The sequence below is a fragment of the Pseudomonas sp. SMSB3 genome (assembly GCF_052041965.1).
GTDB lineage: Bacteria > Pseudomonadota > Gammaproteobacteria > Pseudomonadales > Pseudomonadaceae > Aquipseudomonas.
Window position 1 is genome coordinate 57,235 of record NZ_JBKGGV010000010.1, and the last position, 55,778, is coordinate 113,012.

52 protein-coding genes, 2 tRNA genes and 1 pseudogene (2 of these 55 only partly in view) are annotated in these 55,778 nt (G+C 62.3%); 34 read left to right on the forward strand and 21 right to left on the reverse strand.

The genetic code is table 11. The annotated features are described in order from the left end of the window. The 13 genes and pseudogenes from miaA to ACLEJW_RS17005 all read left to right on the forward strand — a co-directional run. On the forward strand, positions 1-873 hold the 3' portion of the coding sequence (miaA, locus tag ACLEJW_RS16945; protein ID WP_145189969.1) for a tRNA (adenosine(37)-N6)-dimethylallyltransferase MiaA. The gene continues 99 nt to the left of window position 1, outside the view; only the last 873 of its 972 coding nucleotides appear in the window; its start codon lies beyond the left edge, outside the window; its stop codon occupies positions 871-873. 90 nt (positions 874-963) lie between these two features. Beyond that, positions 964-1,224 carry an RNA chaperone Hfq gene (gene hfq, locus ACLEJW_RS16950; protein ID WP_027920748.1) on the forward strand — a complete coding sequence of 87 codons (261 nt, stop codon included), beginning with the start codon at positions 964-966 and terminating at the stop codon, positions 1,222-1,224. Between the two features lie 12 nt (positions 1,225-1,236). Continuing rightward, positions 1,237-2,538 (forward strand): ribosome rescue GTPase HflX, encoded by a 1,302-nt coding sequence (gene hflX, locus ACLEJW_RS16955; RefSeq protein WP_145189972.1) that lies wholly within the window; start codon positions 1,237-1,239, stop codon positions 2,536-2,538. 96 nt (positions 2,539-2,634) lie between these two features. After that, positions 2,635-3,813, forward strand: coding sequence for an FtsH protease activity modulator HflK (gene hflK / locus ACLEJW_RS16960; RefSeq protein ID WP_145189975.1), 1,179 nt, complete (start codon positions 2,635-2,637; stop codon positions 3,811-3,813). Next, positions 3,813-4,682: a protease modulator HflC gene (gene hflC / locus ACLEJW_RS16965; RefSeq protein WP_145189978.1), complete on the forward strand. Its 870-nt coding sequence runs from the start codon at positions 3,813-3,815 to the stop codon at positions 4,680-4,682. The genes hflK and hflC overlap by 1 nt, the downstream gene beginning before the upstream one ends. Positions 4,683-4,983: 301 nt before the next feature. Next, positions 4,984-6,171 carry an ATP phosphoribosyltransferase regulatory subunit gene (locus ACLEJW_RS16970; protein ID WP_145189981.1) on the forward strand — a complete coding sequence of 396 codons (1,188 nt, stop codon included), beginning with the start codon at positions 4,984-4,986 and terminating at the stop codon, positions 6,169-6,171. Between the two features lie 57 nt (positions 6,172-6,228). Next, positions 6,229-7,521 (forward strand): adenylosuccinate synthase, encoded by a 1,293-nt coding sequence (locus ACLEJW_RS16975; RefSeq protein ID WP_145189984.1) that lies wholly within the window; start codon positions 6,229-6,231, stop codon positions 7,519-7,521. A gap of 1,092 nt (positions 7,522-8,613) precedes the next feature. After that, positions 8,614-8,751: pseudogene (locus ACLEJW_RS16980) on the forward strand (hypothetical protein); the annotation flags it as partial. A 201-nt stretch (positions 8,752-8,952) separates the two neighbouring features. Continuing rightward, positions 8,953-9,657, forward strand: a complete 705-nt coding sequence (locus tag ACLEJW_RS16985; protein WP_371921281.1) for a methyl-accepting chemotaxis protein — start codon at positions 8,953-8,955, stop codon at positions 9,655-9,657. 115 nt (positions 9,658-9,772) lie between these two features. Beyond that, positions 9,773-10,225, forward strand: coding sequence for a DUF2867 domain-containing protein (locus ACLEJW_RS16990; protein ID WP_145189990.1), 453 nt, complete (start codon positions 9,773-9,775; stop codon positions 10,223-10,225). Positions 10,226-10,475: 250 nt separating this feature from the next. After that, positions 10,476-10,964 carry an Hcp family type VI secretion system effector gene (locus ACLEJW_RS16995; protein ID WP_145189992.1) on the forward strand — a complete coding sequence of 163 codons (489 nt, stop codon included), beginning with the start codon at positions 10,476-10,478 and terminating at the stop codon, positions 10,962-10,964. Between the two features lie 9 nt (positions 10,965-10,973). Next, on the forward strand, positions 10,974-11,948 hold the full coding sequence (locus ACLEJW_RS17000; RefSeq protein WP_145189995.1) for a hypothetical protein: 975 nt from the start codon (positions 10,974-10,976) through the stop codon (positions 11,946-11,948). Beyond that, positions 11,945-12,319 (forward strand): hypothetical protein, encoded by a 375-nt coding sequence (locus ACLEJW_RS17005; RefSeq protein ID WP_145189998.1) that lies wholly within the window; start codon positions 11,945-11,947, stop codon positions 12,317-12,319. Before ACLEJW_RS17000 ends, ACLEJW_RS17005 begins: the two co-directional genes overlap by 4 nt. Positions 12,320-12,384: 65 nt before the next feature. Here the strand turns inward: ACLEJW_RS17005 and ACLEJW_RS17010 are convergent, their stop codons facing one another. The 4 genes from ACLEJW_RS17010 to ACLEJW_RS17025 form a co-directional block, all read right to left on the reverse strand. Further along, positions 12,385-13,950: an ABC transporter permease gene (locus ACLEJW_RS17010; RefSeq protein WP_440777933.1), complete on the reverse strand. Its 1,566-nt coding sequence runs from the start codon at positions 13,948-13,950 to the stop codon at positions 12,385-12,387. Beyond that, positions 13,950-14,963, reverse strand: a complete 1,014-nt coding sequence (locus ACLEJW_RS17015; protein WP_145190004.1) for an extracellular solute-binding protein — start codon at positions 14,961-14,963, stop codon at positions 13,950-13,952. The genes ACLEJW_RS17010 and ACLEJW_RS17015 overlap by 1 nt, the downstream gene beginning before the upstream one ends. Before the next feature lie 189 nt (positions 14,964-15,152). Next, positions 15,153-15,239, reverse strand: a tRNA-Leu gene (locus ACLEJW_RS17020). Positions 15,240-15,326: 87 nt separating this feature from the next. Continuing rightward, a tRNA-Leu gene (locus ACLEJW_RS17025) sits at positions 15,327-15,413 on the reverse strand. A 271-nt stretch (positions 15,414-15,684) separates the two neighbouring features. On the opposite strand from ACLEJW_RS17025, the gene rnr reads away from it, so the two are divergent. The 9 genes from rnr (at position 15,685) to azu (ending at position 26,088) form a co-directional block, all read left to right on the forward strand. Further along, a complete protein-coding gene (gene rnr, locus ACLEJW_RS17030) occupies positions 15,685-18,261 on the forward strand; it encodes a ribonuclease R (RefSeq protein WP_145190007.1) in 2,577 nt (858 codons plus the stop codon). After that, on the forward strand, positions 18,258-19,004 hold the full coding sequence (gene rlmB, locus ACLEJW_RS17035; RefSeq protein WP_145190010.1) for a 23S rRNA (guanosine(2251)-2'-O)-methyltransferase RlmB: 747 nt from the start codon (positions 18,258-18,260) through the stop codon (positions 19,002-19,004). The genes rnr and rlmB overlap by 4 nt, the downstream gene beginning before the upstream one ends. A 249-nt stretch (positions 19,005-19,253) precedes the next feature. Beyond that, positions 19,254-19,679 carry a 30S ribosomal protein S6 gene (gene rpsF, locus ACLEJW_RS17040; protein WP_013974420.1) on the forward strand — a complete coding sequence of 142 codons (426 nt, stop codon included), beginning with the start codon at positions 19,254-19,256 and terminating at the stop codon, positions 19,677-19,679. A gap of 28 nt (positions 19,680-19,707) precedes the next feature. Continuing rightward, the gene (gene rpsR, locus ACLEJW_RS17045; RefSeq protein ID WP_003249563.1) at positions 19,708-19,938 is read left to right on the forward strand and encodes a 30S ribosomal protein S18; all 231 of its coding nucleotides are present in this window, start codon (positions 19,708-19,710) and stop codon (positions 19,936-19,938) included. 33 nt (positions 19,939-19,971) lie between these two features. Beyond that, on the forward strand, positions 19,972-20,835 hold the full coding sequence (locus ACLEJW_RS17050; RefSeq protein WP_440777934.1) for a hypothetical protein: 864 nt from the start codon (positions 19,972-19,974) through the stop codon (positions 20,833-20,835). Positions 20,836-20,855: 20 nt separating this feature from the next. Next, the gene (rplI, locus tag ACLEJW_RS17055) at positions 20,856-21,302 is read left to right on the forward strand and encodes a 50S ribosomal protein L9 (RefSeq protein ID WP_012316464.1); all 447 of its coding nucleotides are present in this window, start codon (positions 20,856-20,858) and stop codon (positions 21,300-21,302) included. 111 nt (positions 21,303-21,413) lie between these two features. Next, entirely contained in the window at positions 21,414-22,811 is a 1,398-nt protein-coding gene (dnaB, locus tag ACLEJW_RS17060; RefSeq protein ID WP_145190016.1) for a replicative DNA helicase, read from the forward strand. Positions 22,812-22,923: 112 nt separating this feature from the next. Next, positions 22,924-25,227: a YgiQ family radical SAM protein gene (locus ACLEJW_RS17065; RefSeq protein WP_145190019.1), complete on the forward strand. Its 2,304-nt coding sequence runs from the start codon at positions 22,924-22,926 to the stop codon at positions 25,225-25,227. Between the two features lie 411 nt (positions 25,228-25,638). After that, a complete protein-coding gene (gene azu, locus ACLEJW_RS17070; RefSeq protein ID WP_145190022.1) occupies positions 25,639-26,088 on the forward strand; it encodes an azurin in 450 nt (149 codons plus the stop codon). Between the two features lie 69 nt (positions 26,089-26,157). On the opposite strand, the gene nadE is transcribed toward azu, so the two are convergent. Continuing rightward, the gene (gene nadE, locus ACLEJW_RS17075; protein WP_313295754.1) at positions 26,158-26,985 is read right to left on the reverse strand and encodes an ammonia-dependent NAD(+) synthetase; all 828 of its coding nucleotides are present in this window, start codon (positions 26,983-26,985) and stop codon (positions 26,158-26,160) included. Between the two features lie 3 nt (positions 26,986-26,988). Further along, a complete protein-coding gene (gene pncB, locus ACLEJW_RS17080; protein WP_440777935.1) occupies positions 26,989-28,194 on the reverse strand; it encodes a nicotinate phosphoribosyltransferase in 1,206 nt (401 codons plus the stop codon). Between the two features lie 467 nt (positions 28,195-28,661). On the opposite strand from pncB, the gene ACLEJW_RS17085 reads away from it, so the two are divergent. The 6 genes from ACLEJW_RS17085 (at position 28,662) to ACLEJW_RS17110 (ending at position 35,117) form a co-directional block, all read left to right on the forward strand. After that, complete coding sequence (locus ACLEJW_RS17085; protein WP_313295757.1) at positions 28,662-29,798, forward strand: branched-chain amino acid ABC transporter substrate-binding protein; 1,137 nt, start codon at positions 28,662-28,664, stop codon at positions 29,796-29,798. A gap of 154 nt (positions 29,799-29,952) precedes the next feature. Next, positions 29,953-30,867, forward strand: coding sequence for an ABC transporter permease subunit (locus ACLEJW_RS17090; RefSeq protein WP_145190034.1), 915 nt, complete (start codon positions 29,953-29,955; stop codon positions 30,865-30,867). 2 nt (positions 30,868-30,869) lie between these two features. After that, the gene (livM, locus tag ACLEJW_RS17095) at positions 30,870-32,171 is read left to right on the forward strand and encodes a high-affinity branched-chain amino acid ABC transporter permease LivM (RefSeq protein ID WP_145190037.1); all 1,302 of its coding nucleotides are present in this window, start codon (positions 30,870-30,872) and stop codon (positions 32,169-32,171) included. Then, positions 32,168-33,043: an ABC transporter ATP-binding protein gene (locus ACLEJW_RS17100; RefSeq protein WP_145190040.1), complete on the forward strand. Its 876-nt coding sequence runs from the start codon at positions 32,168-32,170 to the stop codon at positions 33,041-33,043. The genes livM and ACLEJW_RS17100 overlap by 4 nt, the downstream gene beginning before the upstream one ends. Continuing rightward, the gene (locus tag ACLEJW_RS17105; RefSeq protein WP_313295761.1) at positions 33,040-33,756 is read left to right on the forward strand and encodes an ABC transporter ATP-binding protein; all 717 of its coding nucleotides are present in this window, start codon (positions 33,040-33,042) and stop codon (positions 33,754-33,756) included. The genes ACLEJW_RS17100 and ACLEJW_RS17105 overlap by 4 nt, the downstream gene beginning before the upstream one ends. A 593-nt stretch (positions 33,757-34,349) precedes the next feature. Next, the gene (locus ACLEJW_RS17110) at positions 34,350-35,117 is read left to right on the forward strand and encodes an SDR family oxidoreductase (protein WP_145190046.1); all 768 of its coding nucleotides are present in this window, start codon (positions 34,350-34,352) and stop codon (positions 35,115-35,117) included. A 7-nt stretch (positions 35,118-35,124) separates the two neighbouring features. Here ACLEJW_RS17110 and ACLEJW_RS17115 read toward each other — a convergent pair whose 3' ends face one another. The 3 genes from ACLEJW_RS17115 to ACLEJW_RS17125 form a co-directional block, all read right to left on the reverse strand. Next, positions 35,125-36,222: an AGE family epimerase/isomerase gene (locus ACLEJW_RS17115; protein ID WP_313295765.1), complete on the reverse strand. Its 1,098-nt coding sequence runs from the start codon at positions 36,220-36,222 to the stop codon at positions 35,125-35,127. Between the two features lie 43 nt (positions 36,223-36,265). Further along, positions 36,266-36,901 (reverse strand): TetR family transcriptional regulator, encoded by a 636-nt coding sequence (locus tag ACLEJW_RS17120; RefSeq protein ID WP_313295767.1) that lies wholly within the window; start codon positions 36,899-36,901, stop codon positions 36,266-36,268. A gap of 123 nt (positions 36,902-37,024) precedes the next feature. Continuing rightward, on the reverse strand, positions 37,025-37,477 hold the full coding sequence (locus tag ACLEJW_RS17125) for a phage infection protein (protein ID WP_440777936.1): 453 nt from the start codon (positions 37,475-37,477) through the stop codon (positions 37,025-37,027). Positions 37,478-37,818: 341 nt separating this feature from the next. Here ACLEJW_RS17125 and ACLEJW_RS17130 point away from each other — a divergent pair, with 341 nt between their 5' ends. Then, positions 37,819-39,885 carry an AsmA family protein gene (locus tag ACLEJW_RS17130; RefSeq protein ID WP_440777937.1) on the forward strand — a complete coding sequence of 689 codons (2,067 nt, stop codon included), beginning with the start codon at positions 37,819-37,821 and terminating at the stop codon, positions 39,883-39,885. 98 nt (positions 39,886-39,983) lie between these two features. Here the strand turns inward: ACLEJW_RS17130 and ACLEJW_RS17135 are convergent, their stop codons facing one another. Together ACLEJW_RS17135 and osmE are read right to left on the reverse strand one after the other, a co-directional pair. Further along, entirely contained in the window at positions 39,984-40,514 is a 531-nt protein-coding gene (locus ACLEJW_RS17135) for a ferritin-like domain-containing protein (protein WP_145190061.1), read from the reverse strand. Positions 40,515-40,562: 48 nt separating this feature from the next. Further along, on the reverse strand, positions 40,563-40,904 hold the full coding sequence (gene osmE, locus ACLEJW_RS17140; protein WP_145190064.1) for an osmotically-inducible lipoprotein OsmE: 342 nt from the start codon (positions 40,902-40,904) through the stop codon (positions 40,563-40,565). A gap of 124 nt (positions 40,905-41,028) precedes the next feature. Between osmE and ACLEJW_RS17145 the strand changes: the two genes are divergently transcribed. Beyond that, positions 41,029-41,916 (forward strand): esterase/lipase family protein, encoded by an 888-nt coding sequence (locus ACLEJW_RS17145; RefSeq protein WP_145190067.1) that lies wholly within the window; start codon positions 41,029-41,031, stop codon positions 41,914-41,916. Here ACLEJW_RS17145 and ACLEJW_RS17150 read toward each other — a convergent pair. Next, on the reverse strand, positions 41,913-42,785 hold the full coding sequence (locus ACLEJW_RS17150) for a DMT family transporter (protein WP_440777938.1): 873 nt from the start codon (positions 42,783-42,785) through the stop codon (positions 41,913-41,915). The two genes, ACLEJW_RS17145 and ACLEJW_RS17150, sit on opposite strands and share 4 nt — an antisense overlap. A gap of 141 nt (positions 42,786-42,926) precedes the next feature. On the opposite strand from ACLEJW_RS17150, the gene ACLEJW_RS17155 reads away from it, so the two are divergent. Both ACLEJW_RS17155 and ACLEJW_RS17160 read left to right on the forward strand, forming a co-directional pair. Then, positions 42,927-43,214 carry a PsiF family protein gene (locus tag ACLEJW_RS17155; RefSeq protein ID WP_440777939.1) on the forward strand — a complete coding sequence of 96 codons (288 nt, stop codon included), beginning with the start codon at positions 42,927-42,929 and terminating at the stop codon, positions 43,212-43,214. Between the two features lie 70 nt (positions 43,215-43,284). Further along, positions 43,285-44,292, forward strand: a complete 1,008-nt coding sequence (locus tag ACLEJW_RS17160) for an AI-2E family transporter (RefSeq protein ID WP_145190076.1) — start codon at positions 43,285-43,287, stop codon at positions 44,290-44,292. A gap of 44 nt (positions 44,293-44,336) precedes the next feature. Here the strand turns inward: ACLEJW_RS17160 and ACLEJW_RS17165 are convergent, their stop codons facing one another. Next, positions 44,337-45,608, reverse strand: a complete 1,272-nt coding sequence (locus ACLEJW_RS17165) for an Hsp70 family protein (protein WP_313458577.1) — start codon at positions 45,606-45,608, stop codon at positions 44,337-44,339. Positions 45,609-45,771: 163 nt separating this feature from the next. Between ACLEJW_RS17165 and cbpA the strand changes: the two genes are divergently transcribed. Both cbpA and ACLEJW_RS17175 read left to right on the forward strand, forming a co-directional pair. Beyond that, the gene (gene cbpA, locus ACLEJW_RS17170) at positions 45,772-46,731 is read left to right on the forward strand and encodes a curved DNA-binding protein (RefSeq protein ID WP_145190082.1); all 960 of its coding nucleotides are present in this window, start codon (positions 45,772-45,774) and stop codon (positions 46,729-46,731) included. Positions 46,732-46,733: 2 nt separating this feature from the next. After that, positions 46,734-47,039 (forward strand): chaperone modulator CbpM, encoded by a 306-nt coding sequence (locus tag ACLEJW_RS17175; RefSeq protein ID WP_145190084.1) that lies wholly within the window; start codon positions 46,734-46,736, stop codon positions 47,037-47,039. A 220-nt stretch (positions 47,040-47,259) separates the two neighbouring features. Here ACLEJW_RS17175 and ACLEJW_RS17180 read toward each other — a convergent pair whose 3' ends face one another. From ACLEJW_RS17180 to ACLEJW_RS17215, 8 genes are all read right to left on the reverse strand, one after another. Beyond that, positions 47,260-47,775 (reverse strand): GNAT family N-acetyltransferase, encoded by a 516-nt coding sequence (locus ACLEJW_RS17180; RefSeq protein WP_145190087.1) that lies wholly within the window; start codon positions 47,773-47,775, stop codon positions 47,260-47,262. A gap of 31 nt (positions 47,776-47,806) precedes the next feature. Next, positions 47,807-48,505, reverse strand: coding sequence for an urea ABC transporter ATP-binding subunit UrtE (urtE, locus tag ACLEJW_RS17185; protein ID WP_313295784.1), 699 nt, complete (start codon positions 48,503-48,505; stop codon positions 47,807-47,809). A 34-nt stretch (positions 48,506-48,539) separates the two neighbouring features. Further along, the gene (urtD, locus tag ACLEJW_RS17190) at positions 48,540-49,397 is read right to left on the reverse strand and encodes an urea ABC transporter ATP-binding protein UrtD (RefSeq protein ID WP_313458570.1); all 858 of its coding nucleotides are present in this window, start codon (positions 49,395-49,397) and stop codon (positions 48,540-48,542) included. Beyond that, entirely contained in the window at positions 49,394-50,473 is a 1,080-nt protein-coding gene (urtC, locus tag ACLEJW_RS17195) for an urea ABC transporter permease subunit UrtC (protein ID WP_313295788.1), read from the reverse strand. The genes urtD and urtC overlap by 4 nt, the downstream gene beginning before the upstream one ends. Continuing rightward, positions 50,473-51,960: an urea ABC transporter permease subunit UrtB gene (gene urtB, locus ACLEJW_RS17200; protein ID WP_145190099.1), complete on the reverse strand. Its 1,488-nt coding sequence runs from the start codon at positions 51,958-51,960 to the stop codon at positions 50,473-50,475. Before urtB ends, urtC begins: the two co-directional genes overlap by 1 nt. A gap of 83 nt (positions 51,961-52,043) precedes the next feature. Then, positions 52,044-53,309 carry an urea ABC transporter substrate-binding protein gene (gene urtA, locus ACLEJW_RS17205; protein ID WP_313295791.1) on the reverse strand — a complete coding sequence of 422 codons (1,266 nt, stop codon included), beginning with the start codon at positions 53,307-53,309 and terminating at the stop codon, positions 52,044-52,046. Positions 53,310-53,495: 186 nt separating this feature from the next. Beyond that, positions 53,496-54,902, reverse strand: a complete 1,407-nt coding sequence (cycA, locus tag ACLEJW_RS17210; RefSeq protein WP_145190107.1) for a D-serine/D-alanine/glycine transporter — start codon at positions 54,900-54,902, stop codon at positions 53,496-53,498. A 171-nt stretch (positions 54,903-55,073) separates the two neighbouring features. After that, positions 55,074-55,778, reverse strand: partial view of a PepSY-associated TM helix domain-containing protein gene (locus ACLEJW_RS17215; protein ID WP_313295793.1) — the 3' portion only. The gene runs 663 nt beyond the window's last position; 705 of the gene's 1,368 nt are visible here — the last part of the coding sequence; the start codon falls outside the window, past its right edge; it ends in the stop codon at positions 55,074-55,076.

Below are 55,778 nucleotides of genomic sequence, written 5' to 3' on the forward strand. Positions count from 1 at the left end.
ATCAGCGTCGATTCGGCGCTGGTGTATCGCGGCCTGGACATCGGTTCGGCAAAGCCGTCCAAGGCCACCCTGGCAGCCTACCCACACCGGCTCATCGACATCCGCGACCCTGCCGAAAGTTATTCGGCAGCGCAGTTTCGTGCCGATGCCCTGGAGGCGATGGCCGACATCAGCGCGCGCGGCAAGATTCCGCTGCTGGTCGGCGGCACCATGCTTTATTACAAGGCATTGATCGACGGCCTGGCGGACATGCCGGCAGCCGACAGTGCGGTGCGCGCCGTCCTCGAAGCCGAGGCCGAGGCGCTGGGGCTGAGCGAGTTGCATCGCCAGCTGGCCGCGATCGACCCGGAATCGGCGGCGCGCATCCACCCCAACGATCCGCAGCGGCTGATCCGGGCGCTGGAGGTCTATCGGGTCAGTGGGCAGAGCATGACCGCCCATCGTCAGCGCCAAGCAGCGCAAAGTGCCGACGCAGACACAGGCGCGGGCGGGCATTTGCCCTATACTGTCGCCAGTTTGGCCATCGCACCTGCCGATCGTCACATTCTGCATCAGCGAATTGCGTTACGATTTTCACAAATGTTGGAACAGGGCTTCGTCGAGGAGGTCCGATCGCTGCGAGCCAGAAGTGACTTGCACGCCGGGCTGCCGTCTATACGGGCAGTGGGGTATCGGCAAGTCTGGGACTACCTCGATGGCAAGCTGACTGAGAATGAGATGCGCGAACGCGGTATCATCGCCACTCGGCAGCTGGCCAAGCGGCAGTTCACCTGGTTGCGCGGCTGGCCAGACGTACACTGGCTAGACAGCCTGGCCTGCGACAATCTGTCCCGCACCTTGAAATACCTGGGGTCCGTCTCCATATTGAGCTGAGTCCCTGCTGATTGCCGTCTATTCTTGCGATGGGGCGGCCTAACTTATCGATTTTTCTGATTTTCTATTTTCCTTACAGGAGTGCGGCATATGTCAAAAGGGCATTCGCTACAAGACCCTTACTTGAACCAACTGAGAAAAGAAAAGGTCCCGGTGTCGATCTATCTGGTCAACGGGATCAAGCTGCAGGGTTCGATCGAATCTTTCGACCAGTTCGTGGTGCTGCTGAAGAACACCGTCAGCCAGATGGTATACAAGCACGCTATCTCGACCGTCGTCCCTGCCCGCCCGGTTCGCCTGCCAAGCCCGTCCGATTCCGAACACGGCGACAGCGAGCCAGGCAACGCCTGATAGGAGCCTGCATTGTTCTTTGAGCGCCACGGTGGTGGTGAACGGGCGTTGCTCGTTCACTTGGAAGGTCAGAACCCTGAGGCGCGCGAAGACCCGCAGGAGTTTCAGGAACTGGCACTGTCGGCCGGAGCCGACATCGTTTCGTTGGCCACGGTCGCCAGGCATCAGCCTACGGCCAAGTACCTGATTGGCAGCGGCAAGGTCGAGGAACTGCGCGATCGGGTCAAAGCCGAACAGGTCGACCTGGTGATTTTCAATCACACCCTCACGCCCAGTCAGGAGCGCAACCTCGAACGTGTGTTCGAGTGTCGTGTGCTTGACCGTACCGGGCTGATTCTCGACATCTTCGCCCAGCGGGCGCGTACCCATGAAGGCAAGCTGCAGGTCGAATTGGCCCAGCTCGACCACATGAGCACGCGGCTGGTGCGCGGCTGGACCCACCTCGAGCGGCAGAAAGGCGGTATTGGCCTGCGCGGCCCGGGTGAAACCCAGCTTGAAACCGACCGCCGTCTGCTGCGGGTGCGTATCCGCCAGATCAAAGGGCGCCTGGAGAAGGTGCGCAGCCAGCGCGAGCAGGCTCGCCGCGGGCGCAAGCGCGCCGACATCCCTTCCGTGTCGCTGGTCGGCTATACCAACGCCGGCAAGTCGACCCTGTTCAACGCCCTCACCGAATCCGAGGTCTACGCGGCTGACCAACTGTTCGCCACCCTCGACCCGACCCTGCGCCGGCTCGAACTGGCTGACCTGGGGCCGATCGTGTTGGCCGATACGGTGGGCTTCATTCGTCACCTGCCGCACAAGCTGGTCGAGGCATTTAGGGCTACGCTCGAAGAGTCGAGCAATTCCGACCTGCTCCTGCATGTGATCGACGCCCATGAGCCCGAGCGCATGGAGCAGATCGAGCAGGTGCTCGCGGTATTGGGCGAGATCGGTGCCGAAGGCTTGCCGATCCTCGAGGTCTATAACAAACTCGACCTGCTTGAAGATGTCGAGCCGCAGATCCAGCGCGATGCCGATGGCAAGCCGCAACGGGTCTGGGTATCGGCTCGCGATGGACGTGGTCTGGAGTTGGTTGGCCAGGCGATTGCCGAGTTGCTGGGGGATGATCTGTTTGTCGGCACCCTTTGTCTGGATCAGCGTTTTGCTCGCTTGCGCGCGCAATTCTTCGACCTGGGTGCCGTGCAAAGTGAAGCGCATGACGAAGAAGGGCGCAGCTTGCTGAGTGTTCGGTTGCCCAGGGTCGAGTTGAATCGCCTGGTCAGCCGTGAAGGCATGGAGCCGCAAGTGTTTGTCGAGCAACACACTTTGCAATAAATGCCCGGTGAGGTCGCCGGGCGTCAGTGGCAGGCATTCTGTAGCATTGGACGGCGCGCCGTGGGCGCGTCTTTGCTTTATCAGATGGAGAGCGCTATGGCTTGGAACGAGCCGGGTGGCAACTCGAACAATCAGGATCCCTGGGGCGGCCGTCGCGGTGGCGGCGGTGGTGGCGACAAGAAGGGTCCGCCAGATCTGGACGAGGCCTTCCGCAAACTGCAGGACAGCCTGAACGGCATGTTCGGCGGTGGCAAAAAACGTGGCGGCGGTGACCGCAAGGTCGGCAAGGGTGGTGGCTTCGGACTGCTGGGCATCGGCCTGGCGGTGCTTGCTGCCATCTGGCTGTACAGCGCCGTGTACGTGGTCGACGAGCAGGAGCAGGCAGTCGTGCTGCGCTTCGGCAAGTACCATGAGACGGTCGGTCCCGGCCTGAACATCTACTTCCCGCCCATCGATCGCAAGTACATGGAAAACGTCACGCGCGAGCGTGCCTACACCAAGCAGGGGCAGATGCTCACCGAAGACGAGAACATCGTCGAAGTGCCGCTGACCGTCCAGTACAAGATCAGCAACCTGCAGGACTTCGTGCTCAACGTCGACCAGCCGGAGGTCAGCCTGCAACATGCGACCGACAGCGCCCTGCGCCACGTGGTGGGTTCCACCTCGATGGATCAGGTGTTGACCGAAGGCCGTGAGCAGATGGCCGTGGATATCCGCGAGCGCCTGCAGCGCTTCCTCGACAACTACCGTACCGGTATCACCGTGACCCAGGTCAACGTACAGAGCGCGGCAGCCCCGCGTGAAGTGCAGGAAGCCTTCGACGACGTGATCCGCGCACGCGAAGACGAGCAACGTGCCCGCAACCAGGCCGAGTCCTACGCCAATGGCGTGGTGCCAGAGGCCCGTGGTCAGGCCCAGCGCATCATCGAGGACGCCAACGGTTATCGCGACGAGGTCATCGCCCGTGCCAAGGGTGAGGCCGATCGCTTCGTCAAGCTGGTCGGTGAATACCGCAAGGCGCCTGACGTCACCCGTCAACGTCTGTACCTGGAAACCATGCAAGAGGTGTACAGCAACTCGAGCAAGGTCCTGGTCACGGCCAAGGATGGGCAGAACAACCTGCTCTACCTGCCGCTCGACAAGATGGTTCAAGGCAGCCGCAATGACTCGGCCCCCGGCACCAGCGTCAGCCCGTCGGTCAACGACGCGGCCGCGCGTACGGCGCAGGACCAGCAACAGCAACAGCAGCCGCTGCGCACTAGGGAGAGCCGCTGATGAGCAACCGATCGCTGATCGCCCTGATCGCCGCCGTGGTGCTGGCCATCGTGGCCTGGAACAGCTTCTACATCGTGTCCCAGACCGAGCGTGCGGTACTGCTGCGCTTCGGTAAGGTGGTTCAGGCCGACGTCCAGCCTGGCCTGCACGTGAAGATTCCCTACGTGAACCAGGTTCGCAAGTTCGACGCACGCCTGATGACCCTCGACGCACCGACCCAGCGGTTTCTGACCCTGGAGAAGAAAGCGGTGATGGTCGACGCCTACGCCAAGTGGCGGGTCAAGGATGCCGAGCGCTTCTACACGGCCACCTCCGGCATGAAGCAGATCGCTGACGAGCGCCTCTCGCGACGTCTTGAAAGCGGCCTGCGCGACCAATTCGGCAAGCGCACCCTGCATGAGGTGGTTTCCGGTGAACGCGACGCGCTGATGGCTGACATCACCGCTTCGCTGAACCGCATGGCCAACAAGGAGCTGGGTATCGAGGTCATCGACGTTCGCGTCAAGGCCATCGACCTGCCGAAGGAAGTCAATCGCAGCGTGTTCGATCGCATGAGCACCGAGCGTGAGCGTGAAGCGCGCGAGCACCGCGCCAAGGGTAACGAATTGGCCGAAGGTATTCGTGCCGACGCCGACCGCCAGCGCCGCGTACTGCTCGCCGAAGCCTACCGCGAAGCGGAAGAAACCCGCGGTGACGGTGACGCCCAGGCAGCTGCCATCTACGCCAAGGCCTATACCCAGGACGCGGATTTCTACGCGTTCTACCGTAGTCTGCAGGCGTACCGCGAAAGCTTCTCGAACAAAAGCGACGTGCTGGTCCTGGATGCGAAGAACGAGTTCTTCCGCTACTTGGACAAGAGCAAGCCGTAACGCTCAGGCCCTGATTTTCAGGCAGTGGCGCCCCGCCCGGCGGCTAAAACACCAGGCGGGGTGCATCCTGAATGAAAAGGGGTGTATGATGAGTCAGCCGGGAAATTTCCCGGCTTTTTTGCGTCTGCAAGGTTGATTGGCGAATCGCCAATTGGCGGTTTGCTCAGCGCGCAAGGCAATTAGAGGGTATCGAGTACGGTGGCTGCGCTGGGATCAGTGCTGCCCGCTGCTGTGCGCGATACCGGCTTTACTGACGGCTCGCCTGCAGGCAAGCCGCCCGGACCAGAGGGGAATTGGCGTAATGGCAACGGTAGACCGCTGGCTGCTGCCAGATGGCATCGAGGAAGTACTGCCACCTGAGGCTGCGCGTATCGAGATCGCGCGTCGCCAGGTGTTGGACCTGTTCCAGAGTTGGGGCTACGAACTGGTCGTCACCCCACATATCGAGTACCTGGAGTCGCTGCTGACCGGCGCCGGCCAGGACCTGGACCAGCGTACCTTCAAGGTGGTCGACCCGCAGTCGGGCCGCCTGATGGGTTTCCGTGCCGACTTCACCCCGCAAGTGGCGCGCATCGATGCCCACACCTTGCGTCGTGAAGGCCCGAGCCGTCTGTGCTACGCCGGCAGCGTGCTGCATGCCCAGCCGCGTGCGCTTTCCACTTCGCGCAGTCCGATCCAGCTGGGTGCCGAGCTGTATGGCGACGCCAGCCCGACCAGCGATGTCGAAGTCATCAGCCTGATGCTCGCCACCCTGCAGCTGACCGATGTTGCCGATGTGCACATGGACCTTGGCCACGTCGGTATCTATCGCGGCCTGGCCCGCGCCGCCGGCCTCTCGGGCGCGGTCGAACAACAGCTGTTCGATGCCCTGCAGCGCAAATCGGTCGATGAAGTGCAGGCACTGACGGCCGATCTGCCCAAGGACCTGGGCAACATGCTGCGCGCCCTGGTCGAACTGTGCGGCGGCCGTGAAGTGCTGGCCGAAGCCCGCGTGCGCCTGGGCCGTGCCCCGGCCAGTGTGCTGGCAGCGCTCGATGACCTGCTGGCGATCGCCGATCGCCTGGCGTCGCGCTACCCGCAACTGCCGCTGTACTTCGACCTCGGCGAACTGCGCGGCTACAACTACCACACCGGCGTGGTATTCGCCGTGTTCGTACCTGGCGAAGGTCAGTCGATCGCCCAGGGTGGGCGTTATGACGATATCGGCGCGGATTTCGGTCGGGCCCGCCCGGCCACCGGTTTCTCCACGGATTTGAAGACCCTGGTCACACTGGGGCGAGCGGAGGTCGTATTGCCCACGGGCGGCATCTGGATGCCGGACAGTGGCGACGCGACCCTTTGGCAGCAGGTCTGCCAGTTGCGCAGCGAGGGCCAGCGTGTGGTCCAGGCCTTGCCTGGCCAGCCGTTGAGTGCTGCTCTCGAGGCGGATTGTGATCGGCAATTGATTCAGCAAGACGGGCGCTGGCAGGTTCTGCCGCTGGCCCAGTGAGTTTCTGCGTCGGCACCTAGGCCGGCAACCAAGTTTGCGTGAATGAGGACCAATGTAATGGGTAAGAATGTCGTCGTCCTGGGCACCCAGTGGGGTGATGAGGGCAAAGGCAAGATCGTCGATCTGCTGACCGAACATGCTGCCGCCGTAGTGCGCTACCAAGGTGGCCACAATGCGGGCCACACCCTGGTGATCAACGGTGAGAAAACCGTTCTGCACCTGATTCCGTCGGGCATCCTGCGTGAAGGCGTGCAGTGCCTGATCGGCAACGGCGTGGTCGTTGCCCCTGACGCACTGATGCGCGAAATCACCAAGCTGGAAGAAAAGGGCGTACCGGTGCGCGAGCGCCTGCGCATCTCGCCAGCTGCGCCGCTGATCCTGTCGTATCACGTAGCCCTCGACCAGGCTCGTGAAAAAGCCCGTGGCGAAGCCAAGATCGGCACCACCGGCCGCGGTATCGGCCCAGCCTACGAAGACAAAGTCGCCCGCCGTGGCCTGCGCGTGGGTGATCTGTTCCACCGTGAACGCTTCGCCGCCAAGCTCGGTGAACTGCTGGACTACCATAACTTCCAGCTGGTGAACTACTACAAAGAGCCGGCCATCGACTTCCAGCAGACCCTGGACGAGTGCATGGCCTATGCCGAGCAGCTGCAGCCGATGATGCTCGACGTCACCGCCGAGCTGCACAACCTGCGTCGCGCTGGCAAGGACATCATGTTCGAAGGTGCCCAGGGCTCGCTGCTGGACATCGACCACGGTACCTACCCGTATGTCACCAGTTCCAACACCACCGCTGGCGGTATCTCCACCGGCTCCGGCGTTGGCCCGATGTACCTGGACTACATCCTCGGTATCACCAAGGCCTACACCACCCGCGTAGGTTCCGGTCCGTTCCCGACCGAACTGTTCGACGAAACCGGCGCGACCCTGGCCAAGCGTGGTCATGAGTTCGGTTCGACCACCGGCCGTGCCCGCCGTTGCGGCTGGTTCGATGCGGTGATTCTGCGTCGTGCCATCGACGTCAACAGCATCTCGGGCATCTGCCTGACCAAGCTGGACGTGCTCGACGGCTTGGAAACCATCAACATCTGCGTTGGCTACAAGAACGAGAACGGTGCAGTCATCGATGCCCCCTCCGACGCCGACAGCTACATTGGCCTGGAGCCGGTGTACGAAGAGATGCCAGGCTGGAGCGAGTCGACCGTCGGGGTGAAAGCCCTGGACGAGCTGCCACAAGCTGCGCGTAACTACATCAAGCGCATCGAAGAGCTGGTGGGCGCGCCGATCGATATCATTTCGACCGGTCCGGATCGCAACGAAACCATCGTGTTGCGTCATCCGTTTGCCTAAGTAGCGGCCCCAGGCGCTACCAACGCCGCGATCCTGCATGGGGTCGCGGCGTTTTCGTTTGTGCAGTGCCTTGCGTACTGTTGGTTGCCAGCTTGCTCAAGCTTGGCGCTTTTCCCTGCTGCCCTCGGCATAACCCTTGCTGTAAGAAGTTTCTGTAGATGCCATCAAAATAGTGGCGCCAGAAAACACGAGGGTTACACCGTGTCTGCCATCCTCTCTTTGTTACGAAGCCGCCTGTTGCGGCCTGTGTTTGTTGCGCTGGGTATCGCCCTTTTGGTGCAGGTGGTGGTTGCCGTTGCGCTGACGCGAAGCACGGTTACGGCCCTGGAAGCCGACCTGGCTGAGCGTTTGGGAACTGATGGTCGTCAGCTTGCCGGTGAACTGGAGCAAGCCGGGCGTGATGTGCGATCAGGCCTGGACGGCTTGTCCAGCAGTACCCGTCAGCGCTTGAGTGCCGGGCTATCCACGCGGCTGCAGGATGAACAGCAGCAGATACGCATTACCCTGGAAAAAAACCTCAAGGATTCGGCCAACGACATGGCCGAGCTTCTCGCTTCGGTCGCGCCGCGGGCGATCTGGGACAACGATGTGCCGGTCCTGTCGGATTTCGCCCGTCGTGCGCAGCGTAATCCGAACGTGCTGTTTGTGGTCTACGACGATGCCCAGGGCCAGCACCTGACGCGCTACCTGAATCGACAGAACCCCATCAACCAGGCGCTGATGGACAAAGGCCAGGGCGAGCGTGCGCTGGACAAGGTGATCGACGCCGCGCGACATGACCCGGCCGTGTACGTTGTCGAGGCCTCGATCAACCCTAATGGCGCGGAAATCGGCAAAGTATTGATGGGCGTTTCCACCGCGGGTGTCGATCAAGCGCTGGCAGCGCTCGATCAGCGCTTTTCCGCCTTGATCGCCAGCGGCGAGCAACTGGTCGGTGACAGCCTCGGCGCCGCAGCCGCCGACAGTGGCAAGGCCCTGCGCCAGCGCCTGGAGACCGCCCAGGCCAGCGCCGCAGCGATGCAGAGCAATACGGCGCAAACGGTCCGCGAGGCTGCCGGCGAACTGCGTTGGCGCATTGGCTTGGCGCTGGTCATGGTTGGGCTGGGCGTGCTGCTGGTGGTGGCGCTGGTGCTGGGGCGTCGCGTGCTGAATCGGCTGCGCCTGCTGATCACTGCGCTCGATGACCTGGCCGCCGGGGAGGGCGACCTGACCAAGCGGGTCAACCTGAGCAGCCGTGACGAGATCGGTGACATGGCCTCGGCAGTCAACCGCTTCGTCGACAAGCTGCAGCCGATCGTCCGCGAGGCAGGTGATGTGGCCCAGCGTACTGGGGTGGAAATCGGCGCGATGGCCCAGCGCAACGCTGGTGCCGATGCCGCTGCAGCGTTGCAGCGTGACGAGGTCGCTGCCAGCCTGCGCGATCTGTCGAGCATGGCCGACGAGGCGCAGGCCGAAAGCCATGCCATGCAAGCAGCCTTGCAGCAGGTGGTGGATATTCGCCAGGCCACCGATGAAAACAGTCGCGCCTCCACGCAGTTGGCGAGCCTGATCGAGAACCTTGCCGGGCAGGTCGAGACGGGGTCGCAGGTCATCGAGCGCCTGGCCAAGCAGAGCGAGCAGATCGAAGTGGTGCTGACCGTCATCCACGGCATCGCCGAACAAACCAATCTGCTGGCCCTTAACGCTGCAATCGAAGCTGCACGTGCTGGCGAGACGGGTCGCGGGTTTGCTGTAGTGGCCGATGAAGTGCGGGCCCTGGCGAGCAAGACCCAGAGCTCTACCGGCGACATTCAGGCGCACATCACCGCCCTGCAGAAGGGTGCCAAGGAAGCGGTTGCGACCATTAGCCAGGCCGGCCTCAAGGCCAGTGAAGGGTTATTGGTACTGCGTGACAACGAGCGTCGCCAGCAATCGGTTCAGTCGGCAGTGCAGCAGGTGCATGCGGCCATCGGTCTGGCGACCCGTGCTGCCGAGCAACAGGCGCATGGCGCGCAGGCCGTGCGCGGGCGGGTGGAGAACATCCATGCCCAGGCCGAGCGTTCGGCTGAGGTGGTGATGCAGACCACGGCCAGCAGCAAGGTGCTGGATGACCTCGCAGCCCAATTGCGCGCCAGTCTCGGTCAGTTCCGGGCTTGAAGCTTGCGCGATCTGCTGTATGGGCGGCCTTGCCGGTCCGGTGTCTCGGCAAACCCGCTCATACTGCGAGCCATGTTGCCATGCTGTCGGCGACACATGACCAATGGAGTTGCTCATGTCCGCCCAACTGGTCGCCGCACAGGCTGACCTGGATTTCCTGTACAGTGACAGCGTACTGCTCACTGCCCCGATGACTGCCCTGCAAGCCTACTGCGCCATGACCTCGGACGTGCCCGGCTGGCTAGCCAAGGCCTTCCGCATTCGCAACACCATCTCACGTCGGTTGAATGTCGCCAACATCCACGGCTTCACTCGCCGCGATCCAGCGCATGTGCCAGCCGTCGGCGAGCACCTGGACTTCTTCACCGTCGAGGCCATCAGCGACCAGCAACTGGTGCTGACTTCGCGCGATACGCACTTGGCGGTGATGGTCTGTATGGATGTGTGCGGGCACAGCTTGAGCGTGACCACGTCGGTGTTGTGCTTCAACATTTTTGGCCGGTTGTACATGCTGCCGGTCGGCATGGTGCATGGCCTGATCATAAAGAACATGCTGGCGAAGCTTTAAGCCGCATTGAGCCTGATCAGGAAACATTCTTTTACTGATCAAGTGGTCATCATCGTCGAAGCTGTAGGAGATTTCTCAAATATTCCCTGATAAGGCGTTTGCTGTTGCAGGGGCTGACACAGGGGGCTAGTGTCGTATTGGACCTGAAAGCGGTCGGTACCAGCCGCCGGTTTACTTCGGGAACAAGCTCAGGATGACGAAGCCGGAGCATCGTCGTTATCAGTCCTATCTTTACCAAGGAGAGGTAAGCATGGCTTTCGATGCTTATGTTCAAATCGCGGAAATCTCTGGCGAAGCACTAGATGAGCAGTACGCCAACTGGATCGAAATCATCGGCTACAAGTTCGGTGCCAATCAGAACACCTCTGCCACCGCCAGCTCTGCGGGCGGCGCATCATCAGGCCGCACCACCCTTACCAACTTCACTTTCACCAAGTACCTGGACAGTGCCAGCTGCAAGCTGCTGGAGGCGAGCTGTGCCGGGCAGCACTTGAAGGAAGTGAAGCTGGTGCTGCGTCGTGCTGGTGGTGACAAGCTCAAGTACTACGAAGTCATCCTGGAAGAAGTGATCATTGCCGACTACGCCCAGAGCGCTAGCGCTGGAGTGCCAGTGGAGGTGGTACAACTGAACTACGGGCGCATCAAGACTACCTACACCCGGCAGAAACGCCTCGATGGCAGCGCCGGCGGCAACGTGACAGGTGGTTGGGATCGTATCAACAACAAGAAGTATGCGTGAGGTGCGACTATGTCCGAGGCGCGCAGCTTCATCAATCCACAAGCGCAGTCGTATGAGTCGCTGAAGGCCGACACCCCGATGTCGGCCAATCAGCGGGCCAAGTTTGATGTTTTGAATGCGCATATCGCCAATGGTGTGGTTGTTGGTGGTGAGTTGGTGATTGTTGGAGATTCCAGTACGCCATCTTGTACGAGTCACGAAGCTTTTTTGATGGCCAAGGCTTTTGAGGTTCACCATCAGCTAGAGGTTAGCGGAGCTGGGGTGGATGACTTCTTTCTTGATAATTATGAAATGTTGCAGACATTGGTTGGGCATGTTTCTACTGGGGTGGGAGTTGCTACTGATGGGTGGAGCAAGCATCTGGAATCCATTAAGAAGACACTGGTGGAGATTGACGAACTGCATAGAGCTTACTTGGGGGATAGCTCGCTCAGGGCGCGTGACGAGTTCTACGCGAAACGGGCGGCCTTGTTCCATGCGCTGGAGGGAAAACTCGACAAAATGGCCGCGTTCGGATCAGGCCTGCGTAACACGGGATCGATCAAGAGGATGTTGGAAATATCCACCAAAAGCTTTTTGCATACAGGAGAAATTGCCAAGTATGCAGATAAAGTGACCGGTGTTTCCAGTGCGGCGAACTTGATAAAAAAGGGAACTTATCTTGGCACGGCATTGGAAGTAGCTTCTACAGGCCTTGCCATCCACAAGGCTTGCACTTTGGGTCGAGAGGAAGATTGCAGAAAAGCCAGATATGTTGAGACCAGCGCCTTGGCAGGTAGGATTTCTGGTAGTGCCGGTGGTGGGGTCGTGGGAGGTGCGTTGCTAAGCTCCCTGTGTGTGGCGGTTGGAATCCCCTCAGCAGGTTTTGGAGGGGTCACATGTGTCGTAATTGGTGCGGCGGTGGGAGGGAAGTATGGAGGGGACTACGGTGGGGAGTGGATGGGTAGTCTCGGGGAGTTGATTTATGAGAGTGTGCGAGAATGAGTGTCGAAGTATTGACAGTGATCGCGTCTGTTCTGCTTGCTTGCATGGCGATCAGTGTGAGTGTGATGATCTATTTGGCTTATCGGTATACAGACGATATTGAAACGGCCTTGCCGAGATGCAGGTATATTCAGAGTAATAAGGAGAATTTTTCAGCAGCCGGCCTTGTTGGAAAAATAATGCGCACCTGCCTGGCAGCAAATATGCTCATGATTCCGAAGTTATTCGTTCGAAAAGGTGTGGCAGATGCTTCGGATGTCGAAAGTTTTCCAGGGCCTATGAAAAGAGTTCTGTTACCGTCTTGGGTGGGGCTTGTGTTATCAACGTCCTTGTTCTTTGCTTTCAACTGGCTAATAGGGATTTTAAAGTGAGCCAATGATGTAGCCTCAGGTGCTCAGGCTTGTGGCCAGGCGGCATTGGCAGCCTGGGCAAACATTCAAGCCTTATTCAAATACATCCGCGTCGTCAGCAGATACACCGGCAACCCCGAAACCACAATCAGCAACGCCGCATAAGGCGCCGCCGCCGCAAACTCGACGTTGGCCGTATGCGCCCAGACTTCGGTGGCCAGGGTGGTCATGCCAGTCGGGCTGAGCAGCAGGGTGGCGGTCAGTTCCTTCATGGCATCAAGGAACACCAGCGCAAACGCCGCTGCCAGCGCCGGGAAGATGATCGGCAAGGTCACCCGGCAGAATGCCGCGAAGCTGCTGGCGCCCAAGGTGCGGGCTGCTTCTTCGAGGGTCGGTGAGGCCTTGTTCAGCGCGGTGCGCACCGGCGCCTGGGCCAGTGGCAGGAACAGCAACGCATAGGCCAGCAGCAACAGCGCAGTGGTCTGGTACAGCGCCGGCACATAGTGCAGCGCAAACACCACCAGGGTCAGGGCGATCACCAGGCCCGGCAGCGCGTGCAGCAAATAGGGCAGGCGTTCGGCCCAAATTGCCAGGCGCCCCTTGTAGCGCACCACCAGGAAGCTGACCGGCAGCGCCAGGACCACGCAGAACCCTGCGCCACCCAGCGATACCGACAGCGAAGTCAACAGCGCTTGGCCGATCGCTGCCACCGGGAACGCCGCCGACGAGCCAACGCTCAGCCAGTAACCAAGCATTGCCAGCGGAATTCCGCTGCCGAGAATCGCCAGGCCCAGGCAGAACAGTTGCGCCAACGGCATCCAGCGGCGCAGCCGTACCGGTTGGCCACGGCGGGCGACGCCCTGGCCAATGCGCACATGCCGAGCCTTGCCGCGTACCCGCAGCTCCAGCCACAGCATCAGCAGGCACAGCGCCAACAGCACGGCCGAGAGCATCGCGGCATTGGCATTGCTGAACTCCAGCTCGAACTGCTGATAGATTGCCGTGGTGAAGGTCTGCAGGCCGAGAATCGACAGTGCGCCGAATTCCACCAGCATGTGCAAGGCGATCAATAGCGCGCCACCGAGCATCGACGGCCATAGCAGTGGCAAGGTGATCTTGTGGAACACACCCCAGCGGCTGTAGCCCAGGGTGCGCGCCGACTCCTCGAGCGAGGTATCGAGGTTGCGCAGGGTCGCCGCCACAGGCAGGAACACCAGCGGGTATTTCGACAGCGCCATGACCAGGATCGCTCCGCCCAGGCCTTCGAAATCCGAGCTCAACGACACCCAGGTAAAGCTGCTGACGAACGAGGGGACGGCGAACGGCAGGCACAGCACCACGCCCCACAGGCGCCTACCTGGCAAGTCGCTGCGCTCGAGCAACCAGGCCAGGGCCATGCCCACCACCATGCACACCAAGGTCACGCCACCCATGAGCAGCAGGGTGTTGCGCAGCAGGCCCCAGACGAACGGGCGCCACAGCAGATGCAATGCCTCGCGCCAGCCGGCCTCCCACGCCTTCATGGCGACGTAGAGCAACGGCAGTACACTCATCGCTACCAGAAATAGCACAGGCAGCAGCACCCAGATCGAGGGGCGCTTGCGGCGCGGTACGAAGCGTACCGGCACCGGCTCGGACAGGGCGGCGGTCATCAGAGCAAGCCGACCTCGCGTTCAAGCTCCAAGGCTTCCTCGGCGTTGCCAAGGTCGGCAGGGGAAATCTGCGGCGGACGCAACTCTTCGAACGGCTTGAGGCCGCGGTCGGAGACCATGCCTTTATGCAGCGGGTATTCGGCGGTGGTCTGGGTGATCACGCGCTGGCCCTCTTCGCTGGCCATCCAGTTGAGCAGGGCCTGGGCTTCTTTGGGATGTTTACTGGCTTTTACTGCGCCTGCACCGGAAATGGTCACCAGGTTGCCGGCATCGCCGTCGGCCAGGTAGTAGAGCTTCGAGTCGAGCTTGCCGCGCTCGCGCTCAAGGGCGTACCAGTAATAGTTGTTGACCAGCACGGCGGCCACTTCGCCTTTCTCCACGGCCTTGAGGGCGACCATATTGTTGGTGTAGGTCTTGCCGAAGGCCTTGAGACCGGTCAGCCATTCTTCGGTGGCTTCACGGCCGTGCATCTTCAAGATGGCCACGGCCTGCTCCTGGAAGGCGCCGCTGGTAGGCACGAAGCCGACGCGACCGTCCCACTGCGGGTCGGCGAAATCCATCACCGTGGTGGGCAGGTCTTTCTCGTCGATCTTCTTCGGGTTGTACACCACCACGCGGGTACGCGCGGTCACGCCCATCCAGGTACCATTGGCGGCAACGTACTGCTTGGGCAGCATGTTCAAGGTGGCGTCGTCGATCTTCGCCAGCAGGCCCAGTTCGCCCAGGTTGTTCAGCGGCGGCGATTCTTCGGTGTAGATGATGTCGGCCGGCGAACGGTCGCCTTCCTCGATGATCTGGCTGGCCAGCTGGTTGCTGCTGCCCTTGCGGATATTGATGTGGATACCGGTCTTGGCCTCGTAGGCCTTGGCGATGGCCTCGCCGATTTCCTTGTGCTGGCCGTTGTACATGGTCAGCGTGACCGGTTCGTCTGCCAGGGCGGCCGGAGCGCCGATCACCAGGCTCAGAACTGCGGCGGCCAGGGTGCGCATCAGCGGTTGCGGGCGGATCGTCATGCGGGTACTTCCTCGCTTACGGCTACATATTCGGAAACAATGGTAAACGAAATCGTTTCTCAAGTGGCCGGGTGACGAGAAATTCATCGGGCAGACCCTGGCTGTACCGCTGCGTTGCCGTCAGGGGAGGGTGGAAAACCCAAATCGCAGGCAAGAAAAAACCCACTAGCAAGCTAGTGGGTTTTTGTATGGTGCCCAGGAGAAGACTCGAACTTCCACGACCGTTAAGTCACTGATACCTGAAACCAGCGCGTCTACCAATTCCGCCACCTGGGCAAAGCTTTGCATCCTCTGTGGAAGGCGACTATCGTTCGCTTCACACAGTAGTAACAGATCCTTGGTCATCTGTTACTTGAAAATTTTTGGTGCCCAGGAGAAGACTCGAACTTCCACGACCGTTAAGTCACTGATACCTGAAACCAGCGCGTCTACCAATTCCGCCACCTGGGCACACATTCGAGATTAAAAGATGCTTTACAGCGCCGTTCATCTCTACTACAACTTCGGGGTTGCCCGTCGTTGTGGTGCGCACTATACGGGCGCCTCAGGGGGCTGTAAAGCCCTCGATCAAAAAAAATTTCAAAAAATTCAACTTGTTGATTCCGCAGGCCTATTCAGGCTCCCCGGAGGTACCGGTGGGGCTGTCCAAGGCTGACGTTTCCGGTTTCAATACGCACATGGCAGAATTTCTATCTATATACCCCAAGGTGAACCCCTTCTGATGGCCGATTGGCAATCCCTCGATCCCGAGGCCGCTCGCGAAGCGGAAAAATACGACAACCCTATCCCCAGCCGTGAGCTGATCCTGCAGCGCCTCGCCGACCGTGGCGAACCGGCCGCGCGCGAGGAGCTGGCGGCAGAATTCGGTCTCTACGAAGAAGACCAGATCGAAGCCCTGCGCCGTCGCCTGCGGGCCATGGAGCGTGACGGCCAGCTTATCTATACCCGGCGCGGCACTTATGCCCCGGTAGACAAGCTGGACCTTATCTGTGGTCGCGTCTCCGGCCACCGCGACGGCTTCGGTTTCCTGATTCCCGATGACGGCAGCGAAGACCTGTTCCTCAGCCCCTCGCAGATGCGCCTGGTCTTCGACGGCGACCGCGCCCTGGCCCGTGTTTCCGGCGTCGATCGTCGCGGCCGGCGTGAAGGTGCGCTGGTCGAAGTGGTATCGCGCGCCCACGAAAGCGTGGTTGGGCGCTACTTCGAAGAGGGCGGCATTGGCTACGTGACCCCGGACAACCCGAAAATCCAGCAGGAAGTGCTGGTGACCGCCGGGCGCAATGGCGGGGCCAAGATCGGCCAGTTCGTCGAGATCAAGATCACCCACTGGCCCACGCCGCGCTTCCAGCCGCAAGGTGATGTGGTCGAGGTGATCGGCAACTACATGGCCCCGGGCATGGAAATCGACGTCGCCCTGCGCAGCTACGACATCCCGCACGTCTGGCCCAAGGACGTGATCAAGGAAGCGCGCAAGTTCCGCTCCGAAGTCGAAGAGAAGGACAAGGAAAAGCGCATCGACCTGCGCCACCTGCCGTTCGTCACCATCGACGGCGAAGATGCCCGCGACTTCGACGACGCCGTGTATTGCGAACCCCTGGGCAAACTGCGCATGTTCTCCGGCGGCTGGCGCCTGTATGTGGCGATCGCCGACGTGTCCAGCTACGTGCGCCTGGGTTCGGCCCTGGATGTCGAGGCCCAGCAACGTGGCAACTCGGTGTATTTCCCCGAGCGCGTCGTACCGATGTTGCCCGAAGAGCTGTCCAACGGCCTGTGCTCGTTGAACCCGCACGTCGATCGCCTGGCGATGGTCTGCGAGATGACCATGAACAAGGCCGGCCAGATGGTCGACTATCAGTTCTACGAAGGGGTCATCCACTCCCATGCGCGCCTGACCTACAACAAGGTCAGCAGCATGCTCGAACATGCCCGCACCCGTGAGGGCAAGGCGCTACGCGAGGAGTACAAGGAAGTCCTGCCGGATCTCAAGCACCTCTACAACCTGTACAAGGTGCTGGTCGAGGCGCGCCATGCCCGTGGCGCGATCGACTTCGAGACCCAGGAAACCCGCATCATCTTCGGTGAAGAACGCAAGATCGCGGAAATCCGCCCGACTGTGCGCAACGATGCGCACAAGCTGATCGAAGAATGCATGCTGGCGGCCAACGTGGCCACTGCCGAGTTCCTCCACAAGCACGGTGTGCCTGCGCTGTACCGCGTGCACGATGGCCCGCCGCCGGAGCGCTTGGAAAAACTGCGCGCCTTCCTTGGTGAACTGGGCCTGACCCTGCACAAGGGCAAGGACCCATCGCCGAAGGATTACCAGGCCCTGCTGGCAAGCATTTCCGGGCGTCCGGATTTCCACCTGATCCAGACCGTGATGCTGCGCTCGCTGAGCCAAGCGGTGTACAGCACCGACAACAACGGCCACTTCGGCTTGAATTACGAGGCGTACACCCACTTCACCTCGCCGATCCGTCGCTACCCGGACTTGCTGGTGCACCGCGCCATCCGCAGCGTCATCCGCTCCAAGGTCGACACCCCGCACGTCAAGCGCGCCGGTGCCATGAGCATTCCCAAGGCGCGGATCTACCCCTACGACGTCAACACCCTCGACCAATTGGGCGAGCAGTGCTCGATGACCGAGCGCCGCGCCGACGAGGCTACGCGTGATGTGGTCAACTGGCTCAAGTGCGAGTTCATGAAAGACCGCGTCGGCGAGACCTTCCCCGGCGTGATCACCGCCGTGACCGGCTTCGGCCTGTTCGTCGAGCTGACCGACATCTACGTCGAAGGCTTGGTGCACGTCAGCGCGCTGCCGGGCGATTACTACCACTTCGACCCGGTTCATCACCGCCTGTCCGGTGAGCGCACCGGGCGCAGCTTCCGCCTGGGCGACACCATCGAGGTCAAGGTCATGCGCGTCGATCTCGACGAGCGCAAGATCGATTTCGAAGTCTCGCAACAGCAGCTCGAAGCGCCAATCGGTCGCAAAGGGCGTAGCGCCGCGGCGCCTGCCAGCGAACCTGCCGAGCCGCAGGCCGTGGCCAAGGCCACGCCCAAGCCGCGCAGCCGCAAGAGTGAAACTGCCGAAGCGTATTTCCCCAAGGACGCCGTGCAGCGCAACGCCGAGGTGCGCAAGAGCCGCGAAATGAAAAAAGCGCTGATGACCGAGGCGCGTAGCGGCAGCCCAGCCAGCAGCAAGTCGGAAAAGGGCGGCAAGTCGTCCGGCAAGCCGACCAAGCACCGTAAAGGCCCGTCGAAGTCCGGCGCGCCACGCAAGAGCAAGAATAAGTCATGAGTCAGCTGGAAAAAATCTACGGCGTCCACGCCGTACAGGCCTTGCTGCAGCACCATCCGAAGCGGGTCAAGCAGATCTGGCTGTCGGAAGGTCGCAGCGAGCCGCGGATTCAGGCGCTGCTGGCGCTGGCTGCGGAAAACCGCGTCGCGGTCGGTCAGGCCGAGCGTCGCGAGTTGGACGCCTGGGTCGAAGGCGTGCACCAAGGTGTGGTAGCCGAAGTCAGTCCGAGCCAGGTGTGGGGCGAGCTGATGCTCGAGGAAATGCTCGAGCGCAGCGAAACCCCGCCGCTGATCCTGGTCCTGGACGGCGTGACCGACCCGCACAACCTCGGCGCTTGCCTGCGCACCGCCGATGCGGCCGGCGCCACGGCGGTGATTGTGCCCAAGGACAAATCCGCCACCCTGACCCCGGTCGTGCGCAAGGTGGCCTGCGGCGCAGCCGAGGTGATCCCGCTGGTGGCCGTCACCAACCTGGCACGCACGCTGGAGAAGTTGCAGCAGCGTGGCCTGTGGGTAGTCGGCACTGCCGGTGAGGCGGAGCAGGAAATCTACCAGCAGGACCTGACCGGCCCGTTGGTGATGATCATGGGCGCCGAGGGCAAGGGCATGCGCCGGCTGACCCGCGAGCACTGCGATTTCCTGGTGAAGTTGCCGATGAGCGGCAGCGTGAGCAGCCTGAACGTGTCGGTCGCGACGGGCGTTTGCCTGTTCGAGGCCGTGCGTCAGCGTCAGGCCAAGCGCTGAGCCTCAGCGTGCACCGACCGTCTGGCGATCCGGCTGCGCCGGCGCAGCGGTCGGTATCGCGATAAAGTGTTTCCGGCTGTTCAAATAATCGCCAATCGCCTTGCTTGTGGGCAGCGCCTTCTCTACAATTGCGCCCCTTGCCGAGCTGGCAGGCGCGCATGTGCCTCTCCATCGTGCAAGACATACAGTGTCATTCACTCCTTGTCTGACCAGATTCGCTGGCAGACTACTAACCCGTAAGGAGCATTCATGCGTCATTACGAAATCATCTTCCTGGTTCACCCGGACCAGAGCGAGCAAGTCGGCGGCATGGTTGAGCGTTACACCAAGCTGATCGAAGAAGACGGTGGCAAAATCCACCGCCTGGAAGACTGGGGCCGTCGTCAACTGGCCTACGCAATCAACAATGTTCACAAGGCTCACTACGTGATGCTGAACGTTGAGTGCACCGGCAAGGCCCTGGCCGAGCTGGAAGACAACTTCCGCTACAACGATGCCGTTATCCGTAACCTGGTCATCCGTCGCGACGAAGCCGTTACCGGTCAGTCCGAGATGCTGAAGGCTGAAGAAAACCGCAGCGAGCGCCGTGAGCGTCGTGAGCGTCCTGAGCATGCTGAATCCGCCGACGGCGACGACAGCAATGACAGCGACTCCAGCGATAACGCTGACGAGTAATCCACGGACCTTTAGAGGAGCCTATTAAATGGCACGTTTCTTCCGTCGTCGTAAATTCTGCCGCTTCACTGCTGAAGACGTGAAAGAGATCGACTTCAAAGATCTCAACACCCTGAAAGCTTACGTATCCGAAACCGGCAAGATCGTTCCAAGCCGTATCACCGGTACCAAAGCTCGTTATCAGCGTCAGCTGGCTACCGCTATCAAGCGCGCCCGCTTCCTGGCCCTGCTGCCCTACACCGACAGCCACGGCCGCTGAGACCGGGTCGTCGACAAGCAGTAAGGGATTAGCATGCGAGCGTTAGCAAGCTTCATCATGCGCGGTCGTGTGCAGGCCACCCTCGTGGTGGTCATCAGCGCGGTACTGCCGCTGCTGTTCTGGTTGAGTGCCGCTGCCGGCAGCCTTGTGCTGCTGCGGCGTGGCTTCAAGGATGCTTCAACGGTCATCGCCGGCGGCCTGCTGGCCGGGCTGGCCGTGTGGTTCATGGGCGACCCGATCACTTTTCTGGTGATCGCCGGTGCCTTTGGCCTGGCTGCGCTGTTGCGCGCCGAGCAACCCTGGAGCCGTGTGCTGGTCGTCAGTGCCGTGTTCGCCGTGGTCTACAGCCTCGTGCTCGACCTGGCCCTGGCACCGACCTTCGATGCCCTGGCCAAGGCGTTTGCCGAGGCCATGCCGAAGATCGAAGGCGAGCCGGTGCTCTCCGACGAGTTGATCCGCCCTGTGCTGGTCGCCTCAACAGCAGTGACGGTGCAATTGTTCAGCGTGCTGGCGTTGATGCTGGCGCGTTATTGGCAGGCAGCGTTGTACAACCCTGAAGGTTTCGGCCGCGAGTTCCGCGCGCTGAAGCTGCCAAAACAGACCATGGCGGTCTTGGTGGCAGTGATGGTGGTGGCCCCGTTCATCGGGCCGCAGTTCATCATCCTGGCATCGGCGTCCAGCCTGGTTCTGGTACTGGCCGGCATCGCCTTGATGCATGGTCTGGTGACACAGGGGCGACTGGCCGGTTTCTGGCTGGTCGGCATGTACGTGACGTTGCCGCTGATCATGCAGCTGATCTATCCGTTGCTGATGGTCCTGGCCATTGTCGACAGCCTGATTGATTTTCGCGGTCGCAAGTCCCCTCCGGGGAATGACTCCGCGAACGGTGAAGGTTAAAAGTTAAGAGGTTTTACCAAATGGAACTGATCCTGCTGGAAAAAGTCGCCAACCTGGGCAACCTGGGCGACAAAGTTAAAGTTAAGGCCGGTTACGGTCGTAACTTCCTGCTGCCATTCGGCAAGGCTACCGTTGCCAACGCCGCCAACCTGGCTGCGTTCGAAGAGCGTCGCGCCGAGCTGGAAAAAGCAGCTGCTGACCGCAAATCGTCGGCTGAAAGCCGCGCTGCCCAACTGGCCGAGCTGGAAGTGACCATCACTGCCACCGCTGGCGACGAAGGCAAGCTGTTCGGTTCGATCGGCACCCACGACATCGCTGACGCCCTGACCGCCTCCGGCGTTGAAGTGGCCAAAGCTGAAGTTCGTCTGCCGAACGGCACCATCCGTCAGGTTGGCGAATACGACGTAGCCGTGCACCTGCACAGCGACGTTGAAGCCACCGTACGTGTGGTCGTCGTAGCTGCCTAAGCTGCGCTGACCGGTGGTCCCTCACGGGATAGCCGGTTAACATCGGGCACGGTCCTGTTCACACAGGCCGTGCCCTTTGTCTTTTTCATCCTCCAGAATTCATTCGTGGCCATGAACGAGATCACCAATACCGAACAGCTCGACCTGCAAACTGCAGCCCTCAAGGTGCCGCCGCATTCCATCGAGGCCGAACAGGCCGTACTCGGTGGGTTGATGCTGGACAACAATGCCTGGGAGCGCGTGCTGGACCAGGTGTCGGATGGCGATTTCTATCGGCATGACCACCGCCTGATCTTCCGTGCCGTGCATAAGTTGGCGGACGCCAACCAGCCCTTCGATGTGGTGACCCTGCACGAGCAGTTGGACAAGGAAGGCCTGTCATCCCAGGTCGGCGGCCTGGCCTACCTCGCCGAATTGGCCAAGAACACGCCGTCTGTGGCCAACATCAAGGCCTACGCCGCGATCATTCGCGAGCGCGCGACCCTGCGCCAGCTGATCAGCATCAGCACCGACATCGCCGATAACGCCTTCAACCCGCAAGGGCGCAACGCCGAGGAAATTCTCGACGATGCCGAGCGGCAGATCTTCCAGATCGCCGAGGCGCGGCCGAAAACCGGTGGTCCCGTGGGCGTCAACGAACTGTTGACCATGGCCATCGACCGCATCGATACGCTGTTCAACTCCGACAGCGATATCACCGGCGTTTCCACCGGCTTCACCGACCTCGACGAGAAGACCAGTGGCCTGCAGGCAGCCGACCTGGTGATCGTCGCTGGCCGTCCGTCGATGGGTAAGACCACCTTCGCCATGAACCTGGTCGAAAACGCCGTGCTGCGTACCGACAAGGCTGTGTTGGTGTTTTCCCTCGAGATGCCAGGCGAATCGCTGATCATGCGTATGCTGTCGTCGCTTGGGCGTATCGACCAGACCAAAGTGCGTTCCGGTCAGCTCGATGATGACGACTGGCCGCGCCTGACCTCGGCGGTCAACCTGCTCAACGACCGCAAGCTGTTCATCGACGACACTGCCGGCATCAGCCCTTCGGAGATGCGTGCGCGTACCCGCCGCCTGGCCCGTGAGCATGGTGAGATCGCCATGATCATGGTCGACTATTTGCAGCTGATGCAGATCCCGGGCTCGGCCGGTGACAACCGCACCAACGAGATTTCCGAGATCTCGCGCTCGCTCAAGGCCCTGGCCAAGGAGTTCAACTGCCCGGTGATTGCCCTGTCGCAGCTCAACCGCTCCCTGGAACAGCGCCCGAACAAACGTCCGGTCAACTCCGACTTGCGTGAATCCGGTGCAATCGAGCAGGACGCCGACGTGATCATGTTCGTCTACCGTGACGAGGTGTATCACCCCGAAACCGAGCACAAGGGCGTGGCGGAAATCATCATCGGCAAGCAGCGTAACGGCCCCATTGGCTTCGTGCGCCTGGCCTTCATCGGCAAGTACACCCGCTTCGAGAACCTTGCGCCGGGCATGTACAACTTCGACGACGACGAGTAAGCCCCAGGCGCGAGACGCGTTCATGAATCCGACCACTACCGTCGGATTTGATCAAAATTTGTGCTATATTCCGCGCCCGCGATTTCCCTGCACAACAGAACCGGTCACTGACATGCAAGCAGCCAAACCACTCTACGACTATCCCAAGTACTGGGCCGAATGCTTCGGGCCAGCACCTTTCCTGCCCATGAGCAGGGAGGAGATGGATCTGCTCGGCTGGGATTCCTGCGACATCATCATCGTGACCGGGGACGCCTACGTCGACCATCCGTCGTTTGGCATGGCCATCATCGGCCGGTTGCTGGAAGCCCAGGGCTTCCGCGTCGGCATCATCGCCCAGCCGAACTGGCAGTCCAAAGACGACTTCATGAAGCTCGGCGAGCCGAACCTGTTCTTCGGCGTGGCCGCTGGCAACATGGACTCGATGATCAATCGCTACACCGCCGACAAGAAGATCCGCTCCGACGACGCCTACACCCCAGGTGGCCAGGCCGGTAGCCGGCCGGACCGGGCCAGCCTGGTGTACAGCCAGCGCTGCAAGGAAGCCTACAAGCACGTGCCGATCGTCCTGGGCGGCATCGAAGCGTCGCTGCGGCGCATTGCCCACTACGACTACTGGCAAGACAAGGTTCGCCACTCGATCCTGATCGACGCCAGTGCCGACATTCTGTTGTTCGGCAACGCCGAGCGCGCGGTGGTCGAGGTCGCCCAGCGCCTGTCCAACGGCGAGCGCATCGAATCGATCACCGACGTGCGCGGCACCGCCTTCGTGCGCCGGGACACGCCGCAAGGTTGGTACGAGATCGACTCGACGCGCATCGACCGCCCGGGGCGGGTCGACAAGATCATCAACCCATACGTCAACACCCAGGACACCCAGGCCTGCGCCATCGAGCAGGCCAAGGGCGAGCAGGAAGATCCCAACGAAGCCAAGGTCGTGCAGATCCTCGACAGCCCGAGCGTGACCCGCGAGAAGTCGGTGATTCGCCTGCCGTCGTTCGAGAAGGTCCGCAACGACCCGGTGCTGTACGCCCACGCCAACCGTGTGCTGCACCTGGAAACCAACCCCGGTAACGCTCGCGCCCTGGTGCAGAAGCATGGCGAAGTGGACGTGTGGTTCAACCCGCCACCCATTCCCATGAGCACCGAGGAGATGGACTACGTGTTCGGCATGCCCTACGCCCGTGTGCCGCACCCGGCCTATGGCAAAGAGCGCATCCCGGCCTACGAGATGATTCGCTTCTCGGTGAACATCATGCGTGGCTGCTTTGGTGGCTGCACCTTCTGCTCGATCACCGAGCATGAAGGCCGCATCATCCAGAACCGCTCCCACGAGTCGATCCTGCACGAGATCGAGGAGATGCGTGACAAGGTGCCAGGCTTCACCGGCGTGGTCTCCGACCTCGGTGGCCCTACCGCCAACATGTACCGCATCGCCTGCAAGAGCCACGACATCGAGAAACACTGCCGCAAGCCGTCGTGCGTGTTCCCCGGCATCTGCGAGAACCTCAACACCGACCACAGCTCCTTGATCGAGCTGTACCGCAAGGCGCGCGCCTTGCCAGGGGTGAAGAAGATCCTGATCGCCTCGGGCCTGCGCTACGACCTGGCCGTGGAGTCGCCCGAGTACGTCAAGGAGCTGGTGACCCATCACGTGGGCGGTTACCTGAAGATTGCCCCGGAGCACACCGAGCGTGGCCCGCTGGACAAGATGATGAAGCCTGGCATCGGTACCTATGACCGCTTCAAGCGCATGTTCGAGAAGTTCTCGAAGGAAGCGGGCAAGGAGCAGTACCTGATCCCGTACTTCATCGCTGCGCACCCTGGCACTACCGATGAAGACATGATGAACCTGGCCCTGTGGCTGAAGGGCAATGGCTTCCGCGCCGACCAGGTGCAGGCGTTCTACCCCTCGCCAATGGCCTCGGCCACGGCCATGTACCACTCGGGCAAGAACCCCCTGCGCAAGGTCACCTACAAGAGCGAAGGGGTGGAGATCGTCAAGAGCGATGAACAACGCCGCTTGCACAAGGCGTTCCTGCGCTATCACGATCCAAAAGGCTGGCCGATGCTGCGCGAGGCCCTGCAACGGATGGGCCGCGCCGACCTGATTGGTCCGGGCAAGCACCAGCTCATTCCGTTGCACCAGCCGCAGAGCGATAGCTACCAGAGTGCACGGCGCAAGAACTCCACGCCGGCGGGCAGCCACAAGGTAGCCAAGGAGCAGAAAGTGCTGACCCAGCACACCGGCCTGCCGCCCCGCGGCAGTGATGGCAGCAAGCCGTGGGACAAGCGTGAGAAGGCCAAGGCCGAGGCGTTCGCCCGCAACCAGCAGGCGGCCAAGGAACGCAAGGAAGCCGCCAAGGGTGGCGGTGGCAAGGGCAAGAAGCCGCGTCAGCCGGTGATCCCGCGCTGACCCACAGCGTTCAGTGACACCAGCGGGCTTGCCCGCGAATGCTCAGGTCAATCCACCCAGGCATTCGCCGGCAAGCCCGTTTGGTTTCAGCGCCGCGCACCCTCACAGGGTGCTGCAGGCGCGACCTACTCCGGACGGGAGAATTCGCAGGCGGCGCCGCTGGCGCCTTGGGCGTAGGCGGCGAGCAGGCTATTCATGAAACTGGCGAGGGTCATGGCGAGGGTTCCTGAATGAGAGGGTTGTCCCATCGTCTAATAAAAGGGCATGATGTGCCCTTAGATTAGTTGTATACAATCCATTGAACAATTCTACTGACTGGCCACTTGACACCCCCTTGACCCACATCAGCAGGGTGCGCAGCGGTTTCAGGCAGTCTCGCAATTGATAAAAACCCTGCCAAGGAGATTCATGATGTTTGCGAAAGCTGTAGCGGTATCCCTGCTGACCCTCGCCAGCGCTTCGGTCTTTGCCGCCGACTGCTCGGTAACCGTCGACTCCACCGACCAGATGTCCTTCAACACCAAGGAAATCACCGTCGACAAGAGCTGCAAGGAATTCACGGTCAAACTCACCCACTCGGGCAACCTGCCGAAGAACGTCATGGGTCATAACCTGGTGATCAGCAAGACTGCCGACATGCAGGGCATTGCCACCGAAGGCATGAGCCAAGGCCTGGAGAAGGATTACCTGAAAGCTGACAACGCCGGGATCATCGCCCACACCAAGATGATCGGCGCGCCGGAGAAAGAAACCGAAGTCAAGTTCGACACCTCCAAGCTCGAGGCGGGTGGCGACTACAGCTTCTTCTGCACCTTCCCAGGCCACATCTCGATGATGAAGGGCAAGGTCGTGGTCAAGTAAGACGCGACGCACGAGCGCCGCTCTGCGTTCACGGGGCGAGCCGGGTAGCCGGCTTGCCCCGTGACGTTTTCAAGGGGCGAACGGCAGTTCGCGCTTGTGCTGGGTCTTGCGGTAGTTGGCGACGATGATCTCGGCCGCTGCCTGATCCACCGGGCGACCCTGCAGGAAGTCATCGATCTGCTGGTAGGTCACGCCGTGCGCGGCCTCGTCCGGTTTGCCTGGTGCCAGGTCTTCGAGGTCGGCAGTCGGGACTTTTTCGACCAGCGACTCGGGCGCACCGAAGCTGCGCGCGATCGCACGCACCTGACTTTTCACCAGCCCGCTCAGCGGCGCCAGATCACACGCGCCATCACCGAACTTGGTATAGAAGCCCATCACGGCTTCTGCGGCGTGATCGGTGCCAATCACCAGGCCTGCCCGTGCGCCGGCGATCGCGTATTGCGCCACCATGCGCATGCGCGCCTTGACGTTACCCACCACGAAATCCACCAGGCTGGGCGACTGGTTCTTGAGCGCTGCGGTTTCGCCGGCCAGCGCTTTCACGGCTGGGGCGATGTCGATGGTTTGCACTTCATCGGCCTTGATCACCTCCAGGCACGCCTGGGCGTCATGCTCGTCGTGCTGGACGTGATACGGCAAGCGTACGGCAATGAAGGCGTAAGCGTTATCGCCGGTGTCACGGCGCAATTCGTTGATGGCGCGTTGGGCCATCAGCGCCGCGGTCAGCGAGTCGACACCGCCGCTGATGCCCAAGACCAGGGTCTTGAGCCGGGCATTGGCCAGGCAGTCCTTGATGAAGGCCACGCGGCGGGCCACTTCGGCCTCGAGCGCAGCGGCGTCGGCGAATGGCGGCTGGACCTTCAGCGCCTGGGCAATCTCTTGCTGAACCGCTTGCATGGGTTACTCCTTGCTGGGGACTTTGAATACATGACGCATGTAGGCAACGAAATTCTCGTCACGGCATTGGGTCTTGGCGGCCTCGTCCGAGATCTTGGCCACGGGCGAGCCGTTGCAGTCGGTCATTTTAAGCACAATGCTCATCGGTGCCACGCCAGGGATATCGCAGGTCAGGTTGGTACCGATACCGAAGCTCACATTGATGCGACCGCGCAGGGCGCGGAATATCTCGAGCGAGCGCGGCAGGTCGAGACCGTCGGAGAACACCAGGGTCTTGGTCATCGGGTCGATGCCCAGGTGCTCATAGTGCGCGATGGCTTTCTCCGCCCAGGCCACCGGCTCGCCGGAGTCATGGCGCAGGCCGTCGAAGAGCTTGGCGAAGTACAGATCGAAATCGCGAATGAAGGCATCCATGGTGATGCAGTCGGTCAAGGCGATGCCGAGCAGGCCGCGGTATTCGCGAACCCAGCAGTCCAGTGCGGCGATCTGGCTGTCGATCAGGCGCGGCCCAAGCTGTTGATGAGCCATGAACCATTCGTGGGCCATGGTGCCCAGCGGCTTGACGTCGAGCTTCCAGGCCAGGTCGACATTGCTGGTGCCGACGAAGCGACCGGGAAAATCGTCGCGCAGCACACGCACCACTTCTTCCTGGACGCGGCTCGAAAAGCGCCGGCGGGTACCAAAGTCAGCGACCTGAAGATTGCTCAGCTCCTCGTCGCTGGCATTGGCGCGCAACCAGTCGAACTCGCGGTACAGCTGATCACGCGCTGCGGCCAGCGGCATATGCGGGTGCAGGTGGCGGTTACGCACCTCGCTGATGATGGCCAGCAAGGGCACTTCGAACAGGATCACATGCAGCCATGGGCCTTTGAGGCGCAGGAACAACTGATCGTTTTCGATACCCATGTGTACATAGCGCAGATTGAAACGGAACAGGCGCAAAAAGCGCAGGAAATCTGGCTTGAGGAAGCTGATGCGTTCGAGGAAGGCCGGTTGGCCGTCGTCCAGCGTCAGCTCGCTGAGCAGTTCCAGCTGCTGGCGGATTTCCCCGAGGTAGGGCCGTAGGTCTTCACCATTGCGGCAGCGCATTTCCCATTCGACGTCGGCGTCCGGGTAATTGTGGAGCACGCCCTGCATCATGGTGAGCTTGTAGAAATCGGTGTCGAGCAGGTTATGCACGATGCGCTCGGCGAATGCGCTCTCGCTCATCAAGGGGCTCCAGAGGGGGCGAATGTGCAACATTGTGCCAGTCTTTTCGCTTGCAGTGGGTCCGGGCGGCGCGTTGCGCCAAGCGAGGGACGCGGTGTTGCCCGCGTAAATGCCATAACCGGTGCTTTTTCCGTGCAGCGACTAGCCTATAAACGGTGCCGCCTGTATCAGTTACGCACCAGCGGTGTGCACTTCGGTGACGTCGCTTGTTACACGCCGGTTGCACGTAAACACATGCAGAGGTTGCAATGATGGCACCCCGCGGTTGCGCCTTCATTCGTCACGTGGTGGCGCCAGCCGCAAGGCAGACGGTTGCACGCGCTGTAAAGGTAAGGCCGTCGGTCGCACTGGTGCGGCCGACGGGCAGTGTTTTCCCAGATGACAAAATCGATGGCACGGCCCTTGCTCAGAGCACAGGGCTGGGAAGTTGTAGTGCCAACCAAAAAAAACTCTAGGAGCACCACCTCATGTCGCAGACGTTTTACAAGAAAGGTTTCCTGGCCCTGGCCGTGGCTACGGCACTGGGTATTTCTTCGTATGTTCAGGCCGACGTCAAAATCGGTGTCGCGGGGCCGATGACGGGAGCCAACGCAGCGTTTGGCGAGCAATACATGAAAGGTGCGCAGGCCGCGGCCGACAAGATCAACGCCGCCGGCGGCGTCAACGGCGAGAAGATCGTTCTGGTCAAGGGCGATGACGCCTGCGAACCCAAGCAGGCCGTCTCGGTGGCCAACCGCCTGGTCGACCAGGACAAGGTCGTTGGCGTGGTCGGGCACTTCTGCTCCTCCAATACCATCCCCGCCTCCGAGGTGTACGACGAAGCCGGTGTGATCGCCATCACCCCGGGCTCGACCAACCCGCAAGTGACCGAGCGGGGGCTGTCGGCGATGTTCCGCATGTGCGGGCGCGACGACCAGCAGGGCGTGGTGGCCGGCGACTATATCGTCGACGTGCTCAAGGGCAAGAAGGTGGCGGTCCTGCACGACAAGGACACCTATGGCCAAGGCCTGGCCGACGCTACCCAGGCGCAGCTGAAGAAGCGCGGCGTGAAACCGGTGCTGTACGAAGGTCTGACCCGTGGTGAGAAAGACTTCAGCGCCGTGGTCACCAAGATTCGCGCCGCTGGCGCCGATGTCGTGTACTTCGGCGGCCTGCACCCGGAGGCCGGGCCGTTGGTGCGCCAGCTGCGCGAGCAGGGCCTCAAGGACGTCAAGTTCATGTCCGATGATGGCATCGTCACTGATGAGTTGGTATCCACCGCAGGCGGCGCGCAGTATGTCGACGGCGTATACATGACCTTCGGTGCCGACCCGCGCATGCTGCCTGACAGCAAGGCGGTGGTGGAAGAATTCCGCAAGGCGGGTACCGAACCTGAGGGCTACACCTTGTACGCCTACGCGTCGCTGCAGGCGCTGGCCGCTGCATTCAATGGCGCCAAGTCGAACAAGGGCGAAGACGCCGCCAAATGGCTCAAGGCCAACCCGGTTCAGACCGTCATGGGCGAGAAGAAATGGGACAGCAAGGGTGACCTGACCGTGTCCGACTACGTGGTCTACCAGTGGGACAAGGACGGCAAGTACCACCAGCTGGAAAAACAAAAATAATAACGGCCAGCGGCCCGGACACAGGTCTGGGCCATTGCCCCGCGGTACCTGTCCTTCTTCGGAGACCTGCACCCTTGCTGCACCGCTGGGGCCGCCACATCGGTGGCCTGCGGTGGTCGGCGTGGGTGCCGTCTCGCTCAGGTGAGAGTGCGTTATGGATGGTATTTTCCTGCAGCAACTGGTCAACGGCCTGACCCTCGGGTCGGTCTATGGCCTGATCGCCATCGGCTACACAATGGTCTATGGCATTATCGGCATGATCAACTTCGCGCACGGCGAGGTGTATATGATCTCCGCATACCTCGCGGCGATCAGCCTGGCATTGCTGGCTTACTTCGGTATCGAATCCTTCCCGCTGCTGATGCTCGGCACGCTGTTGTTCACCGTGGTGGTCACCGGCGTCTACGGCTTCACCATCGAGCGCATCGCCTACAAACCGCTGCGTAACTCCACCCGCCTGGCACCGTTGATCAGTGCCATCGGCATTTCCCTGATCCTGCAGAACTACGCACAGATCAGCCAGGGCGCCCGCCAGCAGGGCGTGCCTACCTTGCTCGAAGGCGCCATGCGCGTCGAGGTCGGCTCGGGCTTCGTGCAACTGACCTACACCAAGATCTTCATCCTGGTCGCAGCCTTCGTCGGCATGGGCTTGCTCACCTACGTGATCAAGTACACCAAGCTTGGGCGCATGTGCCGCGCCACCCAGCAGGATCGCAAGATGGCCTCGATCCTCGGCATCAACACCGATCGAGTGATTTCCTATGTGTTCGTCATCGGCGCTGTGATGGCCGCCCTGGCGGGCGTGCTGATCACCATGAACTACGGGACATTCGACTTCTACGCAGGCTTCATCATCGGTATCAAGGCCTTCACTGCCGCGGTACTGGGTGGCATCGGCTCGCTGCCGGGAGCGATGCTTGGCGGCATCATCCTGGGGATTTCCGAGTCGCTGTTCTCCGGCCTGATCAACTCGGACTACAAGGACGTGTTCAGTTTCTCGCTGCTGGTGCTGATCCTGATCTTCCGCCCGCAGGGTCTGCTGGGTCGCCCGCTCGTGGCTAAGGTGTGAACATGTCGATTGCCAAACTTGCCTCTGCCTCCGAAACCAAGGGTTTCGACATCAAACGCAGCCTGCTGGAGACCGTGGTCGCCGGCCTGCTGGCGCTCATCGTCTTTGGTCCGGTCGTCGGCGTGGTGCTCGACGGCTATTCCTTCAATGCCGAACCGCGGCGTGTGGCGTGGTTGGTCGGCGCGGTCATGGTCGGGCGCTTTCTGCTCAGCCTGTACGTGCAGACGGCTGCCGGGCGGCGCATGCTCGAAGGCTTCGACAGTGGCGGCTCGGGCGTGCACGTGCGGGCGCCCAACTACGTGTCGCGGCTGCGCTACATCATTCCGGCGCTGATCGTGATCGCCATTGTCTTCCCGATCTTTGCCAACAAATACCTGCTGACCGTGGTCATCCTCGGCCTGATCTACGTGCTGTTGGGCCTGGGCCTGAATATCGTGGTGGGGCTGGCCGGTTTGCTCGACCTGGGCTACGTGGCGTTCTACGCCATTGGCGCCTACGGCCTGGCCCTGGGTTACCAGTACCTGGGCCTGGGCTTCTGGAGCGTGCTGCCCCTGGCAGCCATCGCGGCTGCGTTGGCCGGATGCATCCTGGGTTTTCCGGTGCTGCGCATGCACGGTGACTACCTGGCGATCGTGACCTTGGGCTTCGGGGAAATCATCCGCCTGGTGCTGAACAATTGGCTGTCGTTCACCGGTGGCCCCAACGGCATGCCGGCACCGTCGCCGACCTTGTTCGGCCTGGAGTTCGGCCGCAGGGCCAAGGATGGCGGTGTACCGATCCACGAGTTTCTCGGCATCGACTACAACGCCAATCTCAAGTTCGTGTTCATCTACGCCGTGCTGTTCCTGGTCGTGCTGGCGGTGTTGTACATCAAGCACCGCCTGACCCGCATGCCGGTCGGGCGCGCCTGGGAAGCGCTGCGCGAAGATGAAATCGCCTGCCGCTCGATGGGCTTGAACCACGTGCTGGTCAAGCTCTCGGCCTTCACCCTTGGTGCCTCCACCGCGGGTCTTGCCGGGGTGTTCTTCGCCACCTACCAAGGCTTCGTCAACCCGTCATCCTTCACCTTCTTCGAGTCGGCACTGATTCTGGCCATCGTCGTGCTCGGTGGCATGGGCTCGACCGTGGGTGTGGTGATCGCGGCCTTCGTGTTGACCGTGGCCCCGGAGTTGCTGCGCAGCTTCTCGGAGTACCGCGTGCTGCTGTTCGGGGTGTTGATGGTGTTGATGATGATCTGGCGACCGCGTGGGCTGATCCGCATCAGCCGTACCGGCGTAACCCCGCGTAAAGGAGTGGCGCCATGAGCGATGAAGTCATCTTGTCGGTCGAGCACCTGATGATGCAGTTCGGCGGCATCAAGGCGCTCAGCGACGTCAGCCTGAAGGTCAAGCGCAACCAGATCTTCGCCCTGATCGGCCCAAACGGCGCGGGCAAGACCACGGTGTTCAACTGCCTCACCGGCTTCTACAAGGCCAGCGGTGGGCGAATCGAGCTGAACGTGCGCGGCAGCCATACCAACATCATCCAATTGCTCGGCGAGCGCTTCCAGGCCAGCGACTTCGTGTCGCCCGCGCGTTTCGCCAGGCGTCTGTACTACAAGATGTTCGGCGGTACGCACCTGGTCAACCGCGCAGGTCTGGCGCGAACCTTCCAGAACATTCGCCTGTTCAAGGAAATGTCGGTGGTCGAAAACCTGCTGGTCGCCCAGCACATGTGGGTGAACCGCAACCTGCTGGCGGGCGTGCTCAACACCAAGGCCTACCGCAAATCCGAAAGCGATGCCCTGGACCATGCGTTCTATTGGCTTGAAGTGGTTGACCTGGTCGATTGCGCCAACCGGCTGGCCGGTGAATTGTCGTACGGCCAGCAACGGCGCCTGGAGATTGCCCGAGCCATGTGCACGCGGCCCAAGATTATCTGCCTGGACGAGCCGGCTGCCGGCCTCAACCCGCAGGAAACCGAGGCCCTCAGCCGCATGATTCGCGTGCTGCGCGACCAGCACGACCTCACCGTGGTGCTGATCGAGCACGACATGGGCATGGTCATGAGTATTTCCGACCATATCGTCGTGCTCGACCACGGCAACGTGATCGCCGAGGGCGCGCCGCAGGACATCCGCCACAACCCGACGGTGATCGCCGCCTACCTGGGTGCCGACGAAGAGGAACTGGTATGACTGCACCCATTCTCGAACTGCGTAACCTGGACGTGTTCTATGGGCCGATCCAGGCACTGAAGAAGGTCTCGATGCACATCGAAGAGGGCGAGACCGTGAGCCTGATCGGCGCCAACGGTGCCGGCAAGTCCACGCTGCTGATGTCGATCTTCGGCCAGCCGCGCGCGGCATCGGGGCAGATCGTCTACCGCGGCACCGACATCACCCGCAAGTCGTCGCACTACATCGCCTCCAACGGCATCGCGCAGTCGCCGGAAGGACGCCGGGTGTTTCCCGACATGAGCGTCGAAGAAAACCTGATGATGGGCACCATTCCCATCGGGGACAAGTTCGCCAGCGAGGACATGCAGCGCATGTTCGAACTGTTCCCGCGGCTGAAGGAGCGCCGCAATCAGCGAGCCATGACCATGTCCGGTGGCGAGCAGCAGATGCTCGCCATCGCCAGGGCGCTGATGAGCCGGCCCAAGTTGCTGTTGCTCGATGAGCCATCGCTGGGGCTGGCGCCGATCGTCGTCAAGCAGATCTTCTCGACCCTGCGCGAATTGGCCAAGACCGGCATGACCATCTTTCTCGTCGAGCAGAACGCCAACCATGCCTTGAAGCTTTCGGACCGTGCGTACGTCATGGTCAATGGTGAGATTCGCATGGCTGGCACAGGACAGGAGCTGTTGGTCAACGAAGAGGTGCGCAACGCTTATCTCGGTGGGCACTGATGTGTCTGCGGGGCTACTTTGCGAGCCCCGCGCTTCGATGTGGACAACGTGCCGCACTGCTTCGCCTTTGCCGCTCGTGATCACTCCCTCTTGGCTGTTGGAGCGTGGCACCAGGTTTTCCACGGTTAATGTGAGCCTGCCTGTGGAAAACATGGTGGCATGTCGCTACAGGCCAGGAAAATCAAGGGTTATAACGATATGCTCATTTTTTGATCAATGACCATTCGATCAGTGGATAACCTGTCCCGAATGCCTGGTGATGTGAATAACCAAGCCGGTTTTCGGCCTGTGGATAAATCTGTGGGCAAGCATTGGACAGACCGCCGCGAACGGCACCCCACAAGCGCTGCGTTGGACCAGGCGGCAAGCGGTGAGGTCATCACGAGCTGAAAGGTTTCCGTGTTGAACGAAAGTTGCCCCCAATCCGTGGGGAAAGCCCTGTGGATAACATGCGCATAGGTCGCTTCGAGCCCTCTGTTACAAGGGTTTCGCGAAGGCGTACAAAAAATGAACAGCGGTGTTATGACTTGCCCGCTGCCACCCTGGCGGGCATGCTGCGAAGCTGTCGATGACAATCCTTTGAGGAACACAGCATGACGTCCACCGTATTCATCACTGGTGCCACTTCCGGTTTTGGCGAAGCCACGGCACGCCGCTTTGCCGAAGCAGGCTGGAAGCTGGTGCTCACCGGTCGCCGCAAGGAGCGCCTGGACGCCCTTTGCGCCGAGTTGTCGGCCAAGACAGATGTGCATGGCCTGGTGCTGGATGTGCGTGATCGCACGGCCATGGAAGCGGCGATTGCTGGCCTGCCCGCTGGCTTCGAGAAACTGCGCGGCCTGGTCAACAACGCCGGTTTGGCGTTGGGTGTGGACGCTGCGCAGAACTGCAGCCTGGACGACTGGGAAACCATGGTCGACACCAACATCAAGGGTCTGATCTACACCACGCGCCTGCTGCTGCCGCGCCTGATCGCCCATGGCCGTGGCGCGTCGATCCTCAACGTGGGCTCGGTGGCCGGCAACTATCCCTATCCTGGCAGCAATGTCTATGGCGGCACCAAGGCCTTCGTCGGCCAATTCTCGCTGAGCCTGCGCTGCGACTTGCGCGGCACTGGCGTGCGCGTCAGCAACATCGAACCTGGGTTGTGCGAGAGCGAGTTCTCGCTGGTGCGCTTCGGCGGTGATCAGGCCAAGTACGATGCCACCTACGCAGGGGCCGAGCCGATCCAGCCCCAGGACATCGCCGAAACCATCTTCTGGATCCTCAACCAGCCTGCGCACATCAACATCAACAGCCTTGAGCTGATGCCGGTGAGCCAGGATTGGGCAGGGTTCTCCATCGACCGTTCGGTCAACGGCTGATCGCGTCTCAGGCCAGGTGTTGTAACCCCTGCAGGCACGTCGCCAAATGATAGGGCGTGGTCGACGGCATGTCATGGCGGCTTACCGCGCCCTGGCCATCGCGGCATTCGTACCAGCCGCCGGCATGCAGGAACTGCTGCTCCAACGCCTTGAGCTGAGTCAGTAGCCTGGCCTCGTTGCCCGGGCGCAGGGCCAAGGCTCGCAGGTATTCCGCCTGCGCCCAGATGCGTTGGGTGGCGTCGAGGACGTTGCCCTGCACATCGAGCATCGCCAGCACCGCTGCGTTGTTCACCCCGCACTCCTCGGCATAGCCGAACGCCCGCTCGATGGAGCGATGCAGGGCGGTGGCGCGCAGCAGCGGTGAGGTCTCGAGCAGGTAGAACCACTCGAACTGATGGCCGGGTTCGAACCAGTTATCCACAGCGGCGCAGGGCTTTTCCAGCATCAGCCCGTGCTGTGGCTCGACGAAGTGCTGCTGCAAGGCTTCGCACAGCTGCAGCAATGACTGCTGTACTTGCGCGTCCTGGCGCACCGCCAGCACTTGCAGGAAGGCTTCTGCCAAGTGCATCTGCGGGTTCTGCAGCGCGCCGCTGCCCAGGTCCGACCAGTCTTCACCCAGGCTCGCTTCATACAAGCCATCGTCACGGGCGAACTGCTCGGCGATCACTGCCAAGGCAGCATTGAGCGTGGCCTGCACCAGCCCCTCGCCGACCTGGCCCCAGTAGTGGGCGCAGGCGAAGACGATGAAGGCGTGGGTATACAGGTCCTTGCGTCGGTCCAAGGGCGCGCCCTGGGCGTCGATGCTGTAGTACCAACCACCGTGCTCAGCGTCGTGAAAGTGCTTCTGCAAGGAACGGAAGAGTGCCGCGGCGCGCTCGGCGGCACCGGGTTCGTCGATGCGGCTGCTGAACAGGTACAACTGCCGTGCGCAGGCCATGGCCCGATAGCGCTGCGCGGGCAATGGACGGTGCTGGGCGTCGAGCGCTTCATAGGGCAGGGCCAGCTCGGCATTCCAGCCCGGACCTTGCCACAACGGCACGATGCAGTCGGCGAAGTGCTGGTTGAAACGGGCCAGTTCCGGCAGGGTAGGGCGGGGGTTGGACATGGGTGCGCTCGTCGCTTTCAGGCAGGGCGCCATGGTAGCAGAACTACGGTTGCCGGTTGCCTAGCCCTTGCCAGTGGCGCGCGCCAACGAAAATGAAGCGCAACTGCTGGGTGATCTTTTCCTGGGCGCTGAGCGCCTGTGGATAACCGGGCTCGGTACGGTCGATCAGCTCGGGCAAGGTGGCGAACACGGTCTTCACCACCAGATCCGCCATTACCGTCAATGCGGCGCTGTCCAGGTGCTGCCAGCGCTTCATCCGTGCCAGGTCGGTGGCCAGGTCGTCGCTGATGTCCTGGCGCAGGCGCGCGATAGCCTGGCGCACGGCTTGCGAGCCGCCATATTGTTCGCGGGCCAGGAACAGGAACTGGGCGCGGTGGGCTGCAACCACGTCGAGGAAGATCCGTACAGAGGCGTCGGTGATGCCGCCCAGCTCGAACTCATTCTGCCGTACCAGGCGAATGGTCTGCCGGAAGGTGGTGTCGACTTCGGCCACCAGGGCCAGGCCCAAGGCGTCCATGTCGCAGAAATGCCGGTAGAAACCAGTCGGCACGATGCCCGCGAGCTTGGTCACCTCACGCAAGCTGATGCTGCCAAAACCGCGCCCGCTCTCCATCAGCTGGCAGGCGGCATCGAGCAGGGCCTGGCGGGTCTGTAGCTTCTGTTCGGCGCGCGGCAACATGGGGGCGAGCTTCTGTAACGTCGAGGCTGGGCACTCTAGATAAAAAAACGAAGCCCGGTCAATGGACCGGGCTCGGCGGGGCGCAAGCGGCGTGACAGAGGTCGGCCTTTTCGCTCATGGCGATCAGCTCACGCGGCTGATTTCAACCAGACGGTCCGCACCGCCTTCAGCCACACGGCCAGACTGCTCGATCAAGCGATCCGCACCGCCTTCGGCAACACGGCCAGACTGCTCGATCAGGCGATCCGCACCGCCTTCAGCCACACGGCCAGACTGCTCGATCAGGCGATCCGAGCCGCCTTCAGCGACACGGCCAGACTGCTCGATCAGGCGATCCGAGCCGCCCTCAGCGACACGGTCGGTGCGCTCGATCAGACGATCCGAGCCGCCTTCGGCAACGCGACCGGAGCGCTCGATGAGGCGATCGGCGCCACCTTCGGCTACGGTTTTCAGGGGTTGGGCAACTTCAACGCTGCTCGAGCGCGATTCGGCGCTCAGGTGCTGCTCGGCAGCAGGCAGGGCGAAGGCATTGGCGGCAAGCAAGGACAGGGTGAGGCTGAGCAGATGGCGTTTCATGATTCGGTGCTCCTCTGGGGGGGCTGGAAAGTGGGTACGAAGCCAATGCTACGCCCGGTGACGCCAGAGAGAAGTTCATACGGGTAATGGTAACAATCGACGCCATTGATAACAGTTCGCAACGCATCTATCTCGCCACTTTCGGTGCCGCTGCGGCATTCCGTGTGCAGGCCGTGCAGGTAACACAGAGGGTGCCGAGCCCGCCCACCTGGTCGGGGCTTATGCCTGATGCGGCTATGATTCGGGTGTTGGATAAAACCCAACGGGTTTTCATCAGTCCCAGTTATTGAATGCCATCGTCGCGCCCGCTTTTTATGCCCCGCCGTCAGGAGAATCACGCAATGACGCGTCCCGCCAGAATCATCATCTGGACCCTAGCCACCGTGTTGACCGTACTGGCGATCCTGGTGGTGATCATCGCCACCTTCGACTGGAACCGCGTCAAGCCGCTGCTCAACGAGAAAGTGTCCGAGGCCCTGCATCGGCCGTTCGCCATCAATGGCAACCTGACCGTGCATTGGCGCACCGAGCCTGAAGAGGGCGGCTGGCGCGCCTGGGTGCCGTGGCCACACTTCACGGCTGAGGACCTGACCTTGGGCAACCCGCAGTGGCTCAAGGAGCCGCAGATGGTTGGCCTCGAGCGCGTGGAGTTTCGCCTGGCGCCGTTGCCGCTGATCGTGCAGAAGATCAGCATTCCGCGCATCAACCTGACCAAGCCCACTGCGAGCCTGACCCGTCTGGCCGACGGCCGTGCCAACTGGAACTTCGATCTAGGTGCCAAGGACGAGAACGAACCCCCTTCCAAATGGCAGCTCGACATCGGCGCCATCGGCTTCGACCAAGGCAACGTCAGCTTCGATGACCAGACCCTGAAAACCAGCATGAAGGTGCAGATCGATCCGCTCGGCAAGCCGATTCCGTTCAGCGAGATTGTCGGCAAGGCCAGTGCGGAAAAAGCTGGCGGGGCGCAGGATTATCAATTCGGCCTCAAGGCCAAGGGTCGCTACCAGGGCCAGGCGGTTTCCGGCACGGGCAAGATTGGCGGCCTGCTGGCGCTGCAAGACGCCAACCAGCCGTTCCCGTTGCAGGCCGATGTGCGCATCGCTGATACCCATGTGGTCCTCGCCGGGACCCTGACCGACCCATTGCACCTTGGCGCGCTTGACCTGCGCCTGCGCCTGTCGGGCGCGAGCCTGGGCAACCTCTACCCGCTCACCGGCGTAACCTTGCCCGATACCCCCGCCTATTCCACCGATGGCCGGCTCAGCGCCAACCTGCATGCTGCCGAAGGCGCGAGCTTCAAGTACCAGGGTTTCAACGGCAAGATCGGCGACAGCGACATTCATGGCGACCTGGCCTATGTCGCCAGCAAGCCCCGGCCGAAGCTCTCCGGCAAGCTGGTTTCCAATCAGCTGCTGTTCAAGGACCTGGCGCCGCTGATTGGCGCTGATTCCAATGCCGAGCAGAAAGCCCGCGGCGGTGCCAGCAAGCAGCCGGCCGACAAGGTTCTACCCGTCGAAGCGTTTCGCACCGAGCGCTGGCGCGCGATGGACGCGGACGTCACGTTCGCGGGCAAACGCATCGTTCACAGCGAGCAGTTGCCGTTCAGCGATCTGTCCGCGCACCTGATTCTCGATGATGGCCTGCTGCGCCTGGAACCGCTGCGCTTTGGCGTTGCCGGTGGCAATCTCGCCTCCAACATTCGCCTCGATGGGCGCAACGTGCCGCTGCAGGGGCGCGCGCAGTTGACCGCGCGCGGCTTCAAGCTCAAGCAGCTGTTCCCCAACTTCGCGCCGATGCAGACCAGCTTCGGTGAGCTCAACGGCGACGCTGACCTCAGCGGCCGGGGCAATTCGGTGGCGGCATTGCTGGGCACGGCCAACGGCAACCTGCGCATGTTGATCAACGATGGCGCCATCAGCCGCAGTCTGATGGAAATCGCCGGGCTCAACGTCGGCAACTATGTGGTCGGCAAGTTGTTCGGCGACGAAGATGTCGAGATCAACTGCGCGGCGGCGGATGTGGGCATCAAGGATGGCCTGGCCTCGACACGCTTGTTCATCTTCGATACCGAGAACGCGATCATCTACATCAACGGCACGGCCAACTTCGCCAGCGAACAGCTGGACCTGAAGATCACCCCCGAGTCTAAGGGTCTGCGCCTGTTCTCGCTGCGCTCGCCGTTGTATGTGCGTGGGCCGTTCGCCAAGCCCAATGCCGGCGTGCAGGCTGTGCCGCTGGCGCTGCGGGGTGCGGGGATGGTGGCGCTGGGCGTAGTGGCCGGTCCGGCTGCCGGGCTGCTGGCGTTGGTGGCGCCCAGCAGTGGCGATGAGCCCAATCAGTGCACGCCTTTGCTGCAGCAGATGAAGGCTGGCAAGGCCCCGGCTGCGGTAAAGGGCCGCAAATGAGTCCAGGCTGCCCGATCAGGTCGCGATTGGCGCAATGAAAAAGGCCGCTCCGGGAGGAGCGGCCTTTGGTTATGCCGGGGCATGGGGAGATCGTGCGATCACAGACCTTGCAGCAGATCGGACATGTCGTCGGCGTGCTCTTCTTCCTGGGCCAGGATGTCTTCGAAGATACGGCGAGTGGTCGGGTCCTTGTCACCGATGTACTGGATGATTTCGCGATAGCTGTCGATGGCGATGCGCTCGGCGACCAAGTCTTCCAGGACCATTTCCTTCAGCGAATTGCCCGCCACGTACTGGGCGTGGGAGTTCTTGGTCAGGTTGTCCGGGTTGAAATCTGGCTCGCCGCCCAATTGCACGATGCGCTCGGCGAGCTTGTCGGCGTGTTCGGCTTCCTGGGTAGCGTGCTCGAGGAATTCATCGGCCGCCGCCTTGGCCTTGATGCCGCTGGCCATGAAGTAGTGGCGCTTGTAACGCAGGACGCAGACCAGTTCGGTGGCCAGCGACTCGTTCAGCAGGCGAATGATCTGCTCGCGGTCGGCATGGTAGCCCTCGGTCACCGCGCCTTGCTCGACGTGCTCGCGGGCACGCTGGCGAAGGGTTTGCACATCGGTCAGTTCAACGTTGCTCATGGTTATCTCCAAAGGAATCCGGGCGGGTGGTCACGGTGCACGGGAGGCTCAGGCGCCGTGGGCGGCCTTGCTGTCCTCTTCTCGTTGTTTACAGGTCTTGAAGCCCTTGGCATCGACATGGCCGGTGGCGTCGAAGCGCACGTAGTACGGCTGCTGGTGGCCATCGCGGTTGAGGATGTAGTCATTGCAGGTGCCGCCATTGGGCAGGTCGATGACGTTCGACGGGCTGCCGCCAATGGCGATGACTTTTTGCATGGTCATGCCGTTTTCGACCTGCTTGACCAGGGGTTCGTCGCGGTAGGTCACGTAATCGACCGGATTCTCCGGACGGCTGCCGCAGGCGGCCAGGGTCGCGCTTGCCAGGAGAATTGCCAGGGTCTGTTTGTACATGGTCCAGCTCCTTGCTAAGGGTATGTGCAAGTTGGAACCTCGCTTCGCTTCAGGAGTTCGATTGCGATAGCCATTTGCCCCAGGGTGGGGTTGCCCGATCATCTAGAAAAAAAGAGGTTTGCCCATGCAACCGTTGGCGACGCGTTACCCGTTGGTGCTGGTGCCGGGGATGCTGGGCTTCGTCCGGCTGGTGCTCTATCCGTACTGGTTCGGCATCGTGCCGGCCCTGCGCAAAGGTGGCGCGCAGGTATTTGCGGTGCAGGTCTCGCCCTTGCACAGCAACGAGGTGCGTGGGGAGCAATTGCTGGCGATCATCGAAGACATCTGCCGGCGCACCGGCGCGCCGAAGGTCAACCTCATCGGTCACAGCCAAGGCGCCCTCAACGCACGCTTCGCTGCGGCGCGGCGGCCAGATCGCGTGGCGTCGGTGACCTCGGTGGCCGGGCCGAACCATGGCTCGGAGCTGGCCGATTACCTGGAGCGCAACGCTCCCGGCGATTCCGCGCAGGGTCGGGTGCTCAGGGCCGTGCTGCACGGCCTGGCCTTCTTGATGGGCAAGCTGGAGACGGGCTGGCGCCGCGAGCCGCTGCCCATCGACGTGCACGCCTCCCACCAGTCGCTGACCAGTGCCGGCGTGGCCCTGTTCAACCAGGCTTACCCACAGGGCCTGCCTGACAGCTGGGGCGGCGAGGGCGCTTATGAAGTCGACGGCGTGCGCTACTACTCCTGGTCCGGCACCGTGCAGCCCGGCCTGACCGACCAAGGGCGCAATCGCTTCGATGGCAGCAGCTATTTCTGCCGGCTGTTCGCGCGCTGTTTCGCCAAGGAGAAAGGCCAATGCGATGGCATGGTCGGGCGCTTCAGCTCGCACCTGGGCCAGGTCATCGGTGACGACTATCCGCTCGATCACCTGGACATCGTCAACCAGTCCCTGGGCGCGGTGGGCAAGGGCGCCGAGCCGCTGCGGCTGTTCACCGAACATGCCGCGCGGCTCAAGGCCGCTGGGCTCTAGCGACGCACCGGGGTGGTCCAGCGCTCGGCCAGGATCACTCCCAGCAGGGTCAGCATGCCACCGATCAGGTGGTAACTGGCCAGGCGTTCGTCCAGCACCGAGGCGGCGATCAGCGCGGTGACCACCGGCAGCAGGTTGAAGAACAGCGTGGTACGGCTTGGCCCCAGGCGCTGCACCGCCTGCATCCACACCAGCGGCGCGATCATCGAGGCCAGCACGCAGGCGTACAGCACCAGGCCGAGGTTGTGGCCGTTCAGCCCGGTCTTGTCCGACAGCATGAACAGCGGCAGGAGCACCACGATGGCCACCAGCACCTGCAGGTACAGCAGTTGCAACGGCGGCAGACGCAACTGCCACTTCTTCAGCAAGAAGCTGTACAGCGCGTAGGCCAAGGTGGCAATCAGCATCAGCAGATCGCCCACGTTCAGGCCCTGCTGCAACAAGGTGACCGGCGCGCCCGCCGACACCACCTCGAGCACGCCGATGAACGACACCATGGCGCCGGCCAGGGCGCCGTAGGTCAGGCGTTGCCCCAGCCAGGCGATGGACAGGGCCAGCGACATCAGCGGCATCAGCGACAGGATGATGCCCATGTTGGTAGCGCTGGTGATGCCGGCGGCGAAGTAGGCAAGGCTCTGGTACACGGCCATGCCGAGCACACCCAGCACTGCCACCTTGCCCAGGTGCGGCCGTATCGCCGCGCGGTTGCGCCACACGCCAGGCAGTACGAACGGAGTGAACAGCACACCGGCCAGCAGCCAGCGGTAGAAGCCGATTTCGGCGGGAAAGATGGCGCCGGCGGCCATCTTGGTGACCACGGTATTACCGGCCCAGATGAGGATGGCGAACAGGGGAAACGCGTAATTCATGCAGCAACAGGCTCGTCGGTTCGGCGCGCAGGCCTTGGCCGGTCATTATGCGCGGGGCGCTGGCCGAGCGGGATGTAAAAAATCTTGTCTACACTCAGGGCCATGTCCGTGCATCGGGCGCGGCGCCCAGGAGACCACTCCATGAAGATGCTGCATGTGCCATTGCTGGCGCTGGCTGTGCTATTCAGCGCACAGGGTTTTGCCGCCAATACCGCGCAACAGGAAAAGATGAAGACCTGTAATGCCGATGCCACCGCCCAGGCGCTCAAGGGCGATGAGCGCAAGGCGTTCATGAGCACGTGCCTGAAGAAGCAAGTGCCGCAAACCCAGCAGGAGAAAATGAAGACCTGCAATGCCGCCGCCACTGGCCAGTCGCTCAAAGGTGACGCACGCAAAGCCTTCATGAGCGACTGCCTGAAGAAGAAGTGACCTGTGCCTATGCCTGTGCCTTGAAGGCTGGCAGACTGCGGGCATTCCCGCCGTCTGCCGTCGAGGCTGTATGACTTTCACCCCCCGCCAGATCACCCTTGCCAGCCTGGTCATCGTCATGGCCGGGCTGTTGCTGGCCCTGCCCTTGAAGTTGTTGCCGAGCCTGCTGGCCGGCCTGTTGGTGTTCGAACTGGTCAACATGCTCACCCCGCGCCTGCAACCGCTGATTGCCGGGCAGCGTGCACGCTGGCTCGCGGTCGCGCTGCTGGGCACCCTGGTGGTGTGCGCCTTGACCCTGCTGATCGCCGGCGCATTCAGCTTCCTGCTGCACGAGGCAGAGAATCCAGGCGCCTCGCTGGACAAGTTCATGGCCCTGGTCGAGCGCGCGCGCAGTCAGTTACCGCCGTTCATCGAAGCCTACCTGCCGGCCAGTGCCGCTGAGTTCAAGGTGGCCATCGGCGATTGGCTCAAGAGTCACCTGAGCGAGCTTCAGCTGGTGGGCAAGGGCATGGCGCACATGTTCGTGACCCTGCTGATCGGCATGATCCTCGGTGCGATCATCGCCTTGCAGCGCATCCCCGATATTTCCCGACGCAAGCCATTGGCGGCAGCCTTGTTCGAGCGTCTGAGCCTGCTGGTCCAGGCGTTTCGCAACATCGTCTTCGCGCAGATCAAGATCTCGATGCTCAACACGATGTTCACCGGCATCTTCCTGGCTGTGGTGCTGCCCTTGTTCGGCGTGCACCTGCCGTTGACCAAGACACTGATCGTGCTGACCTTCCTGCTCGGCCTGCTGCCGGTGATCGGCAACCTGATGTCCAACACGCTGATCACCATCGTCGGCCTGTCGCTGTCGATCTGGGTGGCGGCGGCGGCGCTGGGGTACCTGATCGTCATCCACAAGGTCGAATACTTTCTCAACGCGCGGATCGTCGGTGGCCAGATCAGGGCCAAGGCCTGGGAGCTGCTGCTGGCGATGCTGGTGTTCGAGGCGGCGTTCGGCTTGCCGGGCGTAGTGGCTGGGCCGGTCTACTATGCCTATCTGAAAAGCGAGCTGCGCCGGGCTGAACTGGTCTGAGTACCTGCCTGGGCGCGGTGGCGCGGCGCCCAGGCAGGTGACGGTCAGGCGGCGCCGTAGCGCTTGCGTGCTTCGATGGCCAGGCCGCTGCCGATGCTGCCGAAGATGTTGCCTTCCACATGTCGGGCGTTGGGCAGCATCGCCGAGACGCTGTTGCGCAGCGCTGGAATACCGCTCGAGCCGCCGGTGAAGAACACCGTATCGACCTGGCTTGCGTGTACACCGGCCTTGCCCAGCAGTTCGGTGACGCTGCCACGCACCCGCTCCAGCAGGCCGTCGATCGCTTCTTCGAACAACGCACGGGTCAATTCGACGCTCAGCTCTCGCTCGACCCGGCCCAGATCGAGGCGGCGGCTGGGCTGTTCGGTCAGCTCGATCTTGCTGGCTTCGACTTCCATCGCCAGCCAGTGCCCGGCACGCTCTTCGATCAGCTTGAACAGCCGGTCGATGCCCAGGGTGTCTTCGATGTCGTAGCGCATGCTGTTCAGGGCCAGTTGCGATTTCTGCGCATACAAGGCGTTGATGGTGTGCCAGGTCGCCAGGTTCAGGTGATAGCTGGTGGGCATCAGCGCGCCGCTTTTCATCCGGCTGCCGTAACCGAACAGCGGCATCACGCCCTGCAGGCTCAGCTGTTTGTCGAAATCGGTACCGCCGATATGCACGCCACCGGTGGCGAGGATGTCGCTCTGGCGCTCGGCCACCTGGTGGCGCTCGGGGGAAAGACGAATCAAGGTGAAGTCGGAGGTACCGCCGCCGATATCGACGATCAGCACCAGCTCTTCACGGCTGATGCCTGACTCGTAGTCGAACGCTGCGGCAATCGGCTCGTACTGGAACGACACGTCCTTGAAGCCGATCTTGCGCGCCACCTCGGCCAGGGTGTCCTCGGCTTCCTGGTCGGCGGCGGGGTCTTCGTCGACGAAGAATACCGGGCGGCCCAGCACCACCTGATCGAACTCACGCCCGGCGCAGTGTTCGGCACGTTTCTTGAGCTCGCCGATGAACATGCCCAGCAGGTCCTTGAACGGCAGCGCACTGCCCAGCACGCTGGTGTCGTGCTTGATCAGCTTGGAGCCCAGCAGGCTCTTGAGCGAGCGCATCAGGCGGCCTTCGTAGCCTTCGAGGTATTCGTGCAGGGCCAGGCGGCCATACACCGGGCGGCGTTCCTCTATATTGAAGAACACCACCGAGGGCAGGGTGATCTTGCCGTCTTCCAGGGCGATCAGCGATTCGACGCCCGGGCGATGCCAGCCAACGGTCGAGTTGGAGGTGCCGAAGTCGATGCCAAGGGCACGGGCCGGGGATACGTCAGACATGGGAACAGGCTTCCGGAGGCAAAACGGCCGCGCAGTGTATGCCAGCTGGCTAGAGAATCAAGACCGATCGTCTGCGTTGCAGCAACCCCAAGCGAACCTTGAAAGGCTATGCTTGGCCCCTATCTTCAGATGCAACACGCACATTCACACTGGTGATCCATAGATGGACTTCAAAGACTACTACAAGATACTCGGCGTAGAGCCCACGGCGGACGAGAAGGCGATCAAGGCCGCGTACCGCAAGCTGGCGCGCAAGTATCACCCTGACGTCAGCAAGGAGCGCGACGCTGAGGACAAGTTCAAGGAGGCCAACGAGGCCTACGAAGTGCTGGGTGATGCCCAAAAGCGCGCCGAATTCGACGAAATCCGCAAGTACGGCGGCCAGCACGGTCGGCCGTTCCAGGCGCCGCCTGGCTGGCAGAGCCGTGGCGGTGACCCGGGCGGTGGCTTCGAAGGCGGCGATTTTTCCGATTTCTTCAGCTCGATCTTCGGCGCGCGTGGCGGCAACCCGTTCGGTGGCGCACGGCAACAACAACGCAGTGCCGGCAGGCGAGGGCAGGACGTGGAATTGGAACTGGCGATCTTTCTTGAAGAAACCCTGAGCAAGGAGTCCAAGCAGATCAGCTTCCAAGTCCCGCAGAGCAACGCTGCCGGCCAGCGCACCGGCTTTACCACCAAGACCCTGAACGTGAAGATTCCAGCCGGGGTCACCGATGGCGAGCGGATTCGCCTCAAGGGCCAGGGTGCACCGGGCAGTGGCGGGGGCGCCAATGGCGACCTGTACCTGACCATCCGCCTGGCACCGCACCCGCTGTTCGACGTCGAAGGCCATGACTTGATCATTACCGTGCCGCTGGCGCCCTGGGAAGCGGCGCTGGGCACCAAGGTGGCGGTGCCGACCCTGACCGGCAAGATCAACCTCACCATCCGCCCTGACAGCCAGAGCGGCCAGCGCCTGCGCGTGCCGGGCATGGGCCTGGCGAACAAGCGCGGCGAGCGCGGCAACCTGTACGCGCAGCTGAAGGTGGTCATGCCACCGGCGTCCGATGAGTCTACCCGCGAGTTGTGGACCCAGCTTTCCGAGAAAGCAGCGTTCAATCCGAGGACACAATGGAGTAAGTGATCATGAGCAGCACCCTGATCGTTCAACTGGACATGCGAACCCTGTGTCAGGAGGCCGACATCTCGGCCGACTGCGTGATCGAAATCGTCGAGCACGGCATTGTCGAACCTTCCGGGCGAACGCCCGAGGACTGGTTGTTCGACGATCAGGCGCCGCTGCTGGCCAAGCGGGCGGCGAAGCTGCGCAAGGAGCTGGAGCTGGAATGGGAGGGCGTGGCACTGGCGCTGGAACTGTTGCAGGAGGTGCGCCAGTTGCGCACCGAAAACAGCATGTTGAAGCAGCGGCTGGGTCGGTTCATCCAGATGTAGGGCGCTTTGCCTGTGCAGATGCAACTGTGGGAGCAACTGTCTTGCTCAATCATCAAACCCAAAGCGATGTGCTTGTAGGAGCGGCCTTGTGTCGTGAAGGGCGTGCGTAGCGCCCCCAGGATTTCAGCTTCATAGCTGGAATTGCTGGGGCCGCTGTGCGACCCTTTCGCGACACAAGGCCGCTTCCGCAGGCATGTCCTGAGGTTATTCCCCCAGCTTTTCAGCGGGGTTCAGCCCCCGGGTTCAACACCAGTTGCATGAAGGTCAGGTCCAGCCAGCGACCGAACTTCACCCCCACCTGCGGCATTTGCCCGGTCACCGCGAAGCCGAGCTGCTCATGAAGGCGGACCGAGGCGGCATTGCCGCTCTCGATGGCGGCGACCATCACATGCTTGCCGCAGGCGCGGGCGCGCTCGATCAGCGCTTTCATCAGCAACGGCCCCAGCCCCTTGCCACGCTGGTCGGCGCGCACGTACACCGAATGCTCCACGGTCAGGCGAAAGCCTTCGAACGGTCGCCAATCGCCAAACGACGCATAGCCCAGCACGCCGCTTTCATCCACGGCGACCAGGATCGGATAACCCTGCTGTGCCCTGGCCTCGAACCACGCCTGGCGGTTGTCCAGGTCTACCGGGGTTTGGTTCCAGATCGCCGTGGTATGGCGCACGGCGTCGTTGTAGATCTCCAGGATGCCTGGCAAGTCAGTGACCAGGGCGTCGCGAATCGAATGGTGCATGACAGCTTCTCGCAGGTTCGTGGCGTGCAGATTAAATGGTTACCAGCCCGCGTACACCTTCGGCGTGCATGTCGGCGCCGCGCCCGCGCTGGATGATCTCGCCGCGCGCCATTACCAGGTACTGGTCGGCGAGCGCTTCGGCAAAATCGTAGAACTGCTCGACCAACAGGATGGCCATGTCGCCACGTTCCGCCAGGCGGCGGATGACCGCGCCGATTTCCTTGATCACCGAAGGCTGAATACCCTCGGTAGGCTCGTCGAGGATCAGCAAGCGTGGACGACTGGCCAGGGCGCGGCCGATGGCCAACTGTTGCTGCTGACCGCCAGACAGATCGCCGCCGCGGCGCTGTTTCATCTGCTCCAGCACCGGAAACAGCTCGTAGATGAACGCCGGTACGTCGCGCGCCTCTCGGGCTGGAAAACGCGACAACCCCATCAGCAGGTTTTCCTCGACGCTCAGGCGCGCGAAGATCTCCCGGCCCTGGGGCACGTAGGCAATGCCCGCCTGCACCCGTTGCTGTGGCTTGAGCGTGGTGATCGGCTTGCCTTCCCACGTCACGCTGCCTTCGCGGGCAGGGATCAGGCCCATCAGGCAGCGCAGCAGGGTGGTCTTGCCCACCCCGTTACGCCCCAGCAGGCACGTGACCTCGCCGACCTTGGCCTCGAAGGACAAGCCGCGCAGGATGTGGCTGCCACCGTAGTACTGGTGCAAGGTGTCGATCTGTAGCATGTGAATGTTCCTCAAAGCGTTGCATTGCCTGGGATCAACGGCCCAGATACACCTCGACCACGCGCTCATCGGCCTGCACCTGGTCCAGCGAGCCCTCGGCCAGCACACTGCCCTGGTGCAGCACGGTGACATGGTCGGCGATGCTGCCGACAAAGCCCATGTCGTGCTCGACCACCATCAACGAATGCGTGCCCGCCAGGCCTTTGAACAGTTCGGCGGTGAACTCGGTTTCGGCGTCGGTCATGCCGGCCACCGGTTCATCGAGCAGCAACAGCTGCGGCTCCTGCACCAGCAGCATGCCGATCTCTAGAAACTGCTTCTGCCCGTGGGACAACAACCCGGCGCTGCGTTGCGCCATCGGCAGCAGGCGCAGGGTGCCCAGCACCTGCTCGATACGGTCGCGTTGCTCGCCAGTGAGCCGAGCCGTCAGGCTCGCCCACACCGATTTGTCGGCCTTCAACGCGAGCTCCAGGTTCTCGAACACCGTCAAGGCTTCGAATACCGTGGGCTTCTGGAACTTGCGGCCGATCCCGGCCTGGGCGATCTGGTATTCGCTCATGCGGGTCAAGTCGAGGGTTTCGCCGAAGAACGCGCTGCCACCGTCGGGACGCGTCTTGCCGGTGATCACGTCCATCAGCGTGGTCTTGCCAGCGCCGTTGGGGCCGATGATGCAGCGCAGCTCACCCACGCCGATGTAGAGGTTCAAGCCGTTCAGGGCTTTGAAGCCGTCGAAGCTGACGCTGATGTCTTCAAGGCTCAGCACCGTGCCGTGGCGGGTGTCCAGGCCCGCCTGGCGGCGCTGGCCGAGGCCAATCGCCTCGCGCCCGCTGCCCAGTTGGTCGAACACCGGTTCAAGCATGAATTCAGGGTGTACCGGGGGCACGCCTCTCATGGCTGGCTCCTTTTCTTCAGCAGGCCGGCCACACCCTTGGGCAGGTAGAGGGTGACGACGATGAACAACGCACCGAGGAAGAACAGCCAGAACTCGGGGAACGCCACGGTGAACCAGCTCTTCATGCCATTGACCAGGCCGGCGCCAAGCAGCGGCCCGATCAAGCTGCCCCGCCCGCCCAGAGCCACCCACACAGCGGCTTCGATGGAGTTGGTTGGCGACATCTCACTGGGGTTGATGATGCCCACCTGGGGTACGTATAGCGCGCCGGCCAGGCCGCACAAAACGGCGCTGAGCACCCAGACCAGCAGCTTGAAGCCGCGCGGGTCGTAGCCGCAGAACATCAGGCGGTTTTCCGCATCGCGCACGGCCGTGAGCAGGCGGCCGACCTTGCTCCGGGTCAGGCGCCAGCACAGGTACAGGCTGGCCAGCAGCAGGCCGACCGTCAGCAGGAACAGCACCGCCCGGGTGCCCTGCGCGGTAATGTCGAAGCCGAGGATGGTCCGGAAGTTGGTGAAACCGTTATTGCCGCCAAAGCCCGTTTCGTTGCGGAAGAACAGCAGCATGCCGGCGAAGGTCAGGGCCTGGGTCATGATCGAGAAATACACGCCCTTGATCCGTGAACGGAAGGCGAACCAGCCGAACACCAGCGCCAGCAGCCCCGGTGCCAGCACCACCAGGCACAGCGCCCAGGCAAAGTGCTGGGTACCGGCCCAGTACCAGGGCAGCTCGGTCCAGGACAGGAAGGTCATGAAGCCTGGCAGGCCGTCACCGGCGGCCTGGCGCATCAGGTACATGCCCATGGCGTAGCCGCCCAGGGCGAAGAACAGGCCGTGACCGAGCGACAGCAGGCCGGCATAGCCCCAGACCAGGTCCAGGGCCAGGGCGACGATGGCGTAGCACAGGATCTTGCCGACCAGTGTCAGGGTGTAGGCCGACACCTGCAGCGCATGGTTCGCCGGCAGCAGCGCCAGCAGTGGCAGGGCCAGCAGCAGCAGGACCACGGCGGCCCCGACGGCCAGGGTCAGGCGCGGCCCGGCTTTTTGCGTAGCGGTGACAAGCAGTGGCTGGTTCATCAGTCGATTACCCGTCCCTTGAGGGCGAACAGGCCTTGCGGACGTTTCTGGATGAACAGAATGATCAGCGCAAGGATGAGGATCTTGCCGAGTACGGCGCCGATCTGCGGCTCCAGCAGCTTGTTGGCGATGCCCAGGCCGAAGGCCGCCCACAAGCTGCCGGCCAGCTGCCCGACGCCGCCGAGCACCACGACCAGGAACGAGTCGATGATGTAGCTCTGCCCCAGGTCCGGGCCGACATTGCCGACCTGGCTCAGGGCCACGCCGCCCAGCCCGGCGATCCCGGAGCCGAGGCCGAAGGCGAGCATGTCCACGCGCCCCGTCGAGACTCCGCAGCACGCCGCCATGTTGCGGTTCTGGGTCACCGCCCGCACGTTCAGCCCCAGCCGCGTGCGGTTGAGCAACAGCCAGGTCAACAGCACCACCGCCAGGGCGAAGCCGATGATCACCAGGCGGTTGTACGGCAGCACCAGGTTGGGCAGCACCTGAATGCCGCCTGAGAGCCACGCCGGATTACTGACTTCGACGTTCTGCGCGCCGAACAGCAGGCGAATGGCCTGGATCAGGATCAGGCTGATGCCCCACGTGGCGAGCAAGGTTTCCAGCGGGCGGCCGTACAGGTGGCGGATCACCAAGCGCTCCAGCGCCATGCCGACCCCGGTACTGACCAGGAAGGCCACCGGCAGCGCGATCAGCGGGTAGAACTCAATGGCCCCAGGTGCGTAGCGCTGCAGCAGCACCTGGACCATGTAGGTGCTGTAGGCGCCGAGCATGAGCATCTCGCCATGGGCCATGTTGATCACCCCGAGCAGGCCGAAGGTGATGGCCAGGCCCAGCGCTGCCAGCAGCAGGATCGAACCCAGCGACAAGCCGCTGAAGGCCTGGCCCAGCAGTTCGCCCACCAGCAGCTTGCGCTGCACTTGGGCCAGGCTGGTTTCGGCCGCGGTGCGCACGCCTGGGTCGCTTTCGACGTCCGGCTGCAGCAGGGCTTGCAAGCGCGTGCGGGCCAGCGGATCGCCGGTTTCGCCAAGCAGGCGTACGGCGGCCAGGCGCACGGCCGGTTCACTGGCGCCCAGTTGCAGATTGGCCAGCGCCAGACCGAGCGCGGCGTGCACCGCGCCATTCTGCTCAGCGGCGTAGCGCCGATCGAGGAAGGCCATCTGCGCCGGCTGCGCACTTTTTTGCAGCTGCATGGCAGCGGCCAGGCGCATGTCGGCGTCAGCACTGAGCAACTGGTGGCTGGCCAAGGCGTTGTCGATCAGGCCGCGCAAGCGGTTGGTCAAACGCAGCTTGCGCGTGTCGTCGGCAGCGATGCGGCCCTGGCGCAGGTTATCCAGCAAGGGCAAGCGCGCGACATCGGGCTGGGCTGCCCAGCTTTCAAGCAGACGGGCCTGCTCGGCGGGCTTGGCGCTGAGGAACAATTCCCCCTCGCTGGCGTGGGAGGCCAGAGGCCAGAGCAGCAGGAAGGTGAGCAGGAGTCTGAGCATAAGGGCAATCCTGACGATCGGTATTGGATGCTTCGCGGGCGATCAGGCTAGGCCCGCGAATGGCCGCAGCGCGGCCCGTGCACTCAGTTGCCTTTTACGGCGTAGTCCGGACGCTTGTCGTTGCCCGGAATGAACGGGCTCCACGGCTGCGCGCGCAGCGGTTGCTCGGTTTCCCAGACCACGCTGAATTGCCCGTCATCCTGGATCTCGCCGATCATCACTGGCTTGTGCAGGTGGTGATTGCGCTTGTCCATGGTCAGGGTGAAACCCGACGGCGCCTTGAAGCTCTGCCCGGCCAAGGCCTGGCGGACCTTGTCGACGTCGGTGGACTTGGCTTGCTCGGCGGCCTGCGCCCACATGTGGATACCCACGTAGGTGGCTTCCATCGGATCGTTGGTCACCGCTTTGTCGGCGCCCGGCAGGCCCTTGGCCTTGGCATAGGCTTTCCAGTCGGCGACGAACTGCTGGTTGACCGGGTTATCCACCGATTCGAAGTAGTTCCAGGCCGCCAGGTGACCCACCAGCGGCTTGGTATCGATGCCGCGCAGCTCTTCTTCGCCGACCGAGAAGGCCACTACCGGTACCTCGGTGGCTTTCAGGCCCTGGTTGGCCAGTTCCTTGTAGAACGGCACGTTGGAGTCGCCGTTGACCGTGGAAATGACCGCGGTCTTGCCGCCAGCGGAGAATTTCTTGATGTTGGCGACGATGGTCTGGTAATCGCTGTGACCGAACGGGGTGTAGACCTCTTCGATGTCCTTGTCGGCGATCCCCTTGCTGTGCAGGAAGGCGCGCAGGATCTTGTTGGTGGTGCGCGGGTAAACGTAGTCGGTGCCCAGCAGGAAGAAGCGCTTGGCACTGCCGCCGTCTTCGCTCATCAGGTACTCCACGGCCGGGATCGCCTGCTGGTTGGGCGCAGCACCGGTGTAGAACACGTTCGGCGACATTTCCTCACCTTCGTACTGCACCGGGTAGAACAGCAGCCCGTTGAGTTCTTCGAACACCGGCAGTACCGATTTGCGCGACACCGAGGTCCAGCAACCGAACACCACCGCGACCTTGTCCTGAGTCAGCAACTGACGGCTTTTTTCCGCGAACAAGGGCCAGTTCGAGGCCGGGTCGACCACCACTGGCTCCAGCATCTTGCCGTTGACCCCGCCCTTGGCGTTGATCTGCTCGATGGTCATCAGCGCCATGTCCTTGAGCGACGTCTCGGAAATCGCCATGGTCCCCGACAGCGAATGCAGGATGCCGACCTTGATGGTCTCGGCCGCCTGGATGCTCCAGCTCAGGCCCAGTGCCGCAAGCGATGCGCTGAGGGTAAAAGCCTTGATCAGACTGCGACGCTTCATGTGCTCTCTCCGCTGAGTTTTTATGTGTTGGGCAAGCGGGGAGGGGCGTTGCAAGGGGTGTGCCTAATGGCCAAAGCGCCAGGTTAGAGCGGCTGTGCCAGGGGCTGGGGCGTTTACGCGGTCCAGCCTGGTGCTTGCTCGATAGGCATGCACAGCAATGGGGCCGCTGGGCGGCCCCATTATCGTTCAGCCGTTACGCACCGCATTGCGCGGGTGGCGTTTGCTGCGTACGAACTGGTAGGTCACCGCCAGCAGCAGGAACCAGATCGGCGTGACTACCAGCGCCGAGCGGGTGTCGGCCTCCAGGCTCAGCAGCACCAGGATGAAGGCGAAGAAGGCCAGGCACACGTAGCACATCACCCGCCCGCCGGGCATCTTGTAGCGCGAGGCCTGGTGCAGCGCGTCGCGGTGCTTGCGGTAGCGCAGGTACGACAACAGGATCAAGGTCCAGACGAACATGAACAGCACGGCCGAGACCGTGGTCACCAGGGTGAACGCCTCGATCACGTTGGGCACCAGGTAGATCAGCACCGCGCCCAGCAGCAGACAGGTGCAGGAGAAGTACAGACCGTTGGCCGGTACCGAACGGCTCGACAGCTTTTCGAACGCACGCGGCGCGTCGCCTTCCTGGGACAGGCCGAAGAGCATGCGGCTGGTGGAGAATACCCCGCTGTTGGCCGAGGAGGCCGCCGAGGTCAGCACCACGAAGTTGATGATGCTCGCTGCAGCAGGCAGGCCAGCCAAGACGAACAGCTCGACGAACGGGCTCTTGCCTGGCACCACGTCGCGCCAAGGCGTCACTGCCATGATCGCGATCAGCGCCAGCACGTAGAAGATGATGATCCGGACCGGGATCGAGTTGATGGCCCGCGGCAGCGTGCGTTCAGGGTTCTTCGCCTCGGCGGCAGTGGTGCCGACCAGTTCGATGCCGACGAAGGCGAACACGGCAATCTGGAAGCCGGCGAAAAAGCCCATCACGCCATTGGGGAACATGCCGCCGTCGTTCCACAGGTTGGCCAGCTGCGCAGTGCGCCCGCTGGGTGAGGTGAACCCGGTGATGACCATGTACAGGCCGGTGGCGACCAGGCCCAGGATGGCGATGATCTTGATCAGGGCGAACCAGAACTCCATTTCGCCGAACATTTTCACGGTGACCAGGTTCAGCGACAGCAGTACCGCCACGCAGGTGAGCGCGGGAATCCACTGGGGCAGCTCGGGGAACCAGAATTGCGTATACGCAGCGATCGCCACCACGTCGGCGATACCGGTCACCACCCAGCAGAACCAGTAGGTCCAGCCTGTGAAGTAGCCGGCCCAGGGCCCGAGCAGGTCGGCGGAGAAGTCGATGAACGACTTGTAGTTGAGGTTCGACAGCAGCAGTTCGCCCATGGCGCGCATGACGAAGAACAGCATGAAGCCGATGATCATGTAGACGAAGATGATCGACGGTCCCGCCAGGCTGATGGTCTTGCCCGAGCCCATGAACAGGCCGGTGCCGATGGCGCCACCGATGGCGATCAACTGAATGTGACGGTTGGTCAGGTTGCGCTGCAGATGCTGGTCATCTGGCGCAGTCGGAGAAGTTTGCGTCATTTAAGCTGCATTCCCTTGAAGGTCAGTCTTCTTGTCAGAGGTAGCCGGCTAGGCTAACACGCTCGTGCCAGATAGGGGCGCGACAGATCGACTCCAGTTTCCGGGTGCAGATGCACACACCGGTCGACGCGTTCGCAGCCCCGCTGGCGAACGCGCCGGTCATGCAATCGGTCAGGCGCTGGCGAGGATCCGGCGGCGCTTGACCAGCAGGCTATCGACCACCCACATCAGCACCATCGACACCCCCACCAGCGGGAACAGCACCCCCAGCACCAGCATCACCGCCACCGCTGCCTTCCAGCGCGGCAGGTCATGGCGCAGCGGCGGCACCCCCAGCCCGCCGGTGGGGCGGCGTTTCCACCACATCAAGAGACCACTGATCGAACCCAGCAGAATCACCAGGCACACCAGCAGGATGATGATCTGGTTCAGCGGCCCGAACATCTTGCCCTCGTGCAGCATCACCCCAAGCTCGGTGGCGCGGGCCACCGGGCTATAGTCGCGCCAGCGCACATCGGCCAGCACCTTGCCGGTGTACTGATCCACGTGCAGGGTGGCGTCGTTGCGTGGGTCATCGGCGAACACGGCGATGGTGAACACACCCTCGGCCGTGGTCGGCGCGGTAATACTGTAGCCAGGCTCGACCTGGCGTGCGCTGGCGATGTCCTGCACCTGCTGCAGGCTTACCTGCGGCGCGGCAGGCCCGCTGCTCATGCCGTGGTGCCCGGCGTGCTCGGCATGCGCGCCAGATTGCGGCATCGGGGTGTTTTCCATTGCCCAGGGTACGGTCTGACGGTGGGCGTGGTTCAGCGCGCGGGCCTGTTGGTCGGACTGCGGCACGGCGTTCCACATGGCCGCCGGAAAACGGTTCCACAG

What these genes read in the sequence shown, in the direction of transcription:
- hfq (WP_027920748.1), top strand. Translation starts at nt 964, where the DNA reads ATGTCAAAAGGGCATTCGCTACAAGACCCTTACTTGAACCAACTGAGA.
- hflK (WP_145189975.1), top strand. Translation starts at nt 2,635, where the DNA reads ATGGCTTGGAACGAGCCGGGTGGCAACTCGAACAATCAGGATCCCTGG.
- hflC (WP_145189978.1), top strand. Translation starts at nt 3,813, where the DNA reads ATGAGCAACCGATCGCTGATCGCCCTGATCGCCGCCGTGGTGCTGGCC.
- ACLEJW_RS16970 (WP_145189981.1), top strand. Translation starts at nt 4,984, where the DNA reads ATGGCAACGGTAGACCGCTGGCTGCTGCCAGATGGCATCGAGGAAGTA.
- ACLEJW_RS16975 (WP_145189984.1), top strand. Translation starts at nt 6,229, where the DNA reads ATGGGTAAGAATGTCGTCGTCCTGGGCACCCAGTGGGGTGATGAGGGC.
- ACLEJW_RS16985 (WP_371921281.1), top strand. Translation starts at nt 8,953, where the DNA reads ATGGCCGACGAGGCGCAGGCCGAAAGCCATGCCATGCAAGCAGCCTTG.
- ACLEJW_RS16990 (WP_145189990.1), top strand. Translation starts at nt 9,773, where the DNA reads ATGTCCGCCCAACTGGTCGCCGCACAGGCTGACCTGGATTTCCTGTAC.
- ACLEJW_RS16995 (WP_145189992.1), top strand. Translation starts at nt 10,476, where the DNA reads ATGGCTTTCGATGCTTATGTTCAAATCGCGGAAATCTCTGGCGAAGCA.
- ACLEJW_RS17000 (WP_145189995.1), top strand. Translation starts at nt 10,974, where the DNA reads ATGTCCGAGGCGCGCAGCTTCATCAATCCACAAGCGCAGTCGTATGAG.
- ACLEJW_RS17005 (WP_145189998.1), top strand. Translation starts at nt 11,945, where the DNA reads ATGAGTGTCGAAGTATTGACAGTGATCGCGTCTGTTCTGCTTGCTTGC.
- ACLEJW_RS17010 (WP_440777933.1), bottom strand. Translation starts at nt 13,950, where the DNA reads ATGACCGCCGCCCTGTCCGAGCCGGTGCCGGTACGCTTCGTACCGCGC.
- ACLEJW_RS17015 (WP_145190004.1), bottom strand. Translation starts at nt 14,963, where the DNA reads ATGACGATCCGCCCGCAACCGCTGATGCGCACCCTGGCCGCCGCAGTT.
- rnr (WP_145190007.1), top strand. Translation starts at nt 15,685, where the DNA reads ATGGCCGATTGGCAATCCCTCGATCCCGAGGCCGCTCGCGAAGCGGAA.
- rlmB (WP_145190010.1), top strand. Translation starts at nt 18,258, where the DNA reads ATGAGTCAGCTGGAAAAAATCTACGGCGTCCACGCCGTACAGGCCTTG.
- rpsF (WP_013974420.1), top strand. Translation starts at nt 19,254, where the DNA reads ATGCGTCATTACGAAATCATCTTCCTGGTTCACCCGGACCAGAGCGAG.
- rpsR (WP_003249563.1), top strand. Translation starts at nt 19,708, where the DNA reads ATGGCACGTTTCTTCCGTCGTCGTAAATTCTGCCGCTTCACTGCTGAA.
- ACLEJW_RS17050 (WP_440777934.1), top strand. Translation starts at nt 19,972, where the DNA reads ATGCGAGCGTTAGCAAGCTTCATCATGCGCGGTCGTGTGCAGGCCACC.
- rplI (WP_012316464.1), top strand. Translation starts at nt 20,856, where the DNA reads ATGGAACTGATCCTGCTGGAAAAAGTCGCCAACCTGGGCAACCTGGGC.
- dnaB (WP_145190016.1), top strand. Translation starts at nt 21,414, where the DNA reads ATGAACGAGATCACCAATACCGAACAGCTCGACCTGCAAACTGCAGCC.
- ACLEJW_RS17065 (WP_145190019.1), top strand. Translation starts at nt 22,924, where the DNA reads ATGCAAGCAGCCAAACCACTCTACGACTATCCCAAGTACTGGGCCGAA.
- azu (WP_145190022.1), top strand. Translation starts at nt 25,639, where the DNA reads ATGTTTGCGAAAGCTGTAGCGGTATCCCTGCTGACCCTCGCCAGCGCT.
- nadE (WP_313295754.1), bottom strand. Translation starts at nt 26,985, where the DNA reads ATGCAAGCGGTTCAGCAAGAGATTGCCCAGGCGCTGAAGGTCCAGCCG.
- pncB (WP_440777935.1), bottom strand. Translation starts at nt 28,194, where the DNA reads ATGAGCGAGAGCGCATTCGCCGAGCGCATCGTGCATAACCTGCTCGAC.
- ACLEJW_RS17085 (WP_313295757.1), top strand. Translation starts at nt 28,662, where the DNA reads ATGTCGCAGACGTTTTACAAGAAAGGTTTCCTGGCCCTGGCCGTGGCT.
- ACLEJW_RS17090 (WP_145190034.1), top strand. Translation starts at nt 29,953, where the DNA reads ATGGATGGTATTTTCCTGCAGCAACTGGTCAACGGCCTGACCCTCGGG.
- livM (WP_145190037.1), top strand. Translation starts at nt 30,870, where the DNA reads ATGTCGATTGCCAAACTTGCCTCTGCCTCCGAAACCAAGGGTTTCGAC.
- ACLEJW_RS17100 (WP_145190040.1), top strand. Translation starts at nt 32,168, where the DNA reads ATGAGCGATGAAGTCATCTTGTCGGTCGAGCACCTGATGATGCAGTTC.
- ACLEJW_RS17105 (WP_313295761.1), top strand. Translation starts at nt 33,040, where the DNA reads ATGACTGCACCCATTCTCGAACTGCGTAACCTGGACGTGTTCTATGGG.
- ACLEJW_RS17110 (WP_145190046.1), top strand. Translation starts at nt 34,350, where the DNA reads ATGACGTCCACCGTATTCATCACTGGTGCCACTTCCGGTTTTGGCGAA.
- ACLEJW_RS17115 (WP_313295765.1), bottom strand. Translation starts at nt 36,222, where the DNA reads ATGTCCAACCCCCGCCCTACCCTGCCGGAACTGGCCCGTTTCAACCAG.
- ACLEJW_RS17120 (WP_313295767.1), bottom strand. Translation starts at nt 36,901, where the DNA reads ATGTTGCCGCGCGCCGAACAGAAGCTACAGACCCGCCAGGCCCTGCTC.
- ACLEJW_RS17125 (WP_440777936.1), bottom strand. Translation starts at nt 37,477, where the DNA reads ATGAAACGCCATCTGCTCAGCCTCACCCTGTCCTTGCTTGCCGCCAAT.
- ACLEJW_RS17130 (WP_440777937.1), top strand. Translation starts at nt 37,819, where the DNA reads ATGACGCGTCCCGCCAGAATCATCATCTGGACCCTAGCCACCGTGTTG.
- ACLEJW_RS17135 (WP_145190061.1), bottom strand. Translation starts at nt 40,514, where the DNA reads ATGAGCAACGTTGAACTGACCGATGTGCAAACCCTTCGCCAGCGTGCC.
- osmE (WP_145190064.1), bottom strand. Translation starts at nt 40,904, where the DNA reads ATGTACAAACAGACCCTGGCAATTCTCCTGGCAAGCGCGACCCTGGCC.
- ACLEJW_RS17145 (WP_145190067.1), top strand. Translation starts at nt 41,029, where the DNA reads ATGCAACCGTTGGCGACGCGTTACCCGTTGGTGCTGGTGCCGGGGATG.
- ACLEJW_RS17150 (WP_440777938.1), bottom strand. Translation starts at nt 42,785, where the DNA reads ATGAATTACGCGTTTCCCCTGTTCGCCATCCTCATCTGGGCCGGTAAT.
- ACLEJW_RS17155 (WP_440777939.1), top strand. Translation starts at nt 42,927, where the DNA reads ATGAAGATGCTGCATGTGCCATTGCTGGCGCTGGCTGTGCTATTCAGC.
- ACLEJW_RS17160 (WP_145190076.1), top strand. Translation starts at nt 43,285, where the DNA reads ATGACTTTCACCCCCCGCCAGATCACCCTTGCCAGCCTGGTCATCGTC.
- ACLEJW_RS17165 (WP_313458577.1), bottom strand. Translation starts at nt 45,608, where the DNA reads ATGTCTGACGTATCCCCGGCCCGTGCCCTTGGCATCGACTTCGGCACC.
- cbpA (WP_145190082.1), top strand. Translation starts at nt 45,772, where the DNA reads ATGGACTTCAAAGACTACTACAAGATACTCGGCGTAGAGCCCACGGCG.
- ACLEJW_RS17175 (WP_145190084.1), top strand. Translation starts at nt 46,734, where the DNA reads ATGAGCAGCACCCTGATCGTTCAACTGGACATGCGAACCCTGTGTCAG.
- ACLEJW_RS17180 (WP_145190087.1), bottom strand. Translation starts at nt 47,775, where the DNA reads ATGCACCATTCGATTCGCGACGCCCTGGTCACTGACTTGCCAGGCATC.
- urtE (WP_313295784.1), bottom strand. Translation starts at nt 48,505, where the DNA reads ATGCTACAGATCGACACCTTGCACCAGTACTACGGTGGCAGCCACATC.
- urtD (WP_313458570.1), bottom strand. Translation starts at nt 49,397, where the DNA reads ATGAGAGGCGTGCCCCCGGTACACCCTGAATTCATGCTTGAACCGGTG.
- urtC (WP_313295788.1), bottom strand. Translation starts at nt 50,473, where the DNA reads ATGAACCAGCCACTGCTTGTCACCGCTACGCAAAAAGCCGGGCCGCGC.
- urtB (WP_145190099.1), bottom strand. Translation starts at nt 51,960, where the DNA reads ATGCTCAGACTCCTGCTCACCTTCCTGCTGCTCTGGCCTCTGGCCTCC.
- urtA (WP_313295791.1), bottom strand. Translation starts at nt 53,309, where the DNA reads ATGAAGCGTCGCAGTCTGATCAAGGCTTTTACCCTCAGCGCATCGCTT.
- cycA (WP_145190107.1), bottom strand. Translation starts at nt 54,902, where the DNA reads ATGACGCAAACTTCTCCGACTGCGCCAGATGACCAGCATCTGCAGCGC.